Origin of the sequence: Nonomuraea sp. NPDC049684, from assembly GCF_044465345.1 — a bacterium.
GTDB lineage: Bacteria > Actinomycetota > Actinomycetes > Streptosporangiales > Streptosporangiaceae > Nonomuraea.
Genome location: NZ_JBITLO010000002.1, coordinates 1 through 56,736 on the forward strand (window position 1 = coordinate 1; position 56,736 = coordinate 56,736).

54 protein-coding genes (1 of these 54 only partly in view) are annotated in these 56,736 nt (G+C 70.1%); 19 read left to right on the plus strand and 35 right to left on the minus strand.

Features of this window, described 5'->3' with window-relative positions:
* Positions 1–795: 795 nt before the first annotated feature.
* The 9 genes from ACIBST_RS05715 to rpsP all read right to left on the minus strand — a co-directional run bounded on the left by ACIBST_RS05715 (position 796) and on the right by rpsP (position 6,024).
* Positions 796–1,119: a DUF2469 domain-containing protein gene (locus tag ACIBST_RS05715; RefSeq protein ID WP_026215037.1), complete on the minus strand. Its 324-nt coding sequence runs from the start codon at positions 1,117–1,119 to the stop codon at positions 796–798.
* A gap of 39 nt (positions 1,120–1,158) precedes the next feature.
* Positions 1,159–1,827 (minus strand): ribonuclease HII, encoded by a 669-nt coding sequence (locus ACIBST_RS05720; protein ID WP_397169442.1) that lies wholly within the window; start codon positions 1,825–1,827, stop codon positions 1,159–1,161.
* 50 nt (positions 1,828–1,877) lie between these two features.
* Positions 1,878–2,474, minus strand: a complete 597-nt coding sequence (lepB, locus tag ACIBST_RS05725) for a signal peptidase I (RefSeq protein WP_397169443.1) — start codon at positions 2,472–2,474, stop codon at positions 1,878–1,880.
* On the minus strand, positions 2,474–3,331 hold the full coding sequence (gene lepB, locus ACIBST_RS05730) for a signal peptidase I (RefSeq protein ID WP_358283749.1): 858 nt from the start codon (positions 3,329–3,331) through the stop codon (positions 2,474–2,476). The genes lepB (ACIBST_RS05725) and lepB (ACIBST_RS05730) overlap by 1 nt, the downstream gene beginning before the upstream one ends.
* Positions 3,332–3,473: 142 nt before the next feature.
* Positions 3,474–3,836, minus strand: a complete 363-nt coding sequence (gene rplS, locus ACIBST_RS05735) for a 50S ribosomal protein L19 (RefSeq protein WP_357707128.1) — start codon at positions 3,834–3,836, stop codon at positions 3,474–3,476.
* A gap of 137 nt (positions 3,837–3,973) precedes the next feature.
* Positions 3,974–4,753 (minus strand): tRNA (guanosine(37)-N1)-methyltransferase TrmD, encoded by a 780-nt coding sequence (gene trmD, locus ACIBST_RS05740; protein ID WP_397169444.1) that lies wholly within the window; start codon positions 4,751–4,753, stop codon positions 3,974–3,976.
* On the minus strand, positions 4,753–5,253 hold the full coding sequence (rimM, locus tag ACIBST_RS05745) for a ribosome maturation factor RimM (RefSeq protein WP_397169446.1): 501 nt from the start codon (positions 5,251–5,253) through the stop codon (positions 4,753–4,755). The genes trmD and rimM overlap by 1 nt, the downstream gene beginning before the upstream one ends.
* Before the next feature lie 74 nt (positions 5,254–5,327).
* Positions 5,328–5,573 (minus strand): RNA-binding protein, encoded by a 246-nt coding sequence (locus ACIBST_RS05750; RefSeq protein ID WP_020546537.1) that lies wholly within the window; start codon positions 5,571–5,573, stop codon positions 5,328–5,330.
* 1 nt (position 5,574) lies between these two features.
* Positions 5,575–6,024 (minus strand): 30S ribosomal protein S16, encoded by a 450-nt coding sequence (rpsP, locus tag ACIBST_RS05755; protein WP_397169448.1) that lies wholly within the window; start codon positions 6,022–6,024, stop codon positions 5,575–5,577.
* Positions 6,025–6,278: 254 nt separating this feature from the next.
* Here rpsP and ACIBST_RS05760 point away from each other — a divergent pair, with 254 nt between their 5' ends.
* Positions 6,279–7,697, plus strand: coding sequence for a hypothetical protein (locus ACIBST_RS05760; protein WP_397169450.1), 1,419 nt, complete (start codon positions 6,279–6,281; stop codon positions 7,695–7,697).
* 669 nt (positions 7,698–8,366) lie between these two features.
* Here the strand turns inward: ACIBST_RS05760 and ffh are convergent.
* The 5 genes from ffh to ACIBST_RS05785 are packed head-to-tail and all read right to left on the minus strand — an operon-like array spanning position 8,367 to position 14,161.
* On the minus strand, positions 8,367–9,920 hold the full coding sequence (gene ffh / locus ACIBST_RS05765) for a signal recognition particle protein (RefSeq protein WP_397169452.1): 1,554 nt from the start codon (positions 9,918–9,920) through the stop codon (positions 8,367–8,369).
* Positions 9,921–9,977: 57 nt separating this feature from the next.
* Positions 9,978–10,538 carry an ATP/GTP-binding protein gene (locus tag ACIBST_RS05770; RefSeq protein WP_352350493.1) on the minus strand — a complete coding sequence of 187 codons (561 nt, stop codon included), beginning with the start codon at positions 10,536–10,538 and terminating at the stop codon, positions 9,978–9,980.
* 7 nt (positions 10,539–10,545) lie between these two features.
* Positions 10,546–10,938, minus strand: a complete 393-nt coding sequence (locus ACIBST_RS05775; protein ID WP_352350303.1) for a DUF742 domain-containing protein — start codon at positions 10,936–10,938, stop codon at positions 10,546–10,548.
* A gap of 5 nt (positions 10,939–10,943) precedes the next feature.
* Positions 10,944–11,366, minus strand: coding sequence for a roadblock/LC7 domain-containing protein (locus ACIBST_RS05780; protein ID WP_352350301.1), 423 nt, complete (start codon positions 11,364–11,366; stop codon positions 10,944–10,946).
* Positions 11,363–14,161, minus strand: a complete 2,799-nt coding sequence (locus tag ACIBST_RS05785) for a nitrate- and nitrite sensing domain-containing protein (RefSeq protein ID WP_397169454.1) — start codon at positions 14,159–14,161, stop codon at positions 11,363–11,365. The genes ACIBST_RS05780 and ACIBST_RS05785 overlap by 4 nt, the downstream gene beginning before the upstream one ends.
* A gap of 462 nt (positions 14,162–14,623) precedes the next feature.
* On the opposite strand from ACIBST_RS05785, the gene ACIBST_RS05790 reads away from it, so the two are divergent.
* The 4 genes from ACIBST_RS05790 to ACIBST_RS05805 are packed head-to-tail and all read left to right on the plus strand — an operon-like array spanning position 14,624 to position 18,196.
* Positions 14,624–15,610 carry an ABC transporter substrate-binding protein gene (locus ACIBST_RS05790; protein WP_397169455.1) on the plus strand — a complete coding sequence of 329 codons (987 nt, stop codon included), beginning with the start codon at positions 14,624–14,626 and terminating at the stop codon, positions 15,608–15,610.
* Positions 15,610–16,386: an ABC transporter permease gene (locus ACIBST_RS05795; RefSeq protein ID WP_397169456.1), complete on the plus strand. Its 777-nt coding sequence runs from the start codon at positions 15,610–15,612 to the stop codon at positions 16,384–16,386. Before ACIBST_RS05790 ends, ACIBST_RS05795 begins: the two co-directional genes overlap by 1 nt.
* Positions 16,383–17,174: an ABC transporter permease gene (locus tag ACIBST_RS05800; protein WP_397169458.1), complete on the plus strand. Its 792-nt coding sequence runs from the start codon at positions 16,383–16,385 to the stop codon at positions 17,172–17,174. Before ACIBST_RS05795 ends, ACIBST_RS05800 begins: the two co-directional genes overlap by 4 nt.
* Before the next feature lie 17 nt (positions 17,175–17,191).
* On the plus strand, positions 17,192–18,196 hold the full coding sequence (locus ACIBST_RS05805; protein WP_397169460.1) for a methyltransferase: 1,005 nt from the start codon (positions 17,192–17,194) through the stop codon (positions 18,194–18,196).
* Between the two features lie 25 nt (positions 18,197–18,221).
* On the opposite strand, the gene ACIBST_RS05810 is transcribed toward ACIBST_RS05805, so the two are convergent.
* From ACIBST_RS05810 to ACIBST_RS05825, 4 genes are all read right to left on the minus strand, one after another.
* Positions 18,222–18,788 carry an ATP/GTP-binding protein gene (locus tag ACIBST_RS05810; RefSeq protein WP_352329408.1) on the minus strand — a complete coding sequence of 189 codons (567 nt, stop codon included), beginning with the start codon at positions 18,786–18,788 and terminating at the stop codon, positions 18,222–18,224.
* A gap of 7 nt (positions 18,789–18,795) precedes the next feature.
* Complete coding sequence (locus tag ACIBST_RS05815) at positions 18,796–19,143, minus strand: DUF742 domain-containing protein (RefSeq protein ID WP_352350491.1); 348 nt, start codon at positions 19,141–19,143, stop codon at positions 18,796–18,798.
* 71 nt (positions 19,144–19,214) lie between these two features.
* On the minus strand, positions 19,215–19,637 hold the full coding sequence (locus ACIBST_RS05820; protein ID WP_020546542.1) for a roadblock/LC7 domain-containing protein: 423 nt from the start codon (positions 19,635–19,637) through the stop codon (positions 19,215–19,217).
* Positions 19,634–22,453 carry a nitrate- and nitrite sensing domain-containing protein gene (locus ACIBST_RS05825; protein WP_397169462.1) on the minus strand — a complete coding sequence of 940 codons (2,820 nt, stop codon included), beginning with the start codon at positions 22,451–22,453 and terminating at the stop codon, positions 19,634–19,636. The genes ACIBST_RS05820 and ACIBST_RS05825 overlap by 4 nt, the downstream gene beginning before the upstream one ends.
* Before the next feature lie 765 nt (positions 22,454–23,218).
* On the opposite strand from ACIBST_RS05825, the gene ACIBST_RS05830 reads away from it, so the two are divergent.
* Genes ACIBST_RS05830 through ACIBST_RS05840 form a run of 3 tightly spaced genes read left to right on the plus strand, consistent with a single transcriptional unit; the run spans position 23,219 to position 25,736 of the window.
* Entirely contained in the window at positions 23,219–24,094 is an 876-nt protein-coding gene (locus ACIBST_RS05830; protein WP_358283719.1) for an ABC transporter substrate-binding protein, read from the plus strand.
* Positions 24,091–24,909 carry an ABC transporter permease gene (locus ACIBST_RS05835; protein ID WP_397169464.1) on the plus strand — a complete coding sequence of 273 codons (819 nt, stop codon included), beginning with the start codon at positions 24,091–24,093 and terminating at the stop codon, positions 24,907–24,909. The genes ACIBST_RS05830 and ACIBST_RS05835 overlap by 4 nt, the downstream gene beginning before the upstream one ends.
* Positions 24,906–25,736 carry an ABC transporter permease gene (locus ACIBST_RS05840; protein ID WP_397169466.1) on the plus strand — a complete coding sequence of 277 codons (831 nt, stop codon included), beginning with the start codon at positions 24,906–24,908 and terminating at the stop codon, positions 25,734–25,736. The genes ACIBST_RS05835 and ACIBST_RS05840 overlap by 4 nt, the downstream gene beginning before the upstream one ends.
* 13 nt (positions 25,737–25,749) lie before the next feature.
* Here ACIBST_RS05840 and ACIBST_RS05845 read toward each other — a convergent pair whose 3' ends face one another.
* Positions 25,750–26,184, minus strand: coding sequence for a pyridoxamine 5'-phosphate oxidase family protein (locus ACIBST_RS05845; protein WP_397169467.1), 435 nt, complete (start codon positions 26,182–26,184; stop codon positions 25,750–25,752).
* An 82-nt stretch (positions 26,185–26,266) separates the two neighbouring features.
* Here ACIBST_RS05845 and ACIBST_RS05850 point away from each other — a divergent pair, with 82 nt between their 5' ends.
* Both ACIBST_RS05850 and ACIBST_RS05855 read left to right on the plus strand, forming a co-directional pair.
* Positions 26,267–27,559: a flavin-dependent oxidoreductase gene (locus ACIBST_RS05850; RefSeq protein WP_397169468.1), complete on the plus strand. Its 1,293-nt coding sequence runs from the start codon at positions 26,267–26,269 to the stop codon at positions 27,557–27,559.
* 105 nt (positions 27,560–27,664) lie between these two features.
* Positions 27,665–28,438, plus strand: coding sequence for an ABC transporter ATP-binding protein (locus tag ACIBST_RS05855; protein WP_357971191.1), 774 nt, complete (start codon positions 27,665–27,667; stop codon positions 28,436–28,438).
* A gap of 82 nt (positions 28,439–28,520) precedes the next feature.
* On the opposite strand, the gene ACIBST_RS05860 is transcribed toward ACIBST_RS05855, so the two are convergent.
* From ACIBST_RS05860 to ACIBST_RS05885, 6 genes are all read right to left on the minus strand, one after another.
* On the minus strand, positions 28,521–29,099 hold the full coding sequence (locus ACIBST_RS05860) for a GTP-binding protein (protein ID WP_397169470.1): 579 nt from the start codon (positions 29,097–29,099) through the stop codon (positions 28,521–28,523).
* Positions 29,080–29,484, minus strand: a complete 405-nt coding sequence (locus tag ACIBST_RS05865; RefSeq protein ID WP_397169472.1) for a DUF742 domain-containing protein — start codon at positions 29,482–29,484, stop codon at positions 29,080–29,082. Before ACIBST_RS05865 ends, ACIBST_RS05860 begins: the two co-directional genes overlap by 20 nt.
* Positions 29,485–29,503: 19 nt before the next feature.
* The gene (locus tag ACIBST_RS05870) at positions 29,504–29,917 is read right to left on the minus strand and encodes a roadblock/LC7 domain-containing protein (RefSeq protein WP_201760494.1); all 414 of its coding nucleotides are present in this window, start codon (positions 29,915–29,917) and stop codon (positions 29,504–29,506) included.
* Positions 29,918–29,922: 5 nt separating this feature from the next.
* Positions 29,923–33,144 (minus strand): nitrate- and nitrite sensing domain-containing protein, encoded by a 3,222-nt coding sequence (locus ACIBST_RS05875; protein WP_397169473.1) that lies wholly within the window; start codon positions 33,142–33,144, stop codon positions 29,923–29,925.
* A gap of 251 nt (positions 33,145–33,395) precedes the next feature.
* Positions 33,396–34,793, minus strand: coding sequence for an aminobutyraldehyde dehydrogenase (locus ACIBST_RS05880; RefSeq protein WP_397169475.1), 1,398 nt, complete (start codon positions 34,791–34,793; stop codon positions 33,396–33,398).
* Positions 34,794–34,811: 18 nt separating this feature from the next.
* Positions 34,812–36,083: a glycosyltransferase gene (locus tag ACIBST_RS05885; protein ID WP_397169477.1), complete on the minus strand. Its 1,272-nt coding sequence runs from the start codon at positions 36,081–36,083 to the stop codon at positions 34,812–34,814.
* 128 nt (positions 36,084–36,211) lie between these two features.
* On the opposite strand from ACIBST_RS05885, the gene ACIBST_RS05890 reads away from it, so the two are divergent.
* On the plus strand, positions 36,212–36,817 hold the full coding sequence (locus ACIBST_RS05890; RefSeq protein ID WP_352350268.1) for a TetR family transcriptional regulator: 606 nt from the start codon (positions 36,212–36,214) through the stop codon (positions 36,815–36,817).
* Here ACIBST_RS05890 and ACIBST_RS05895 read toward each other — a convergent pair.
* The 4 genes from ACIBST_RS05895 to ACIBST_RS05910 all read right to left on the minus strand — a co-directional run bounded on the left by ACIBST_RS05895 (position 36,811) and on the right by ACIBST_RS05910 (position 40,633).
* Positions 36,811–37,860 carry an ABC transporter ATP-binding protein gene (locus ACIBST_RS05895; RefSeq protein ID WP_397169479.1) on the minus strand — a complete coding sequence of 350 codons (1,050 nt, stop codon included), beginning with the start codon at positions 37,858–37,860 and terminating at the stop codon, positions 36,811–36,813. The genes ACIBST_RS05890 and ACIBST_RS05895 overlap by 7 nt on opposite strands.
* Positions 37,847–38,653, minus strand: coding sequence for an ABC transporter permease (locus ACIBST_RS05900; protein ID WP_397169480.1), 807 nt, complete (start codon positions 38,651–38,653; stop codon positions 37,847–37,849). Before ACIBST_RS05900 ends, ACIBST_RS05895 begins: the two co-directional genes overlap by 14 nt.
* On the minus strand, positions 38,646–39,404 hold the full coding sequence (locus tag ACIBST_RS05905) for an ABC transporter permease (protein WP_397169482.1): 759 nt from the start codon (positions 39,402–39,404) through the stop codon (positions 38,646–38,648). Before ACIBST_RS05905 ends, ACIBST_RS05900 begins: the two co-directional genes overlap by 8 nt.
* Before the next feature lie 107 nt (positions 39,405–39,511).
* The gene (locus ACIBST_RS05910; protein WP_357971184.1) at positions 39,512–40,633 is read right to left on the minus strand and encodes a spermidine/putrescine ABC transporter substrate-binding protein; all 1,122 of its coding nucleotides are present in this window, start codon (positions 40,631–40,633) and stop codon (positions 39,512–39,514) included.
* 546 nt (positions 40,634–41,179) lie between these two features.
* On the opposite strand from ACIBST_RS05910, the gene ACIBST_RS05915 reads away from it, so the two are divergent.
* A complete protein-coding gene (locus ACIBST_RS05915; RefSeq protein ID WP_397169483.1) occupies positions 41,180–42,289 on the plus strand; it encodes a hypothetical protein in 1,110 nt (369 codons plus the stop codon).
* The gene (locus tag ACIBST_RS05920; protein ID WP_397169484.1) at positions 42,286–43,245 is read left to right on the plus strand and encodes an SIS domain-containing protein; all 960 of its coding nucleotides are present in this window, start codon (positions 42,286–42,288) and stop codon (positions 43,243–43,245) included. The genes ACIBST_RS05915 and ACIBST_RS05920 overlap by 4 nt, the downstream gene beginning before the upstream one ends.
* Here ACIBST_RS05920 and ACIBST_RS05925 read toward each other — a convergent pair.
* The 4 genes from ACIBST_RS05925 to ACIBST_RS05940 form a co-directional block, all read right to left on the minus strand.
* Positions 43,239–43,808 (minus strand): GTP-binding protein, encoded by a 570-nt coding sequence (locus tag ACIBST_RS05925; RefSeq protein WP_397169485.1) that lies wholly within the window; start codon positions 43,806–43,808, stop codon positions 43,239–43,241. The genes ACIBST_RS05920 and ACIBST_RS05925 overlap by 7 nt on opposite strands.
* Entirely contained in the window at positions 43,789–44,103 is a 315-nt protein-coding gene (locus ACIBST_RS05930; RefSeq protein WP_229824241.1) for a DUF742 domain-containing protein, read from the minus strand. The genes ACIBST_RS05925 and ACIBST_RS05930 overlap by 20 nt, the downstream gene beginning before the upstream one ends.
* A gap of 66 nt (positions 44,104–44,169) precedes the next feature.
* A complete protein-coding gene (locus ACIBST_RS05935; RefSeq protein ID WP_352321436.1) occupies positions 44,170–44,592 on the minus strand; it encodes a roadblock/LC7 domain-containing protein in 423 nt (140 codons plus the stop codon).
* A complete protein-coding gene (locus tag ACIBST_RS05940) occupies positions 44,592–47,294 on the minus strand; it encodes a nitrate- and nitrite sensing domain-containing protein (protein WP_397169488.1) in 2,703 nt (900 codons plus the stop codon). Before ACIBST_RS05940 ends, ACIBST_RS05935 begins: the two co-directional genes overlap by 1 nt.
* Before the next feature lie 415 nt (positions 47,295–47,709).
* Here ACIBST_RS05940 and ACIBST_RS05945 point away from each other — a divergent pair, with 415 nt between their 5' ends.
* The 5 genes from ACIBST_RS05945 to betA all read left to right on the plus strand — a co-directional run bounded on the left by ACIBST_RS05945 (position 47,710) and on the right by betA (position 54,194).
* Complete coding sequence (locus tag ACIBST_RS05945; protein WP_397169489.1) at positions 47,710–48,690, plus strand: glycine betaine/L-proline ABC transporter ATP-binding protein; 981 nt, start codon at positions 47,710–47,712, stop codon at positions 48,688–48,690.
* The gene (locus ACIBST_RS05950) at positions 48,687–50,600 is read left to right on the plus strand and encodes an ABC transporter permease (RefSeq protein ID WP_397169491.1); all 1,914 of its coding nucleotides are present in this window, start codon (positions 48,687–48,689) and stop codon (positions 50,598–50,600) included. Before ACIBST_RS05945 ends, ACIBST_RS05950 begins: the two co-directional genes overlap by 4 nt.
* Positions 50,597–51,574 (plus strand): ABC transporter substrate-binding protein, encoded by a 978-nt coding sequence (locus ACIBST_RS05955; protein WP_352350246.1) that lies wholly within the window; start codon positions 50,597–50,599, stop codon positions 51,572–51,574. Before ACIBST_RS05950 ends, ACIBST_RS05955 begins: the two co-directional genes overlap by 4 nt.
* Before the next feature lie 62 nt (positions 51,575–51,636).
* Positions 51,637–52,572, plus strand: a complete 936-nt coding sequence (locus ACIBST_RS05960; protein WP_397169493.1) for an ABC transporter substrate-binding protein — start codon at positions 51,637–51,639, stop codon at positions 52,570–52,572.
* Positions 52,548–54,194: a choline dehydrogenase gene (betA, locus tag ACIBST_RS05965; RefSeq protein WP_397169494.1), complete on the plus strand. Its 1,647-nt coding sequence runs from the start codon at positions 52,548–52,550 to the stop codon at positions 54,192–54,194. The genes ACIBST_RS05960 and betA overlap by 25 nt, the downstream gene beginning before the upstream one ends.
* Positions 54,195–54,200: 6 nt before the next feature.
* Here the strand turns inward: betA and ACIBST_RS05970 are convergent, their stop codons facing one another.
* Both ACIBST_RS05970 and ACIBST_RS05975 read right to left on the minus strand, forming a co-directional pair.
* Positions 54,201–54,989 (minus strand): ABC transporter permease, encoded by a 789-nt coding sequence (locus tag ACIBST_RS05970; protein WP_397169496.1) that lies wholly within the window; start codon positions 54,987–54,989, stop codon positions 54,201–54,203.
* Complete coding sequence (locus tag ACIBST_RS05975; protein ID WP_397169498.1) at positions 54,986–55,924, minus strand: ATP-binding cassette domain-containing protein; 939 nt, start codon at positions 55,922–55,924, stop codon at positions 54,986–54,988. Before ACIBST_RS05975 ends, ACIBST_RS05970 begins: the two co-directional genes overlap by 4 nt.
* Before the next feature lie 81 nt (positions 55,925–56,005).
* Between ACIBST_RS05975 and ACIBST_RS05980 the strand changes: the two genes are divergently transcribed.
* Positions 56,006–56,736, plus strand: partial view of a TetR/AcrR family transcriptional regulator gene (locus tag ACIBST_RS05980; RefSeq protein ID WP_397169500.1) — the 5' portion only. 37 nt of this gene lie beyond the right edge of the window; the window shows 731 of its 768 coding nt (coding positions 1–731); the start codon lies at positions 56,006–56,008; the stop codon falls past the right edge of the window.

Consider the following 56,736-nt stretch of genomic DNA (forward strand, 5'->3'; position numbering starts at 1 on the left):
GGCGGTTTCACACAGAGACTCACGCGATGGCCCCCTGTCGTTGAAGGCGACGCGCCGTACAAGGCCGGATCTACACCACCCGACGGGACGCAACCTCCTGAAGGAGGGGGTGGCACATGGCAGAGAGCGCGAGTAGCGCGTGGCAGGAGAAGGGCAGATGCTTGGCGCCGTGGGCCAGCCGAAGCGCATCTTGAGCCGGCTGCCAACACTCATCGCGGACCTGGCGTCGCTACCCAGAGCTGGCTAATGATTCCGCATGCCCGGCGGCCCTCACCCTGTGCTCGACGACGACCCATCGCAAGCCGAATGGCGCCCAGCACGCGCTGACGGCGCCCAGCGTGCGCCGGCAGCACCCAGCGTGTGCCAGCAGAGCCCTGCGTCTACCAGCAGGGCCCAGCGTCTGCCGGCAGAGCCCAATGTGTCCCGGCAAGCCCAGCACATGCCAACAGGGCCCAGCGTGCATCGGCAGGGCCCAGCGTGTGTCCAGTGGGCCCGACTGTGCCGTCACCGCACCAGCAGACAGCAGGCCGGGTCCCCAGCGTGCAGGAGGCGGTATTCAGAACCTGCAGGTAGGCCTCATCCAAGGCATCGGGCCGATGAGGTCAGCGTTGGCCAACCAGCCCCAAGACGTCCTGGGACCGGAAGCTGCTCGAAGCGACGGTGTGGCCGCGTGCGGCGTCACGCGCAACACCGGAACCTTGGAACTCCAGGTGCGAACACAAGCACAACGCCCGGACACGCCGCCACCGGACGCACCACCACCACACCCGCCGCCTCGACGGCGCCCCCTTCGCCCTACCCCGAGAACCCTTCCTTGGGCATCTCCAGGTCGGCCTTGGCCAGCTCTTCCACGTTCACATCCTTGAACGTGACCACCCGTACGTTCTTCACGAACCGCGCCGGCCGGTACATGTCCCAGACCCAGGCGTCCTGCATCTTCACATCGAAGAAGACGTCGCCGTTCTCCGCCGTACGGACGTCGAGATCGACCGAGTTGGTCAGATAGAACCGACGCTCAGTCTCCACGACGTATGTGAACAAACCGACGACATCACGGTATTCGCGGTAAAGCTGCAGCTCCATCTCGGTTTCGTATTTTTCGAGATCCTCTGCGCTCATCGCGGTCCTCCTGTCGTACCGGTCCCCCGGTTCGCCTGCTCAGGCAACCCCGGCCCCCATCTCATTTTCACCCATCCCCCTGGCCACCGTGACGAAGGAGTAACGGTGTTCGGGGCACGGGCCATGTCTCTCCAGTGCCAAACGGTGTCCTGGCGTGACATACCCCTTGTGCTCGGCAAAACCGTACTGAGGGAACCTTCGATCCAGCTCGACCATCAGGCGGTCCCTCGTCACCTTGGCCACGATCGACGCGGCCGCCACGCAGGCGGCCACCTGATCCCCCTTCCACACCGCCAGGGACGGCGCGGGCATGCCGGGCACCGGGAAGCCGTCCGTGAGGATGTACTCCGGATCACATGGCAACTGCGCCACAGCCCGCCGCATTCCGGAGATGTTGCTCCTGTGCAGCCCCCGGGCGTCGATCTCGGCGGCCGGGATCACCACGACGCCCACGTGGGCGGTGGCGACGACGCGGTCGTACAGGCGCTCGCGCACCGGCGGGGACAGCATCTTGGAGTCACCGAGACCGTCGATCTCCCTGCGCAGGACGACGGCCGCGACGACCAGCGGCCCGGCGCAGGCGCCGCGGCCCGCCTCGTCGACGCCCGCGATCGGGGTCAGCCCACGGCGGGCCAGCGCCCGCTCGTAGGCGTAGAGTCCGGAATCGCGCCGGACGACGCTCGGTCGAGGGCGGAACGCAACTGTCATGACACTCGAAGCGTACGCCCCATTCGCCGCAAACCGCGACCGAAAGCCCCTTACTTGACCTTGTCGAAAGTGTCGGGCGTGGAGAACAGGTAGCCGCGCGACAGCGGCCAGTAGCGGACGACCGCCTTGCCGATCACGTCGTCGACGGAGATGAAGCCGCCGCCGGGCTCGTCCATGTGGGCCCGCGAGTCCGCCGAGGCGGTGCGGTGGTCGCCCATCAGCCACAGTTTGCCGGCCGGGACGGTGACGCTGAACTTGTCGCCGCCGCCGAAGTCGCCGGGGTAGAGGTAGGACTCCTCGTCGAGCGGCGTGCCGTTGACGCTGATGCGGTGCTTGGAGTCACAGCACACCACCTTGTCGCCGCCGACGCCGATGACCCGCTTGATGGTGTCCTCGCCGGTGCGCCAGCCCTTGAAGACCACGATGTCGCCGCGCTCGGGATCGCCCGCCAGCTTGTTGACGAAGACCCGGTCGTTGATGAGCAGGGTGTTCTCCATCGACTCCGACGGGATGTAGAACGACCCGATCACGAACGCCTGGAGCAACAACGCGATGCCCACGCCGAGCACCAGCAGCAGGACGGTCTCCCGGAAGCCGCCCTTTTTCTTCTCTTTGGCCACGCCCTCCGCCTTCTTGGTGACGGCCATCAGCGCTTCCTCCCCAACCGGCGCCGACGAACCAGGACCAAGGGTACGGCCAGCCCGAACCCGGCCACCAGCGGTACGGCCCCTCCGAGTGCTTGGAGCGCGGGCTGCGCGAAGGTGTCAGGTATGGACAACACGCCCGCCCGGTTGAACGGCCAGACGATCACGAAGGCCCGGCCGATGACCTGACCTTCGGGGATCGAGCCGCCGCCCTGGTCGCCGGTGTGCGAGCGGGAGTCGAGCGAGACGGAACGGTGGTCGCCCATCACCCACAGCCGCCCGGGCGGCACGGTGATGTCGAAGAACCGGTCGGACGGCACGTTGCCCGGATAGAGGTAGCTCTCCTCGTCGATGGCCGTGCCGTTGACCGTGATGCGGCCCTTGGAGTCGCAGCACTTGACGTGGTCGCCGCCCACGCCGATGACCCGCTTGATGTAGTCCTTCTCGCCGGGGACGACGCCGAAGGCCGTGCCGACCCAGCGGAAGAAGCCCGCGATCGGGTTGGACGGCTCCTCGACCTCGAACTCGCCGTCCCAGGAGTCGACGCCGGAGAAGACGACCACGTCGCCGCGCTCGATGTCACGGGTGTGGTAGACGAGCTTGTTGACCAGGACCCTGTCGTTCTTGAGCAGGGTGTTCTCCATGGACTCCGACGGAATGTAGAAGGCCTGGATCACGAACGTCTTGATGATCAGGGCCAGCACGAGGGCCACAACGACAAGTACGGGGAGTTCTTTCCAGAACGACCCCTTCTTCTCCTTGTCGCCCTTTGCCGGCTTCTGAGTCTCTTCGGCGACCACGTCCACCTCGTCCTCGACAGGGCGGCGCGAGGCGCCGTACTCCTGGTCTTCGCTTGTCATCGCTGACGAGCCTAGATGATGGAACGGCTCGACAAGCCTCGACCGACGTTACACCCACGCACGAGTCGCTCCACATAAAGGAAATGGCCCCGCAAAGCCGAAAGGCCCGTGCGGTGCACGGGCCTTTCGGAAAAGATTGGGGTTACTTCGCGGGCGTCGCCTCGCGCTTCTCGCGGATGCGGGCGGCCTTGCCGCGCAGGTCGCGCATGTAGTAGAGCTTGGCGCGACGCACGTCACCGCGGGTCACGAGCACGATCTTCTCGATGACCGGGCTGTGCACCGGGAAGGTGCGCTCGACGCCGACACCGTAGCTGACCTTGCGGACCGTGAAGGTCTCGCGGGCGCCGCTGCCCTGCCGGCGCAGGACGAAGCCCTTGAAGACCTGGATACGGGAGCGGTTGCCTTCGACCACTCGTACGTGGACCTCGAGCGTGTCACCGGGGCGGAACGCCGGGACGTCGCTGCGAAGGGTCGCCTTCTCGAGCTCCTGGATCTTCGTGTGCATGAGAGCTGTCCTCAAGTCCTCGCGAGCACGCGGAGGTCCACCCGGCCGGAGCTCGCGGCGGACACGCTTGCTGATTTGATGAACCCGGGACCGTTACCCGGGCATGACGGACCAACCGTGTGATGGTCGGCAGCGATTCAGTTTGCCACATCTTCCGGCCGGACGCGAAACGAGAGCTCGTCGAGCAGCTTCTTGTCATGCTTGTCGAGCGTCTCGGGATCGAGCGCCGCGGCCAGTTCCGGCCGGTTCCGCACCGTACGCCGGAGCGCCTCGTCCCGTCGCCATCGGGCGACTTTTCCGTGATGTCCGGACAGCAGCACCGCAGGCACCTCGTGGCCGCGCCAGACCGGCGGCTTGGTGTAGACCGGGCCTTCCACCAGGTTCTGCATCGAACCCGGCGCGAAGGAGTCGTCCACGGCCGACTGTGCGTTGCCCAGCACGCCGGGCAGCAGCCTGCCGACGGCCTCGACCATCACCAGCACCGCGACCTCGCCGCCGGCCAGCACGTAGTCGCCGATGCTGACCTCGTCGACCCGCAGCCGGGCGCCGTACTCGGCCATGACGCGCGAGTCGATGCCCTCGTAACGCCCGCAGGCGAACAGCAGCCACGGCTCGGCGGCCAGCTCCTGGGCCATCTCCTGGGTGAACGGCCGCCCGCTCGGCGTCGGCACGATCACCCGCGGCGCGCCGTCGCCGATCACCGAGTCGATGGCCTCGCCCCAGACCTCGGGCTTCATCACCATGCCGGGACCGCCGCCGTACGGCGTGTCGTCGACCGTCCTGTGCACGTCGTGCGCCCAGTCGCGGAGCTGGTGGACGCGCACGTCGAGGGTGCCGCGCTCGCGCGCCTTGCCGATCAGCGAGACGTCGAGCGGGGCGAAGTACTCGGGGAAGATGGAGATGATGTCGAGGCGCATCACAGCAGGCCCTCTGGCGGGTCGACGACCAGGCGCCCGCCCGTCAGATCGACCTCGGGCACCAGGGCCTTCACGAACGGGATGAGCGCGTCGTCCTGCCCGCGCCGGCGTACGACCAGCAGGTCCTGGCCGTGGTGCAGCACGTCGGTGACCTCGCCGACGGGCTCGCCCGACACGGTCTCCACCGCCAGCCCGACGAGCTGGTGGTCGTGGAACTCGTCCGGGTCGTCCGACGACTCCACGTCGGCGGAGTCGATGACCAGCATGGTGCCCCGGAGCTCCTCGGCCGCGTCACGACCGTGAACCCCCTCGAACGCGATCAGCAGCACGCCCTTGTGCCAGCGGCGATGCTCGACCACGAGCGGCCCGGCGCTCGCCGGGTCGGTCGCGACGGCCACGCCCTCGGCGAAGCGCAGCTCGGGATCGTCGGTGCGCACCTCCACGGTCACCTCGCCGCGTACCCCGTGCGGACGGCCTATCCGGCCGACGACCAGCTGCACGTGAACCCACCTTCTCCTAACGCAAGCGCCCCCATCGGCCCTTTCGGGACCGATGAGGGCGCGAATTCCTGACGCTAACGGACTGCTTCGTCCAGGTCGAGCAGATCGACCCGTACGTACTTCCCGTCGGCCAGGGCGTTCACAACGGTGCGCAGCGCCTTGGCGGTGCGCCCGCCGCGTCCGATGACCTTGCCCAGGTCCTCGGGGTGCACCCGGACCTCCAGGACGCGCCCGCTGCGAATGCGGCGAGCGCGGACCCGGACATCGTCGGGATGTTCGACGATGCCCTTAACGAGGTGCTCGAGAGCCTCCTCGAGCACGTCAGCCCTCGCCCTCGGTCGGGGTCTCGGCGGCGGGGGCGGCCTCAGCCTCTTCCTTCTTCTTGGCACGCTTGGGCGCCGTGGTGGCGGCCGTGCCGGTGTCGCCACCGGACAGCGCCTCCTTGGCCGCGGCCTCGTAGAGGGCGTGGCGGTCGGGCGCGGGCTCGGCGACCTTCATCGGCGCCGGGGCGGCCTCGCCCTTGAACTTCTGCCAGTCACCGGTGAGCTTGAGCAGCTTGAGCACCGGCTCGGTCGGCTGCGCGCCGACACCCAGCCAGTAGGCCGCACGCTCGGCGTTGACCTCGATGCGCGAAGGGTTTTCCTTCGGGTGGTACAGGCCGATCTCCTCGATCGCCCGGCCGTCACGCTTGGTGCGGCTGTCGGCGACGACGATTCGGTACTGAGCGTTGCGGATCATGCCGAGCCGCTTGAGCTTGATCTTGACTGCCACTGGTGTGGTCTCTCCTGCATTCGAGCGTGGGTGAACGGCACCTCATCGAGTGGGGCACGATGAGACGACGCTCCAGGGACAGGCGTGGCCGGCAGGAGATGAGAGGGCACCCACCTGGTCACGATGTTCCAACATGTCATTCTGCCAGACTGCGGACAGTGCCTTCGACCTGTCCCGGCAGGCCGCGGCAAAGGCTCGGCAAGGGCCGCGTGTCACCTCGTCCGAGTTGATCAACTTCCCTGCGGAATGGGTGGGTGACCACCACGACCAATCCGCTGTTCACGCGCGCGCGGCTGCTCACCGCCGGCGCGTCCGTCCTGCTCACCGGCGCCTTGTTCGGGCTTACGGCCACCGCCGCGGCGGGCGAGTTCGCCAATGCCAACGGTATCGGCCTGACCGTCACCGAGATCCCGGAACTGGGCCAGCCGGGCTTCTCCGGCACCTGGGGCACGGCGTCCGTCGGGCCCGAGCCCGGCACCGACACCGGCGACTGGAGCGACCCCGACGGGGTCACCGACTTCGTCAGCCTGGCCAACGAACAGCTCCAGGCCAGCGGCCTCGACGCGCCGGACGTCTGGGAGGCCAGCGCCCAACTGGTCGTCAACACCCTTCAGCTCAACCCGGACGCGTCCGAGCCGCTGCTGGTCACGGGCAACGTGGAGACGCACGCGCGGTGCACGCCGCCGGCTCCGGCGATGGCGTCCGTACAGGCGGCGCCGGGGACCATCACGGTGCTCGGCGTGCCCGTGGAGCAGGGGATCACGGAGGTGCCCGCGACGGGCGCGCAGCTCGGGTACCCAGGCGTGGCCTCCGGCACGCTGACGGTGGTCAGGACCGACAACGCCACGACGAACGACGCGACCTCCGCCGAGGCGGACATGACGATCACCATCTCGGGCCGCCTGCTGGACGAAGACGGCGGCGTCGTCTACGAAGGGCCGCTCACGACGGTCATCATCGGCCGGGTGGAGGTCAACTGCGTCCCCAACCAGCCCACCCCGACACCCACGATCACCCCCACAGTGACCCCAACCCCCACACCGACACCCACCCCTACGCCCACCGTGACGCCCACCCCGACAGTGACCCCCACGGTGACACCGACCCCCACGGTCACACCTACGCCCACAGTCACGCCCACGCCGACCGTGACGCCTACACCCACGGTCACGCCGACGCCGAACCCGACTCCGACTCCGACTCCGACTCCGACTCCGACTCCGACCGTGACACCGACGCCGATCGTGACCCCGACGCCCACGCCCACGATCACGCCCACGCCGACCGTGACACCCACCCCCACGGTCACGCCGACACCCACCGTGACACCGACACCGAACCCGACGCCCACCCCGACTCCGACGCCCACGCCGAGCCCAACGCCCACGCATGACTGCACTCACAAGCCGCACAAGACTCACAAACCGCACGAGAAGAGCTACTGGCCTCCTTGTGAGTGGCCGCACAACCCGCATGAACCGCACCACCACGGCGGCCCCAGCGGTCACCAATGGCCCGGCGACCACGGCGGCGAGTTCGGCCCGGCGCACGAAGACGCCTGGGTGACCCAGAGGTCGCCGCTCACCGGCCTGCCGATGTGGATGCCCGTAACGGCCGCCTCAGGATGGCTCCTCATGGACCCCGCTCTGCAGTGGATGCTCCTCTGCCGTTAGAGCAGGCCGAACGGCCCCACATCCGCGCGCCCGGTGACCGACCACGGTCCCGGGCGCGCACCCGTTCGGGCGACGGAACGCGCCAGAGGACGGCGGCGCAGCACCGACCCGCGACCACCGTCATGGATCCGGTCCGCGCAGGGGGCCGACGCACGAAGGGTCCCCCCGAAGTCCAGGCAAGGGAAGGGTCGGCATGCGAAGCGGACCGGCGCCAAGCCGCTCAGCATCAAGACCGCTGGCACAGAACCGCCGGCGCAAGGACCGCCGGTGCAGAAGCGCGCCTGGTGTCCAGAACTTCCGGTGGAGGGCAGGCCGCGCCATGGCGCGCGTGAGAAACACGGCTACGCGTCGAGCGCCAGACAGACTCGCGGCAAAGGGACGCCCCGGCAGGCACAACAGGCAGGCGAGCAGACCCGCAGGCCCGGCAGACAGATACGCAGAGGCAGCAGGCAGAGCAGGTGGGTGGCAGGAGCGGCAGGCTCAGCAGGCAGGCATGCAGGCGCGGCAAGACCGAGCGGGCAAATGCGCAAGGGCCGCAGGCCCAGCGGGCAGGCATGCGGGCGGGCCAGGCCGGCGGATGGGGAAAGGCGCGAGCCCGCGGATGCGCAGAGGCGGCAGGCCCGGCCAGCGGGCGGGGCGGGCGCAGGTGCGGCCCGCCCCGGGTGGTGGTTACTGGCCGGGCAGCTTCAGCTTCGACGGGTCGAAGCCCGGCGGCAGTTCGAGCCCCGGCGGCAGCTTGCCGCCCAGGTTCCCCAGCACTCCCCCGGCCTTGGGCGAAGCGCCCTCGCCGTCGGGCGACGGGGACGCCGACTTCTCCAGGCCCGCCTTGCGCGGGTCGCCGCTGACGCGCCGCCCCTTCTTGGCCTTCTTCTGGGCCTTGGACGCCTTCCCGCGCCCCCCGGGCATGCCCGGCAGCCCCATGCCCCCGGCCACCCGCTTCATCATCTTCTGCGCCTCGAAGAAGCGCGTGACGAGGTTGCTCACAGCGCTGACCGTGACGCCGGAGCCGGCGGCGATGCGGGCGCGGCGGGAGCCGTTGATGATCTTCGGGTCCTGCCGCTCGCCGGGCGTCATCGAGCGGATGATGGCGGCGATGCGGTCGAGGTCGCGGTCGTCGATGGAGTTGAGCTGGTCGCGCATCTGCCCCATGCCGGGCATCATGCCGAGCAGGTTCTTGATGGGGCCCATCTTCTGGACCATCATCATCTGCTCGAGGAAGTCGTCGAGCGTGAAGTTCTCGCCCGAGGTGAGCTTGCCCGCCATCTTGGCGGCCTGCTCCTCGTCGAACGTCTTCTGCGCCTGCTCGATCAGGGTGAGGATGTCACCCATGTCGAGGATGCGGGAGGCCATCCGGTCGGGGTGGAAGGCGTCGAAGTCTTCCAGCTTCTCGCCGGTGGAGGCGAACATGATCGGGCGGCCGGTGATGTGCCGCACCGACAGCGCGGCGCCGCCGCGGGCGTCGCCGTCGAGCTTGGTCAGCACGACGCCGTCGAAGCCGACGCCGTCCATGAACGCCTGGGCCGTGGTGACGGCGTCCTGGCCGATCATGGCGTCGACCACGAACAGGACCTCGTCGGGGCGGACCGCGTCGCGGATGTCGGCGGCCTGCTTCATCATCTCCTGGTCGATGCCCAGGCGACCGGCGGTGTCGATGATGACGATGTCGTGGTTGAGCCGCCTGGCCTCGTCGATCGAGCGGCGGGCGACGTCGACCGGGTCGCCGACGCCGCTGCCCGGCTCGGGCGCGAAGACGGCGACCTTGGCGCGCTCGCCCACGACCTGGAGCTGCTGCACGGCGTTGGGCCGCTGGAGGTCGGCGGCGACCAGCATGGGCGCGTGGCCCTGCTCGCGCAGCCACCGGGCCAGCTTGCCAGCCAGGGTCGTCTTGCCGGCGCCCTGGAGACCCGCGAGCATGACGACGGTCGGCGCGGTCTTGGCGAAGCGGAGCCTGCGGGTCTCGCCGCCGAGGATCTCGATCAGCTCGTCATTGACGATCTTGACGACCTGCTGCGCCGGGTTGAGCGCCTGGGAGACCTCGGCGCCGCGGGCGCGCTCCTTGACCTGGGCGACGAACGCCTTGACCACCGGGAGCGCGACATCGGCCTCGAGCAGGGCGATGCGGATCTCGCGGGCGGTGGCGTCGATGTCGGCGTCGGACAGCCGACCCTTGGATCGGAGGGAGGAGAAGACCGATGTCAGCCGGTCGGAAAGCGTCTCGAACACGTGGTTGGCCAGTCCTCGAAGCGAATGTACGTCTAAGACTTCAGCCTATCCGCTCTCCTAGCCGCTCCAGCCTGGCACGGCCATCCGGACGGTCAACGCGTGCTCGACGAGGTTGATCAGAGCGCTTTTGACCGAGTCCTTCTGGCGGGCGTCGAGGCGCACCAGCGGGATGTGGGGGGCCAGCGTGAGGGCGTCGCGGACCTCGGCGTCGCTGTGGGCGTAGGTGCCGTCCCAGCCGTTGATCCCCACGATGAACGGGAGCTGCGCCTCCTCGAAATAGTCGATCGCGGGGAAGCTGTCGGCCAGGCGGCGGGTGTCGACCAGCACGACGGCGCCGATGGCGCCGCGCACGAGGTCGTCCCACATGAACCAGAACCGGTGCTGTCCGGGCGTGCCGAACAGGTAGAGGATCAGGTCGCGGTCGAGCGAGACGCGGCCGAAGTCCATCGCGACGGTCGTGGTCGACTTCAGCGGCGTCATGCCCAGGTCGTCGATGCCCGCGGAGGCGTCCGTCATGACGGCCTCCGTCGTGAGCGGCATGATCTCCGAGACCGCGCCGACGAACGTCGTCTTGCCCACGCCGAAGCCGCCGGCCACCACGATCTTCGTCGAGGTCAGACCGGGGCTAGAGCCTGCGAAGTCCACTGAGCACCCTTTCCAGCAGGTTGACGTCCGGCCTACCCGCATCCAGCTGCGGCTGATGCACCCGTACCAGGCCCTCGGCCGCCATGTCAGCGATCAGAACACGCACCACACCGAGCGGGATCCGCAGCAGCGCCGACACCTCGGCGACCGACCGCACCTGACGGCAGAGCTGGCTGATCGCCTTGTACTCGGGGGTGATGTGGGAGAACTCCCGGTGTTCGGCCGTAGCCGACGAGACCAGGGCCTCCATGGCCAGCTTGACCTTGGGCGCGGTACGCCCGCCCGTCACCGCGTACGGGCGCACCGGCGAGGCCGGGTCCGAGCTGACCGGCGGCTGGGGCTCCCAACCGCCGCTGTTCCAGGAATCCGTCACCTACATCACCTGGTCTGGCTGGCGCGCAGCTCCGCGCGCACCGCCGGGGTCAGCACCTGACCGGCGCGATCCACCATCAAGGTCATCTGGTACGCCACCAGCCCCATGTCACAGTCCGGAGCCGCCAGGACCGCCAGGCACGAGCCGTCGCTGATCGACATGATCAGCATCAGCCCGCGCTGCATCTCCACGATCGTCTGGTTGACCGCACCACCCTCGAACACCCTGGCGGCGCCCTGCGTGAGGCTCACCAGCCCCGACGCGATGGCGGCCAGCTGGTCAGCCCGGTCAGCCGGAAAACCCGACGAAGCCGCGAGCGGCAAGCCGTCGGATGACACGACCACCGCGTGCGCGACCCCCGGGACGGTACTGACGAAGTCGGTGATCAACCAGTCGACTCCGCGCGCCGAGTGGCTCAGGTCATTCACGCGCCCTCCTCCCTACTGTCGTTCCTCGGGCCGGATTGGTATGTCCTGCCCTCGCTGATGTCGTCACGCGCTGCCCGGAAGCCCTGCTGGAAGCTCGACAACCTGCTGCGCACCCGGTCCGGCGAGACCGACGGCATGGGAGCCACGCCCTTGGGCGCGGACGCCGTGTCCGCCGATCCGGGCACCAGGTTGGCCTTGGGCACCCGCTTGGGCAGCCCGGCCGCCGTCGAGCCGTCGCGTACGGGCTCCACCACGGACGCCGCCGCGTTCCAGCCGGCGTCGGCCTTGGCCGAACCCCAGGTGGCGCTGGGCTCGCCCTGGTCGAACCAGGCCGACTCCACCGCGGCGAAGATCGGCAGGTATTCGTCCCCGCCGGAGGCGGGCTTGACGACGGGGATCGGGCCGGTCGCCGCCGACTCGGTCTCGGGGTAGTCGTACTTGGACGCGGGCGACGTCTCCTGCGGCGGAGCCGACCAGGGGCGGGGCTCCTCGGGGGGCAGGCCGCGCTGCGGCGGCGCGTGCTCCCCGGTGACCGGCCCGCGCGAGGACACCCAGACGTCGGAGGAGGAGTCCGGCAGCCAGTCGGAGCCGGTGTTCGTCGACTCCGTCGAAGGCCACTGCGGCATCGCGGACGGCATGGAGGGCAGCGAGTTCGGCATCGACGGCCACGACCCGCCGGCCGGCTCGGACGGGTACGACGGGTAGGACGGGTGCCCGGGGGCGAGCCCGAAGCCCGAGGCGCCGGGCCACTGCTGGGCCCCGGCGGCGGGCTGGGAGGCGGCGAAGGCGTCCTCGCGGGCGGTCGTGGCGGCGGTGTTGCCGCCCGCGCCGGCGACCGCGGCGGGCTGCGCGCCGAGCAGCGTCTCGGGGATGAGGACCATGGCGGTCAGCCCGCCGGAGCCGTGCGGGCGCAGCTGCACCCTGATGCCGTGCCGGTGGGCCAGCCTGGCGACCACGAACAGGCCCATGCGGCGGGAGACCGACACATCCACGGTGGGGGCGTCGGTCAGGCGCTCGTTGGCCTGGACCAGCTCGTCGCCGGTCATGCCGATGCCGGAGTCGCTGATGGAGAGCATGATGCCGCCGCCGTCGATCCTGCTGCCTGAGACGGGGACGCGGGTCTCGCGCGGGGAGAACGACAGCGCGTTCTCGATGAGCTCGGCCAGCAGGTGGATGACGTCGTTGACGGCCTGGCCGGCGATGGAGACGCCCTCGGGGACCTCCAGGACGACGCGCTCGTAGTTCTCGACCTCCGACAGGGAGGCGCGGGCCACGTCGACCAGCTTGACCGGCTGGCTCCAGCGCCGCGGCGGGTCCTGACCGGCCAGGACCAGCAGGTTCTCGCTGTTGCGCCGCATGCGCGTGGCCAGGTGGTCCAGCTTGAACAGGTTGCCGAGCCGCTGCTCGTCCTGCTCGCCCTGCTCCAGACCGTCGATCAGGGTGATCTGCCGCTCCACCAGCGTCTGGCTGCGCCGCGACAGGTTCACGAACATCGCGTTGACGTTCGAGCGGAGCCTGGACTCCTCGCCGGCCAGCCGGACGGCTTCGCGGTGGACCTCGTCGAAGGCGCGGGCGACTTCACCGATCTCGTCCCTGGAGTTGACCTCGATCGGCGGGACCTGGAGCTGTTCGGGGCTGACGTCGGTGTTGCGCAGCTGCCTGACCAGGTCGGGCAGCGTCTGGCCGGCGATCTTCAGGGCGTCCGAGCGCAGGCGGCGCAGCGGGCGTACCAGCGAGCCGGCCATCAGGGCGGTGATCGCGAGGACCAGGACGAGCAGGCCCACCACGACGCCGATGTTGATCGCGGCGAGCTGCCGGTCGCTGCTGGCGATGTCGGCGCTTCGGGTGGCGATCTGCTCCGACAGCGACTTCTGCACGGTGTGCAGGCGCTCGACGGTCTCGGTGATGGACTGGAACCACTGGTCGGTGTCGTCCCTGGTCGAGGTGTCGAGCCGGCGCAGTGAATCGTTGGCGTTGTGCAGCAGCACCGCACGGCTGGCGTAGAACTCGGCGCGGCCGATCTTCAGGCTGGCGACGGTGTTGTCGTAGAACTGCCGCTGCGCGGGCGTGGCGACGGCGCGGAAGGAGTCGCGCTCGCTGTTGCGGCGGGAGCGGGCGTCGAGGAAGGCGTTGTACTCCGGCTCCTCGAACGAGCCTCTGATCAGGGCGCTGGTCAGCAGGCCGCGCTGCTTGGAGGCCTCCTCCTCGGCGCGGGCGACGGCGCGCAGGGCCGCGCTGGTGGCGATGATCTCCTCGTCCGTGGAGCCCTGGCCGAGCTCGTCGTAGAGCTGCAGCAGCTCGGCGATGGCCTCGGAGTACTTCTCGCTGGTGGGCAGCGGCCCGAGCTTGGTCTCGGCGACGGCCTTGCGCATGGAGGGGATCTGGCCGAGCCGGATCCGGATGTGGTCGAGCGACTTCCTGCCGAGGTCGGACAGGGATGCCTCGGACTTCTTGCCCGCGTCAAGGGTGCTGGCGATGCGCTTGTCGACGATCTCGTGCTGGCTCTTCAACCGCTGCTCGTCGGAGGCTCCGCGGTTGGTGGCGACGTGGCGGACGGCCAGGTCGCGTTCGAGCCCGAGGTCGCGGGAGAGCTCGCCGAGCTGCGCGACCAGGGTTCCCACGCTGCTGATGTCCTGGTACTGCTGCGCGCTGTTGATCGACGTCGTGACCCGCAGGGCGCCGAGGACGACGGCCACGAGCGTGGGAATGGCGATGAGGGCGATGAGGCGGGTACGCACGCGCCAGTTGCGCAGGGCGAACGGGCTGCCCGCCTTGGGCGGGTGGGCCTGCTGCACCTCGCCGTCCGCGGCCTTTTCCGGGGCGTCCGGAGCCCTGCCACGACCGGGTCCGGTCGTTGTTGTCCTCACTGGTGGCAACCTCTCGCCATGGCCTGCTTCAGGGGGAATCAGCGGCTTCGTCACGCGGACGAGTGATCGCAGGCAAGTTCGAGGCCCAATTTGAGCACAAACCTCATACTTAGGCCAACGTTTCGGTGGTTTTCAACCGTTCCACATCGCACTCCCTTCACGTCGCATGCCACTGCACACGGAGCGCAACCACCGTCCCAATACGGACATATCACCACTAAACATACTTAATCTCTAGATTTACATCTATAACGCTGATTTGTCATATTTTCGCGATAAACCTACATATACGCGGCATAGCGCTGTAGATCCGAAGACGGCTCCGGTACGCTTCACGCCCGGCATCCCGTGCCGATCTCCGGAACTTCCCCCTGGTAGGAGAACCCCCCCATGACACGCACTATGCGCGGTCACGCCATTGTCGTCGGCGTGGCTCTGGCGCTCACCCTTGCAGGCTGCGGCGGAGGCAGCGGCGAGACCGCGAAGAGCTCGGCCAACAGCAAGGGCCTGGAGAAGACCACCATCAAGGTCGGCGCCCTCCCCGTGCCCGACGTTGTGTCGGTCTATCTCGCCAACGAAAAGGGCTTCTTCAAGGAAGAGGGACTGACCGTCGAGCCGGTCACCATCACCGGTGGCGCGGCGGCGTTGCCGCAGATCGAGAGCGGCGCGCTCGACATCTCGCAGACCAACTACGTCTCGACCTTCCTCGCGGTGAGCAAGGGCAAGAAGATCAAGCTGGTCGCGGACATGTACCAGGCCGCGCCCAACACGTTCAACATCATGGTGCCCAAGGACTCCCCCATCAAGACGGTGGCGGACCTGAAGGACAAGACGATCTACGTCAACAACCTCAAGAACATCGCCACCCTGGCCGTGGAGACGCAGCTCAAGGTCGCCGGTCTGGCCGACACCGACGTCAAGTTCGTGGAGAAGCCGTTCCCCGAGCAGGGCAACGCGATCAACACCGGGCAGGCGGACGCGGGCTGGATGACCGAGCCCTTCATCACCGCCAACCAGAGCACCTTCGGCTTCCGCAAGCTCGCCGACACCATGACCGGCCAGACGGAGGACTTCCCCATCGCCGGCTGGATGGCCACCGAGGACTGGGTGCAGAAGTACCCGAAGACGCTGGCCGCCTTCCAGCGGGCCATCGCCAAGGCGCAGCAGCTCGCCTCCAGTGACCGCAAGGTCATCGAGGAGACGCTGCCGAAGTACACCAAGATCGACGCCAAGACGGCCTCGGTGATCACGCTCGGCACGTACCCGAGCGAGCTGAACGAGAACCGGCTGCAGAAGGTCGCCGACCTGATGCTGGAGTACAAGTACCTCACCAGCCCGGTCGACGTGAAGTCGGTCATCGCCGCCCCTGCAAGCTGATGAACACCGCGCGTCTGCTCCGCGGCGCCGCCGGCGCCGCGGGGTTCCTCATCGCCGGTGAGCTGGTCATCCGCTTCGCGCTGAGCGACGGCGTGATCTTCCCGGCGCCCTCCGTCATCCTGTACGAAGCCGTGCGCCTGCTCGCCGACCCGGTGTTCACGCAGGGCCTGGTCACCACCCTCACCAACTGGGCGCTCGGCCTGCTCGCCGCGATCGTCGTGGCCGTGCCGCTGGGCGTGCTGCTGGGGGCGGTGCCGCCGGTGGAGCGGGCGATCCGGCCGCTGCTGGAGTTCATGCGCCCGATCCCCTCGGTGGCGATCATCCCGCTGGCGATCCTGCTGATCCCGGTGGACGGCCTGATGAAGGTCTCGGTCATCGTGTACGCGTCCATGTGGCCGATCCTGATCAACACCCTGTACGGCATGCAGGACGTGGACCCGCTGGCCAAGGAGTCGCTGCGCAGCTTCGGCTTCGGCCGCCTGGCCGTGCTGGCCCGGGTCAGCCTGCCGAGCGCCGCCCCCTTCGTCGCGACCGGCATCAGGATCGCGGCCGGCATCGCGCTCGTGCTCGCTGTGAGCGCCGAGCTGCTGGCCGGCGGCACGGCCGGGATCGGCGTCTACACGATCCAGGCGGGCAGCGGCAACCGGATGGACCTGATCATGGCGGCGACGTTCTGGGCCGGGGCGTTCGGGGTGTTCGCGAACCTCGTCCTGCTGGCCGGCGAGCGGCGGCTGTTCCGCTGGCACCGCGTCCGGATGGGAGCGTCGGAGTCGTGAGGCGGCTGTCCAGGCTGTGGGTGGTGCCGGTCGTGCTGGTCGTCTGGGAGCTGCTCGGGCGGCTCATCGACGACACCGACTTCCCGCCGCCGCTGACCATCGTCACCAGCATGTACCAGATGTGGTTCTCCGGGCCCGTCTCCCACCTGTTCCTCACCGAAGAGGCGATCGGCAACATCCTGCCCAGCCTCGGCCGCATGTTCAGCGGCTGGATCCTGGCCTCGCTGCTCGGGGTGCTGCTCGGCGTGGCGCTCGGCCGTTCCAGGGCGGCCACCGACTACGTGGACGCGCTGTTCGAGTTCGGCCGGGCGATCCCGCCGCCGCTGCTGCTGCCGCTGTTCGTCGCGCTGTTCGCGCGCACCGAGCACGCGCAGCTCAGCATGCAGCTCGCCACGATCGTGTTCGGCGTGATCTGGCCGGTGCTGCTCAACACGATCGAGGGCGTCCGGGCCGTGGATCGCACCTACACCGAGACCGCCACCGTGTTCGGCCTGTCCAAGGCGCAGCGCCTGCGCGTGGTCGTGCTCCCCGCCGCCTCGCCGAAGATCTTCGCCGGGCTGCGGCTGAGCCTGTCGCTGGCGCTGATCCTCATGGTGATCTCCGAGCTGTTCGGCAGCACGGACGGCATCGGCTACCAGCTCCTGCAGGCCCAGCGCAGCTTCGACGGGCCCGGCGTGTGGGCCGCGATCGCCCTGCTCGGCATCCTCGGCTACCTGGTGAACTCGCTGTTCGTGCTGGCCGAGCGCCGCCTGCTGGTGTGGCACCGGCAGGCCAACCGCAACGTCTGACTTTCTGGAAGGACCCCATGCCCCACTCGGATGACCTCCTTTGGGGGGCCGTGGCCGACATCTCGCGCTTCGCCGCTCTGCTGACCATGGCGGAGCTCGGCCTGGCCGACCATCTCGCCCACGGTCCGCTCACCACCGCAGACCTGGCCGCCCGCTGCGAGGCCGACGCCCCCAGGCTGCGCCGCGTGCTGCGCGAGCTGGCCGGGATGGGCGTGGTCCGCGGCGCCGGGCCGGACACCTTCGACCTGACCGAGCGCGGCACGGCGCTGCGGTCGGACGTGCCTGACTCGGTGCGCTCGTCGATCCGGATGCTCGGCGAGGAGGGCTTCTGGCACGCCATGGGCAACCTGCCCGCGACCGTCCGCGACGGCGGCTCGGCCTTCGCCGCCCGCTACGGCCACCTGTACGACTACCTGGCGGCCAACCCGGGAGCGGGCAAGCTGTTCGACGACTACATGACCGCCCGCGCGATCCCCTTCACCGAGGGCCTGGCCAAGCGGTACGACTTCCCGGCCACCGCGACCATGGTGGACGTCGCCGGCGGCAAGGGCCACATCCTGGCCACCGTCCTGCACGCCAACCCGGACATGCGCGGCATCCTGTTCGACCTGGAGCACGTGGCCGGCCGGGCCAGGGAGCTGCTGGCCGCCGAGGGGCTGGGTGAGCGGAGCGAGGTCGTCACCGGCGACTTCTTCACCGAGGTCCCGGCGGGCGGCGACGTCTACCTGCTGGCCAGCGTCCTGCACAACTGGGACGACGAGGACGCGGTCACGATCCTGCGCAACGTCCGCCGGGCGATGAACCCCGGCGGCCGCGTCCTGGTGCTGGAGGTGGTGCTGCCCGACGACGAGGCGCCGCACCTGGGCAAGGACATCGACATGCGGATGCTGGCGATCTTCGACGGCGGCGCCGAGCGCAGCCGCGAGGAGTACACGGCACTGCTCGACCGGGCGGACCTGCGCCTGGCCGAGGTCGTCGAGCTGGGCTCGGGAGCCAGCCTCATCGAGGCCCGGCCCCGCTGAGCGCGCAGGGCGGCGGCGGGCCGGATCAGCCGCCGCCGCTCCAGCCCGGCACCGCCATCCTGATCGACAGGGCGTGCTCGACCAGGTGGATCAGGGCGCTCTTGACCGAGTCCTTGGAGCGGGCGTCCAGCCGGACGAGCGGGATGTGGGGGGCCAGCGTGAGGGCGTCGCGGACCTCGGCGTCGCTGTGCGGGTACTGGCCGTCCCAGCCGTTGACGCCCACCACGAACGGCAGCTGCGCCTCCTCGAAGTAGTCGATCGCGGGGAAGCTGTCGGCCAGGCGGCGGGTGTCCACCAGCACGACCGCGCCGATCGCGCCGCGCACCAGGTCGTCCCACATGAACCAGAACCGGTGCTGGCCCGGCGTGCCGAACAGATAGAGGATCAGGTCACGGTCGAGCGAGACGCGGCCGAAGTCCATCGCGACGGTCGTGGTCGACTTCAGGGGCGTCATGCCCAGGTCGTCGATCCCCGCGGAGGCGTCGGTCATCACCGCCTCCGTGGTCAACGGCATGATCTCCGAGACCGCGCCGACGAACGTCGTCTTGCCCACCCCGAAACCGCCGGCCACCACGATCTTCGTTGAAGTCAAGCCGGGGCTAGAGCCTGCGAAGTCCACTGAGCACCCTTTCGAGCAGATTAACGTCCGGCCTGCCGGCGTCCAGCTGTGGCTGATGCACGCGGACCAGGCCCTCGGCCGCCATGTCGGCGATCAGAACACGCACCACGCCCAGCGGGATCCGCAGCAGCGCCGACACCTCGGCCACGGACCGGACCTGCCTGCACAGCTGGCTGATCGCCTGGTACTCCGGCGTGATGTGGGAGAACTCCCGGTGCTCGGCGGTCGCCGACGACACCAGGGCCTCCATCGCCAGCTTGACCCTGGGCGCCGTCCGCCCACCCGTCACCGCGTACGGGCGGACGGGTGAGGCGGGGTCGGGGTGCAGCTGCGACTGGGGCTGTGGCTTGGGCGGAGGCGCCCAGCCGCCGCTGTTCCATCTCTGGTCCGTCACCTACATCACCTGGTCTGGCTGGCGCGCAACTCGGCCCGCACCGCCGGGGTCAGCACCTGACCGGCGCGATCCACCATCAGAGTCATCTGGTACGCCACCAGCCCCATGTCACAGTCCGGAGCCGCCAGCACCGCCAGGCACGAGCCGTCGCTGATCGACATGATCAGCATCAGCCCGCGCTGCATCTCCACGATCGTCTGGTTGACCGCACCACCCTCGAACACCCTGGCCGCACCCTGCGTCAGGCTCACCAGCCCCGACGCGATGGCGGCCAGCTGGTCAGCCCGGTCAGCCGGGAAACCCGACGAGGCCGCAAGCGGCAACCCGTCGGACGAGACGACCACCGCATGTGCCACACCGGGGACCGTGCTGACGAAGTCGGTGATCAACCAGTCGACTCCGCGCGCCGCGTGGCTCAGGTCGTTCATGCGCCCTCCTCTCTGTCACTGTTGTGGGCTTCACCGTTGAAGGAGCCGCGAGGGCCCGGCTGGAACGCCTTGCCCCCGGTGATGTCGTCGCGGGCCGCCCGGAAGCCCTGCTGGAAGCTGGACAGCCGGTTCCGCACCCGGTCCGGCGAGACCGAGGGCATCGGGGAGACGCCCTTGGGCGAGGCGGAGGTGTCGGCCGAGCCCGGCACCAGGTTCGCCTTGGGCACCCGTTTGGGCAGGCCGGCCGCGGTCGTGCCGTCGCGGGCCGGCTCGGCCACCGCCTCGGCCGCGCTCCAGCCGGCGTCGGCCTTGGTCGAGCCCCAGCCGCCCTCGTCGCGTCCGAACCAGGCCGACTCGACGGCGGCGAAGATCGGCAGGTAGTCGTCCCCGGCGGAGGCGGGCGGCACGGGCGGGATCGGGCCGGTGGCCGCCGACTCGGTCTCGGGGAAGTCGGGCCGCGCACGCGGGAAGCCGTCCTGCTTCCAGGGGGGCGGCGGCTCGGCCGGGGGCCTCTTGGGCAGCCCGCGATCGCCGTTGTTGCGCGGCGGCGACCAGATGTCGTGGCTGTCGAAGCCGCCGCCGTGCGGGTCGGAGGGCCAGCCGTCGGACGGCCACTGCGGCCAGTTGCCCCCCGCCTCCGGGTTCGAGGGGTACGACGGGTGCGCGGGCCCCATCTGGTAGGTGGGCCGCGGCCAGTCCTGTCCGGCGGCCGGGGGCGCCTGCGGCCAGTCGGCCGCCGGCGTGAGCGGCGTCTGCGGCCAGTCGGCTCCCGGGGCGGGCGGCGCGGGCGGCCAGTCGGACCCGGCGGCCGAGGCGGCCGCGGGCCAGTCGGCCTCGGGCGGAGCCGAGATCGGCGGCCAGTCGGTGGCCGGGGGCGCCGCGTGCGGCCCCACGTACGGCTCGCTCCCGGCCGTGCTCTCGGCCGCCGCCGGCTGCATGCCCGCGAACCCGGGCGGCTGTGTGCCGAGCATGTTCTCCGGGACGAGCACCATGGCGGTCAGCCCGCCCGAGCTGTGCGGACGGAGCTGCACCCTGATGCCGTGCCGGTGGGCGAGCCTGGCGACCACGAACAGGCCCATCCGCCGCGAGACCGACACGTCGACGCTGGGCGAGTCGGTGAGGCGGTCGTTGGCCTGGGCCAGTTCCTCGGGGGTCATGCCGATGCCGGAGTCGGTGATCGACAACATCACGCCGCCGCCGTCGATCCTGCTGCCCGACACCGCCACCCGGGTCTCGCGCGGCGAGAACGACAGCGCGTTCTCCACCAGCTCGGCCAGCAGGTGGATGACGTCGTTGACGGCCTGGCCGGCCACCGACACGCCGTCGGGCACCTGGAGCACGACGCGCTCGTAGCTCTCGACCTCCGACAGGGAGGCGCGGGCGACGTCGACCAGCTTGACCGGCTGGCTCCAGCGCCGCGGCGGATCCTGGCCGGCCAGGACCAGCAGGTTCTCGCTGTTGCGCCGCATGCGCGTGGCCAGGTGGTCCAGCTTGAACAGGTTGCCGAGCCGCTGCTCGTCCTGCTCGCCCTGCTCCAGACCGTCGATCAGGGTGATCTGCCGCTCCACCAGCGTCTGGCTGCGCCGCGACAGGTTCACGAACATCGCGTTGACGTTCGAGCGCAGCCGCGCCTCCTCGCCGGCCAGCCGGACGGCTTCGCGGTGGACCTCGTCGAAGGCGCGCGCCACCTCGCCGATCTCGTCGTGGGTGTCCACCCCGATCGGCGGGACGGGCCCGACCTTGCCGTCACCCGCCTCCCGGAGCGCCCGCACGGTCTCCGGCAGGCGTTTGCCGGCGATGTCCAGGGCCTCGCCGCGCAGCCTGCGCAGCGGCCTGATGAGCGAGCGGGCGATGAAGGTGATGATGATCAGCACCACGATCAGCAGGATCATGATGAGCACGCCGGAGATCAGCGCCGAGCGGTTGGCCGCCTCCTCCAGGGCGCGGGCTCGCAGGATGACCGAGGAGGCCAGCGACTTCTCCACGCTGCGCAGGGCGTCGATCTTGCCGGTGCTGACGTCGAACCAGGTGCCGACGTCCTTGTCCGGCCGTACGCCGATGCTCAGGGGCTTGGCCTCGACGGACTGGGCCATGGCCCGCAGGCGGAACAGGTCGGTCTGGTCGACGTCCCTGCCCACCACGGTGTCGCGGTAGAGCTCAAGCTGGTCGATGCTGGCGAGGGTGGCGAAGAGGGTCTCCTCGCTCTCCTCGCGCGCCTTGGCGTCGGAGAGCGCGTCGAGCTCGCCGCTGTCGAAGCTCTTCTTGTCCAGGGCACTGGCCAGGATGCCGCGCTGCTTGGACGCCTGCTCCTTCGCGCGCGCGATGGCGGCCATGGAGCTGGCGCTGTGGGAGATGTCGTCGTCCACCGCGACCTGCCCCACCTGGTCGTGGAACTGCAGGAGGGTGGCGATGATCTGGGAGTACTTCTGGATCATCGGCAGCGGCTGGATCTTGCCCTTGACGGCGGTGTCGCGCAGGGTCTGGATCTCCTCCAGACGGCGCAGCACCGGGCGTACGGAGTCGGCGTGGGTGTCGGTGAGGGCGCCGGCCCGCACCTTGGCCTCGTCGATGAGGTTGTCGACCCCGCTGTAGGTGGTGCGGAGCTGGGCCGCGCGGCTCTCCGGACGACCTTGGGCGATGTAGAGAGCGGTCTCGTCCCGTTCGAAGGCCAGTTCGTGCGTGACGGCGCCGAGCTGCTCGCTGAGCTCGGCCACCTCTCTGAGTGTCTGGTAAGTGTTGGCGTCCCTGAGGGAGGTGATCACGTTCAGCCCGCCCAGGCCCACCGCGACAGCCGTGGGCACGACGATCAACGCCACGAGGCGCGATCGTACGTGCCAATTGCCCAATCCGAACCTGTTAGAAGCAGGTTTGGGCAGCCGTCGCTTCTGGTGCCCGTGCGGCTCGCGGTCAGCGGAAGCTTCAGCGCTCTGCGTTCTCACTTGCCTCGCAACCTCTCGCCCCGGAGGGGAATTCTCGAAGACCATGCAGGTAAATGCACGTGGGGCAATATGTACAATCGAGATGAGGGCCATTTGAGCACAGGTGCCGGTCTGGACCAACCACCTATAGTGCCCCTCTGAGGCTTATATCCCGGATTGTCCAAAAATTGTGACAAAATTGGTAGACCGCCGTTTACCTGCAAAAACGGGCAGCCGAAACGTGTTCCGCAAGCCCCCTTCCGCCCGCGGAACGATCCAGGTCAGCTAGTCCCACCAGTAACAGACGCCCCGGTCGCCACCCTCTTTCCCAAAACGGACAAAGACATCTCACGCCTCTATTTACGATAGAGCGGCAAACGGACATTGCAACCACAAGAGTCATTTTCTTGATAATGACTGCCAATGTGGTGCTACGGTCGATTCCTGCTTGTTCGTCAGGCACTCAGCCCCGGGGGCAGTTCAGCCACCCGGTCCCCCCGGCTCCACGTCTTGAAGGGAGTCCCTGACATGAGGCTTGGCCGCTCCGCCAAGGCCGCCATCATCGGGTTCGCTGTGACTTTAGGCGCCGTAGCGTGCAGCACCGGCGGCTCAACCACCGCCAGCGCACCACCCTCCGCCTCCGCGAACGGCGGCGGCGGCGCCTTGGAGAAGACGAAGCTCAAGATCGCCACCCTGCCCGCCATCGACAGTGCCGCCATCTACGTCGCCATCGACCAGAAGCTCTTCGAGCAGGAGGGTCTCGACGTCACCCCGCAGGTCGTCCAGGCCGCCCCCGAGGCGATCCCCATGCTGGTCAACGGCGAGATCGACGCCATGTTCGGCAACTACGTGTCGATGTTCCAGGCGCACGACAAGGGGGCGATCAAGATCCACGTGCTCGCCGAGGGCTCGCGGGCCGCCCCCGACTCGCTCAGCATCATGGCGCTGCCCAACTCCCCCATCAAGACGCCGAAGGACCTCGCGGGCAAGACGATCAACGTCAACGTCCTGCACAACTTCCAGGAGCTCGCGCTCACCCAGGTGCTCAAGGCCAACAACATCGACCCCGGCACGATCAAGTACGTCCCCGTGACGTTCCAGAACATCATGGCCTCGTGGAAGAGCGGCCAGATCGACGCCGCCTACCTGGGCGAGCCGCAGGTCACCGCGGCGACCTCGTCGATGGGCGCGCGCAAGATCCTCGACCCGGCCTCCGGGCCGGCGGCGGAGTTCCCGATCTCGGGATACATCAGCACCCAGGACTGGTACGACAAGAACCCGAGGACGGCGGCGGCCTTCCAGCGGGCCATCCACAACGCGGCCAAGCTGATGGAGAACAACCGTGAGGTGGTGGCCAAGGTGCTGCCGAACTTCACGCAGATCGACGCGTCCACGGCGGCGACGGTCACCTTCCCCTACTTCTCCAGCTCCGACAACCCGGTACGGCTGCAGCGGGTGGCCGACTGGATGTGGGAGGCCAAGTGGCTGGGCAAGGAGATCGACGTCAAGACGCTGATGTCGCCGACGACGTCGGGGTGAGCAGCACCGCTACGGGCGTCGTCCGCCGTCCGGCCGGCGCCGCCACGCGGTGGTCGCGCCGGGCGGCGGGGGCGGCCGGCTTCGCCGTCCTCGTCGAGCTGCTGAGCCGGTCGGGGCTGGTGGACGCCGAGGTGCTGCCGCCGGCCAGCCGGATCGTCGGGCGCGGCCTGGCGCTGCTCGCCGACCCCGCCTTCCTGGCCCACGCCCGCACCAGCCTGCTGGCCTGGGCCTTCGGGCTCGGCCTCGCGGTGCTGGTGGCGGTGCCGCTCGGCCTGCTGCTCGGCAGCGTGCCGGTGATCGACGCCGCCACCCGCTCGGTGGTGGAGTTCCTGCGGCCGATCCCCTCGGTGGCGCTGATCCCGCTGGTCGCCCTCGTGATCGGCACCGGCCTGCAGCTCCGCGTCACGCTCGTGCTCTACGCCGCCATGTGGCCCGTCCTCTACAACACCATGTACGGCCTGCGCGGCGTCGACCCCGTCGCCAAGGAGACCCTGCGCTCCTACGGCTTCGGCCCGCTGTCGGTGCTGCTGCGCGTCAGCCTGCCGTCGGCGGCGCCGTTCATCACCACGGGCGTGCGGCTGGCGGCGTCCGTGGCGCTCATCCTGACCGTCAGCACCGAGATCGTGGCCGGGCGCGGGGAGGGCATCGGCGTGTTCATCTTCTTCGCCGGGATCGCGGTCCCGGCCAGGATGACCGACATCCTGGCCGGGGTGTTCTGGGTGGGGCTGTTCGGCGTGCTGGTCAACGCGCTGCTGGTGGCGGTCGAGCGGCGTGCCTTCCGCTGGCACCACGCCCGGCTGACGGAGGGGTCGTGACCAGGGCCGGGCGCGGCCCGTCGGCGCGCGACCGCACGCGCGGCACGGCGTTCCGGGTGGCCGTGCTGGCCGTGCTGGTCCTGGCCTGGGAGGCGGGCACGCGGCTGGCGGGCAGCTCGTTCTTCCCGCCGCCGACGACGATCGTGGCCCGGATGCACCAGATGTGGTTCTCCGGCCCGCCGGGCAGCCTGTTCCTGACCGGCGCGGCGGTGGACGACGTCCTGCCGAGCCTGGGCCGGATGGCCGCCGGGTTCGCGGGCGGGGCGGTGGCCGGGGTGGTGCTCGGGCTGGCGTTCGGGCTGTCGGCGCGGGTCTACGACTATCTCGACGGCGTGCTGCAGTTCCTGCGCGCGATCCCGCCGCCCGCGCTGGTCACCGTGTTCCTGGTGGTGTTCGGCTTCGGGCTGCGCATGCAACTGGCGTTCATCATGTTCAGCGTCGTGTGGCCGGTGCTGCTCAACACCGCCGACGGCGCGCGGGCGGTCGATCCGCTGCACCTGGACACCGGGCGGGTGTTCCGGCTGTCGGCGACCGAACGCCTGCTGCGGGTCGTCCTGCCGTCGGCGCTGCCGAAGATGTTCGCCGGGCTGCGGCTGTCGCTGTCGTTGTCGCTGATCGTCATGGTCTTCGCCGAGCTGCTGCCGGGGGCCTCCAACGGCATCGGGTTCCAGCTCACCACCGCGTACTCGACGTTCGACCTGCCCGCGATGTGGGCCGGGATCGTGCTGCTCGGCGTGCTGGGCTACCTGCTCAACGAGCTGTTCCTGGTGGCCGAGCGGCGGGTGCTGGCCTGGCACCTCGGCGCGCAGCGGCTCACGGAGCAGTGAACGTGCGGGCGGCTCACGGAGCGGTGAACGTGCCGGCGGCGACCGGGCGGGTGCGCGGTGGCTCGTAGGCGCCCGAGTCGATGCCCCACGACGCGACGGCCAGCGGCATGATCTCCACCCATACGGGCTCGTACCCGGGTTTCAGCCGCTCGCCGCCCTTGGCGTGGACCCGCCCGACGCCCTGGACGAGGACGCCGCGCGGCCCGTCCTCGGTGAAATCGTCCACGACGAGCGACACCTCGGGGTTGTCCCTGACGTCACGCCGGTACCGCCGGGGACGCACGCCGCCGGGCAGCAGGCGGGAGCCGACCGCGATCATGCCGCGGTCCGGCTGGAGATGGATGCGCACGGGCACGACGTGCGGCGTCCCCCCGGCTCCGGCCGTGGCGAGCCGCGCCAGGTCGTGCTCAAGCAGGTAGGCGAACTCCCCGTCACTGAATCCGCGCATCACACACCTCACACCCAGATAGGAACGAGGTTAATGGGATAAGTCTGGTCTTCGGCCTGCAAAGGGCGAGAAACTTACCGTCATGTTCCCCGTCAGGGACACGTGGGACCGGATCGAGACCACTGGGGGCGACGTGAGGACGATGGTCGTGGGCGCCGGCATCGGCGGGCTCACCACCGCGCTCAGCCTGGCGGCGGCCGGGCTGGAGTGCGTGGTCGTGGAGGCGGCCGCCGCGCTGAGGCCGCTCGGCGTCGGGATCAACCTGCAACCGCACGCCGTACGGGAGCTGACCGAGCTGGGGCTGGCCGGCGAGCTGGCCGCGCTGGGCGTGGAGACGACCTTCATGACCTTCGCCGACCGGCACGGCAACGTGATCCTGGCGCTGCCGCGCGGGCGCTCGGCCGGCTACCGCTGGCCGCAGTACAGCATCCACCGGGGCGAGCTGCAGATGGCGCTGCTGGCCGCGGTCGAGGAACGGGCCGGCCCGGTGCGGACGGGCGTCCGCCTGGAGAGCTTCGAGCAGGACGGCGAGGAGGTCCTCGTCCGCCTCCGGCAGGGCGGCGAGCTGGTGGAGGAACGCGTGGACGTGCTCGTCGGCGCGGACGGCGTGCAGTCCACGGTACGGGCCCTGCTGCACCCGTCGCACGACCCGCTGCTGTGGGCGGGCATCCGGATGTGGCGCGGGGTGGCCGAGGCCGACCCCATCCTGGACGGCGCCACCGTGCTGGTCGGCGGCTCCAACCTGGCCGGGAAGTTCGTCACCTACCACATCTCGGCCAAGAACCCCCGGCTGGTCAACTGGGTGGCCGAGGTCAAGGTGGCCGGGCCAGGCGTCGCCGCGGAGGCCGACTGGTCGCACGCGGGACGGCTGGAGGAGGTGGCCGCGCACTTCGCGGACTGGCGGTACCGGCCGGCCGACGTGCAGGGGCTGCTCGCGGCCTCCCCGCGCATCCTGGAGTACCCGATGGTGGACCGGGACCCGCTGCCCGTCTGGGGAGAGGGCCGGGTGACGCTGCTGGGCGACGCCGCGCACCCGATGTACCCGATCGGCTCGAACGGCGGCTCGCAGGCGGTGCTCGACGCGCGGGTGCTGGCCCGGTGCCTGGCGACGTCCGGCGACCCGGTCACGGCGCTCAAGGCGTACGAGGAGGAACGGCGTCCGCCCACGTCGGCGCTGGTGGTGGCGCATCGGGCGCTGCCCATCGAGGATACGATCGCACTGGTGACCGAGCGCGCGCCCGACGGGTTCGCCGACATCGCCGACGTGCTGACGGAGGCCGAGCTGGCCGCCATGGCCGGGGCGCAGCGGCGCATCTCCGACGCCGACGTCCGGGCGCTGAACGAGCGGGAGTCGTGGAGCGTACGCATCCCATGACAGCCGCGAAGACTCAAGGGTAAGATCCGACACCGTAGAGCCATCCCGACATTTCCGGCTTCCCGAGTCGGTCCTCCGCTCGCGGCCTCGCCCCCTAGGACATCCATGCTCGAGATAGAGAACCTCTCCCACGTGTACGGCGGCGGTGGCCCCAACGCGCACCACGCCATCGAAGGGCTGAACCTGAGCGTCGCCGCGGGCGAGCTGCTGTGCATCGTCGGGCCGTCGGGAGCCGGGAAGTCGACCCTGCTGCGCTCCATCGCCGGGCTGATCAGGCCGACCGGCGGCGAGGTCAGGGTCGAGGGCGAGCTGGTCCGGCAGACCCCCGACAACCTGGCGGTGGTCTTCCAGGACTACAGCCGGTCGCTGTTCCCGTGGATGTCGGTGGCCGACAACGTGGCCCTGCCGCTGCGCCGCCGGGGCATGGACAAGCAGCAGCGCCGCGAGGCCGCCCAGGAGGCGCTGGAGTCGGTCGGGCTCCAGGGCGCCGAGAAGAAGTACCCGTTCCAGCTCTCCGGCGGCATGCAGCAGCGGGTGGCGATCGCGCGGGCGCTGGCCTACCGGCCCTCGCTCATGCTCATGGACGAGCCGTTCGGCTCGGTCGACGCCCAGACCCGCGAAGACCTGGAAGACCTCGTGCTGAAGGTGCGCGGCCACCACCAGATGACGATCGTGCTCATCACCCACGACATCGACGAGAGCGTCTACGTCGGCGACCGCGTCGTGGTGCTGTCGAAGGCGCCCGCGCACGTGGTCGGCGACCTCAAGGTCGACCTGCCCGAGCCGCGCGACCAGATCACCACCCGCGAGCACCCCGACTTCGTGCACCTCCGCGCCGAGGTCGGCCGGCTGGTGCGCGGCCACGCCGCCACCGTCTGAGGCGCGGGCCGGCGCGCGCGGACCCAGATCCGCGCGGGCGGGCGCGCGCTGATCCAGCTGCGCGCGCCCGGGGCGCGTCCGGCTACACCGGCGTGTGCGAGTGGCGGGTCAGCGCGTGCTCCACCAGCGTGATCAGGGTGGATTTCACCGTGTCGCGCTGGCGGGCGTCGAGGCGGACGATCGGGATGTGACCGCCGACCGACAGGGCCTCGCGGATCTCGTCCTCCGCGTGGGCGAACTGGCCGTCCCAGCCGTTGATGCCGATGACGAAGGGCAGCTTGGCCTCTTCGAAGTAGTCGATGGCGGGGAAGCTGTCCGCCAGACGGCGCGTGTCCACCAGCACGACGGCGCCGATCGCGCCGCGCACGAGGTCGTCCCACATGAACCAGAACCGGTGCTGTCCGGGGGTGCCGAACAGGTAGAGGATCAGGTCGCGATCCAGCGACACACGTCCGAAGTCCATCGCCACCGTGGTGGTCGTCTTGTTCGGCGTGAGCGAGACGTCGTCGACGTGGGCCGAGGCGTCCGTCATGACCGCTTCCGTGGTGAGCGGCAGGATCTCCGAGACCGCTCCCACGAACGTCGTCTTCCCCACGCCGAAGCCCCCGGCCACGACGATTTTCGTCGAGGTCAGACCGGGGCTAGAGCCTGCGAAGTCCACTGAGCACCCTTTCGAGCAAGTTGAGGTCCGGCTTTCCCGCTTCCAGCGCAGGCTGGTGCACGCGGATCAGGCCCTCCGACGCCATGTCGGCGATCAGCACCCGGACCACACCAAGGGGCTGGCGTAAAAGGGCGGAGATCTCGGCAACCGACCGGACGTTCCGGGTCAGCTGAATGATCGCCTGATACTCCGGACTCAGTAGGGAAATGTCTTGGTATTCCGACGTCACGGAGGACACCAAAGCCTCCATGGCGAACTTCATCCGCGGCGCGGTGCGCCCCCCGGTCACGGCATAGGGCCGTACCAGGGAACTCGGCTTCTGCGGACGAGGGGCCGCCGGATGCGGCGGAGTGCTATCACCAGCCCAACCCTGACCTGACACCATGATCTCCTGTCACCGCCCGCTAGCGGGGGCGGGCCGCTTGCAGCTCAGCGCGTACGGCCGGGGTGAGCACCTGACCGGCGCGCTCGACCAGCAGCGTCATCTGGTACGCCACGAGGCCCATGTCACAGTCGGGAGCCGCGAGGACGGCCAGACAGGACCCGTCGCTGATGGACATGATCATCAACAGGCCGCGCTGCATCTCGATGACGGTCTGGGTGACCATGCCGCCCTCGAAGACCCGCGCGGCGCCCTGCGTCAGACTGATCACGCCCGAGGCGACCGCGGCGAGCTGGTCGGCCCGGTCCTTGGGGAAACCCTCCGAGAAGGCCAGCGGCAGGCCGTCGGACGACACCACGACGGTGTGCGCGACGCCCGGCACGTTGTTCACGAAGTCGGTGATCAGCCAGCTGATGCCACGCGCTCCCTGGCTCATCTCTCTCATTTGTCCTCCTCATTCTCTTCGCCGCGGGTGAACGCGCGGCCTTGCCGCACTCCCTGCTGGAAGCTGGAGAGCCTGCTGCGCAACCGCTCGGGCGAGATCTGCGGCGGCGGTGACGTGGGCTGCGGCTCGGCGAGACTGGCCGTACCGGGCACGAGGTTGGCCTTGGGCACCCGGCGCGGCAGGCCCGAGGACGTCGTGCCGGCCTGGGCGGGCTGCGCGGCGGCCTGGGCCGCCTGGAAACCGGAGTCGGCGGGCGAGGACCACGACGCGCCGGCGCCCGACTGGCCGGGCCTGCGCTGCGGCAGCCCGGACCGGCCCACCGCCGGGGCGGCGGGCGGCGCGGCGGCAGGAGGGTCGGCGGGCACGGGCGGGTGCACGGCGGTGATCTCGTGCTCCTGCTCGTGCTCCTGCTGGCGCAGCTGCTCCGGGTCGGGCCTGCGGAACCAGTCCGAGCCGACGGACGAGAAGATCGGCAGGAACTCCTCGCTCTGCTCCTCCAGGGGCGAGGTCCGCACCACGGGGAGCGGGCCGGTCAGGTCCTGGGAGGAGTAGTCGCCCTGGCCGAACGGGCCGTAGGCGCCCGGACGGCTCTGCTCGTACTGGTCGGCGGGCTTGGGCTCCTCCGCGCCGAACCCCGGCAGGTCGCCGAAGGCCGCGCGGTAGGGCTCCTCGCCGAACGCCGAGGGGCGCGGCGGGTCGACCGACTCGAACAGGGACCGCCGCGGCGGCTCCTCGTTGAAGGCCGACTGGCCGAGCGAGGTGTCGCCGAAGGACGGCGAGCCGAAGGAGGACCAGCGGGGCTCCTCCGTCCCGCTCTGCGGCGGCTCGGTGGCGAAGGACGGCCAGCGGGGCTCGTCGTCCTGCAGCGGCGGCGGCTGCTCGGCGAAGGAGGGCCAGCGCTGCTCGCCCCACGGGGACTGCGGCTGCGGCTCGGGCTGGGCCGCCGGCGGGGCCGCGGGCGGCTCGTCGGCGAAGAACGGCTTGGGCTCGTCGGCGAAGAAGGGTTTGGGCTCGTCGGGGAAGGACGGCTTGGGCTCCTCGGCGAAGGACGGCCAGCGCGGCTCGTCCCGGCCCGGCTCCTCGCCGAAGGATCCCCAGCGGGTCTCCTCCTGGGCCGGCTCGTCGGCGAAGGACGGCCAGTTGCCGGTGCCCGGGGCGGGCAGCGAGCCCGGCCACTGCGTGTCCAGCACCCGGTCGGCCGCGTCCGGCGCGGAGACGGGGGCGCCGTTCTGGCTCGCCTCGGCCGGCGCGGCGGCGACGCCGAACTGGCTCGGGTCGAACGTGGTGAACGCCTCGTACTGGCTGCCGGGCTGCTGCGGCATGCCGGCGCCGCCGCTGATGAGCATGTCGGGCATCATCACCAGCGCGCTCAGGCCGCCGGTCTCCCGCATGCTGAGCTGGACGCGGATGCCGTGGCGCAGCGCCAGGCGGCCGACCACGAACAGGCCCATGCGGCGGGAGACGCCGACGTCCACGACGGGCGGGTTGGCCAGGCGCCAGTTGGCCTCGGCGAGCTCCTCGGGGCTCATGCCGATGCCCAGGTCGTTGATGGAGATCATGACGCCGCCGTCGGCGGCCACGCTGGAGACCTCGACCTTGCTCTCGCGCGGCGAGAAGGAGATCGCGTTCTCGATCAGCTCGGCGAGCAGGTGGACGGCGTCGGTGACGGCCGGGCCGACGATCAGCGTGCCGGACGGGATCTTGATCTGGACCCGCTCGTAGTTCTCGACCTCCGACAGCGAGGCGCGGGCGATGTCGACCAGCGGCACCGGCTCGCTCCACTTGCGCGCGGCCTCCTGGCCGGCGAGGACCAGGAGGTTCTCGCTGTTGCGGCGCATGCGGGTGGCCAGGTGGTCGAGGCGGAACAGGTTCGCGAGCCGCTGCTCGTCCTCCTCGCCCTGCTCCAGGCCCTCGATGAGCTGGAGCTGCCGTTCGACCAGCGTCTGGCTGCGGCGGGAGAGGTTGACGAACATGGCGTTGACGTTGGCGCGCAGCTTGGCCTCGTCGCCGGCCAGCCGGAGCGCCTCGCGGTGGACCTCGTCGAAGGCCCGCGCCACTTCACCGATCTCGTCGCGGGTGTTGACGCCGACCGAGGGCACATCGGGCATCTGCGCGCCGTCGCCGGACTCGCGCAGGATGCGGACGGTCTCGGGCAGCCGGGTGGTGGCCACCTGGAGCGCCTCGGCGCGCAGCCGGCGCAGCGGGCGGACCAGCGAACCGGCCACCCGGGTGGTGATGATCAGGACGAGCAGCAGCAGGACGAGGATGGTCGCGCCGCTGATGATGGCGTTGCGCTGCTCGGTGTCGCTCAGCTCGCGGGCCCTGGTCACGATCTTGGTGGCCAGGGAGTCCTCGACCTTGCGCATGGTGTTGCCGGCCAGGGTGGTGCTGTCGTACCAGCGGCTCAGGTCTCGGGCGGAGGTGACGTCGAGGTCACGGATCCGGTTGTACTCGCGGACCTGGGCCAGGGCGCGCTGCCGCATGGCGTCGGCGCGGTCGATGTCCGGCCCGCGCATGCTCTTCTGGTACGCCCGCAGGTCCGCCGGGTCGGCCTCCCGCTCGAAGGCGGTCAGCTCGGCCTGCTGGCGGCTCCACGAGCCGAGGAACTCCGACAGGTCGTCGTAGTCCAGCTCACGCTCAATGAGCGCGATCATGAGAATGGCCTGCTGCCTGGAGACTTCTTCCTTGACCCGCTGGAGCGAGCCGAGGGCGGCCACGTCACCCTGGAGGTCGTCGTCGTTCACGCCGTCGCCCAGGTCGCCCTGGATCGCGGAGAAGACGCCGATCATGGTGGTGTACGTGGTGATCGCGGCTCGCGGGGGCACGCCCTCGGCCACCATCGACGTGCGGAGGCTGTCCAGGCCGGTGAGCCACCGGCGCATGTTCTCCACGCCGTCGCGGATACGGGCCGAGTGCGCGGCGTCGATGGCGTTGGCCGAGGCCAGCACCTTCTTCTTGGCCGCGTCGACGGCCGCGCGCTGGGTCTTGAGCTGGACGAAACGCCCCGCCTTCGACTGGTCGGTGACGTACCACGCGGTGAGCGTGCGCTCCTTGGCCAGCTCGTGGTTGAGCCCGCCGATGCGCTGCACCAGCTCGGCGACCTGGGTCAGCCGGCGGTACTCGGAGCTCGTCCCGATGGCGTTGGCGAGCTGCACGCCCGCGAGGAGCACGCCCACGATGGTGGGGATGAGGATCAGCGCGATCAACCTCGAGCGCACACGCCAGTTCCCCAGCCGGAACCTTCCGCCTGTGTACTCCCCTGACCTCGTGTGCCTGGGGTTTTCCGTCCTCACTGACTCTCGCTACCTCTCGCCGGTACGTGCTCGAAAGAAATCAGACACGCGTGTGGCGCATGGGATTCTGTCCGGCTGGGTAATTGGAACACAGTCCGTACCAGACGGCCAACCGCACATTTCCCACTAAATGCACCCAAAGCGACACTTTGGGCGTCATATCGCCGTACACGTTTTCAGGCGGGCCGGAACGAATCCCGCTCCACGGGCGCCGCGTGCTTGACCATGAGGTGACGCGTCACCGAATACTCCTGCACCGCCTCCTGGCTCATGTCCTTGCCGAACCCGCTGCCCTTCACGCCGCCGTGCGGCGCCTCGCTGGCGATCGGCAGATGATCGTTCACCCAGGTCACGCCCACGTCGAGCCGGTGCGACACGCGCATCGCCCGCGCGACGTCGCGCGACCACACCGACGAGGCCAGCCCGTAGGGGGTGTCGTTGGCCAGCCGGACGGCCTCGTCCTCGCCGTCGAACGGCAGCGCCACAAGGACCGGTCCGAAAAGTTCACCTTGGACGATCTCGCTGTCCTGTGCGACATCGGTCACAAGCGTCGGCGGGTAGAAGAACCCGGGGCCCTCGACGGGCGCGCCGCCGTGCACGATCCGTCCGCCCGAGCGCGCGACGAAGCCGTGCACGCGCTCGCGGTGGGCGGCCGAGATCAGCGGGCCGATGTCGGTCGCCGGGTCCCAGGGGTCGCCCACGGTGATCTCGGCGAGCGTCGCCCGGATGGCCTCCACGGCGTCGTCGTAGATCTCGCGGGCGACGTAGACGCGGGTGGCCGCGGTGCAGTCCTGGCCGGTGTTGTACGTGGCGCCCATGGCCACGCCGCGGGCCATCTCGGCCAGGTCGGCGTCCTGGAAGACCAGGGCGGGCGCCTTGCCGCCGAGTTCGAGGTGCACCCGCTTGAGCGTGGCCGCCGCGCCGGTCATGACCGCCCGGCCGGTGCCGGTCGAGCCGGTGACGCTGACCATGTCCACGCCCGGGTCGGTCACCAGCGCCTGGCCGACCTCGGCGTCGCCGGTGACCGCCTGGACGAGCCCTTCGGGCGCGCCCGCCTTGGCAAACAGCTCGGCCAGGCGCAGCGTCGTCCGCGGCGTCTGCGGCGCCGGCTTGATGACCACGGCGTTCCCGGCGGCCACGGCCGGGCCGACCTTCCACACCGCCATGACGAACGGGAAGTTCCACGGCGCGATCGACCCCACCACCCCGACCGGACGGCGCAGCAGCACCGAGGTGTAACCGGCGCTGAACACCCCGGCCCCCGACCCTTCGAGCGAGCGGGCGGCGCCGGCGAAGAAGCGCAGGTTGTCGACGGCGAAGGGCAGCTCGCCGTCCCTGAAGACGGCCGCCGGCTTGCCGGTCTCCTCCACCTCCAGCCGGGTCAGCTCCTCGGCGTCGGCCTCCACCAGGTCGGCCAGGCGCAGCAGCAGCCGCTGGCGCTCGGCGGGGGTGGTCTGCGCCCACTCCTCGAACGCGCCCCGGGCGGTCCGGACGGCCGCCGCCACGTCGGCCACCGGGGTGTCCGCGATCTCGGCGCACGGGAGGCCGGTGGCGGGGTTGATCAGTTCACGCATGGAAAGTCCTCGAAATCCCTACTGGCCGAGCTGTTCGATCAGGTCGGCGGCCTTGCGCAGTCCGTCGCGGCGGCGGATCTCCTCGCCCGCCGCGGCGAGCCTCGCGCGCATCTCGGTGTCGCCGAGCAGGCGCTCCACGGCGCCGGTCAGCTCCTCGTCGGTGAAGGTGTAGGTCGAAAGCCTGACACCGTAGCCCAGCTCGTCCACCCGCTGGGCGTTGTCGTACTGGTCCCAGAACAGCGGCAGCACGATCATCGGCTTGCCGAAGTGCGCCGCCTCGGTGGTGGTGTTGTTGCCGCCGTGCGTGATGACCAGGTCGCACAGGGGGATGATCTTCGTCTGCGGCAGGAACTCGGCGCCGTACATGTTGTCGGCGAGCTTGATCTCCTCGTGCAGCGGGCCCTTGGAGACGATGTACTGGTGCCGCGTGCCGGCCAGGATGTCGATCACGCGCTGCATCAGCTCCACGTCGGAGGAGCCGAGCGAGCCGAGCGAGAAGTAGATCAGCGAGCCGTCGTTGCGCTGGAAGGGCAGCGTGAAGTCCTCGTCGGTCTCGCGCACCGAGGAGTCGAGCCGGTGCCAGCTCGGGCCGAGCGGGCGGGCGTCGGTGTAGTCGAGGATCTCCGGGAAGACGTAGAGGTTCAGGTCGCCCTCGTGGATGAAGTCCAGGTCGGGCAGCGGGGCGGCGCCCTGCTCGACGCACCACTCGTTGAAGGCGGTCCAGATCTCGCGGTGGGTGCGCTCGTACTCGGCGCGGAAGGCGTCCCAGCCGGAGCGGTCGTCGGCGGGCAGGCCGGAGAAGACCGGCGCGACGTTCTCGCCGCGCACCTCCAGCGGGTTGCAGGAGACGATGCGGACGAACTTCTTGCCCGCCGTGAGCAGCGCCGGGAACGTGATCACGTTGTCCTCGACGATCACGTCCGGGTTCACGCGCTCGATGATGGCCTTGAGCTGCGGCTCGCAGTACTTGGCGCCGTCGATGAGGGAGTCCCAGATGGGCTTGGTGACGGTGTCGAGCTGCTCCAGCGTGCTCTTGCGGTACTCCGGCGCGGTCTCGCGGATGAAGTCCTTCCAGAACTGGCCGGCGTCCTGCTCCTCGGCGTTCTCGGGCGGCGGCGCCAGGTCGACGAGGTCCTCCTCGAAGCCGAGCGCTTCGAGCTTGCCCTTCCAGGACGACTCCGCGGCGAAGACGACGCGGTGCCCGCGACGGCGGAGAATGTCGCCGATGCCGATGCAGTTGTTCGTGGGGCCGTACGCGCTCTCTGGCATGAACAGGATGGTGAGGGACATCGTGAACTCCGGGGGAACTCGTCAAATTGAAGAGGAATTCAAATACTCATCTAGCGTGAAGGGCAAGTTAAGTGCACTATGGTCACGGCCGATCTGAATGGTGACCAAACGCACGGGGGGTGGTGGTCGTGGCCCAGCGCAAAAGCCGTAGTGACCGGCGCATCGACTTGATCGAGGCCGCGCGCCGAGCCATCATCCGCCACGGCATCGACGGTGTACAGCTCTCGCACGTCGCCGAGGAGGCCGGTCTGACCTCCGGAGCCGTGCTCTACCACTACCCCGACCTGGGCGAACTGCTGGTCGAGGCGCAGCACGCGGGCATGGAGCGGTTCTACGAGCTGCGCATGCGCCGCCTGGCCGACTTCACCGACCCGGTCGAGAAGCTGGTCGTCACGATCCGGTCGGGGTTGCCGACCGGGCCGCTCGACCCCGACGTCCGCCTGCTCAACGAGCTGGGCGGCGCCGCGGGCCGCAACCGGGTCTACGGCGTGCTGCTCACCTCGCTGTACGACCGCCAGGTCTCGATGTACCAGGCGATCCTGGACACCGGGGCCGCGCTCGGGGTCTTCCGGCTGACGGCCGACTCCGTGACCGTCGCGCGCAACCTGGTGGCCCTGGAGGACGCCTACGGCTACCGCATCACCGCCAGGCATCCGCTGATCGGCCCCGACGAGGCGGCCGAGCTGATCCTGTCGTACGCGCGGGCGGCGACGGGCAACGACCTGGCTCATTGATCGACCGCCATGATGACGGCGTCCTGGGCCTCCCAGCGCACCTTCACCTTGGCGCCGGGCTGCACCGTGCTCGCCCCCTGCACCGCGGCGAGCACGGGCTTGGCCCGTCCCGGCACGTCCACGGAGATGTGCGAGACGCCGCCGTAGAAGCTCACGTCCAGGACGCTGCCCTTCAGGCCCCGCGCCGCGTTCTCGTCGGCCAGCTCGATCTTCTCGGGCCGCACCGCGAGCAGCGCCTTGCTGTCGGCTGCCAGGTCTTCGAGCGGGGTGCCGGCCAGCATGCCGAACTCCTCGCTCTTGATCCCGTCCAGGCCGGTGCAGACGCCCTCGAACAGGTTGTTCGCCCCGACGAAGTCGGCCACGAACGGCGAGCGCGGGCGCTCGTACAGGGCCACGGGGGCGTCCACCTGGCGCACGGTGCCGCTGTCGAAGACCGCGATGCGGTCGGCCAGCGACATGGCCTCCTCCTGGTCGTGCGTGACGACCACGAAGGTGATGCCCACCTCGCTCTGCAGCCGCTTGAGCTCCAGCTGCATGTCCGCGCGGACCTTCTTGTCCAGGGCCGACAGCGGCTCGTCGAGCAGCAGCAGCCGCGGCCGCTTGACGATGGAACGGGCCAGCGCGACCCGCTGCCGCTGGCCGCCGGACAGCTGGGCGGGCTTGCGCGAGGCGTGCGCCGACAGGCCCACGGTCTCCAGCACCTCGCCGACCCGCTGCTTGATCTCCTGCCGGGGCAGCTTCTCCCGCTCCAGGCCGTAGGCCACGTTCTTGGCCACGGTCATGTGCGGGAACAGCGCGTACGACTGGAACATGAGGCTGATCGGCCGCCGGTTGGGCTGCTTGGACAGCAGGTCCTCGCCGTCGAGCGTGACCGCGCCGGCGTCCGGCGTCTCGAACCCGGCGATGATGCGCAGCAGCGTGGTCTTGCCGCAGCCGGAGGGCCCGAGCAGGGCGAAGAACTCGCCCTGCTCGATCTCCAGCGAGACGCCGTCGAGCGCGGTGACGTCACCGAACCTGCGGGTGACCCCGTCAATCCTGAGCACGTGATTTCCCGATCTTGGTCATCCGCTGCCCGGCGATCACCGCCGTGAAGCTCACGAGGAGCAGGATCGCGGCCAGCGCGTTGATCTTCGGGGTCACCCCGAAACGAACCATTGAGTAGATGACGATCGGCAGCGTCGGCTCGGCGTTGCCGATCGTGAAGAAGGCGATCACGAACTCGTCCAGCGACAGCGTGAACGCCAGCAGGGCCCCGGCGACGATCCCCGGCACCAGCTGCGGCAGCGTGACCTTCATGAACGTGACCACCGGCCCGGCACCCAGGTCGCGCGAGGCCTCCTCCAGCGAGGTGTCGGCGTTGGTGAGCCGGGTGCGCACCACCGCCGCGACGAACGCCATCGAGAACACGGCGTGCGCGATGGTCACCGTGGGCAGGCCGAGCGCGAACTGGGCGTCCCACTGGGCCAGGAAGGTGTTGATCATGGCGTACAGGACCAGCAGCCCGATCCCGAGCACCAGGTCGGGCAGCACGGCCGGCATGAGCGAGATCGCGTCGAGGATCTTCGACCTGGTGTACCGGGCCAGGCCGACGGCCAGCAGCGTGCCGAGCACGGTGGCGATCGCCGTCGAGCCCGCGGCCACGATCAGCGTGTTGACCAGGCCCTCTCTGATCTTCTCGTCGGCGGCCAGCTCGCCGTACCACTTCAGGCTGAAGCCCTCGTAGGTGTAGGCCGACTTGCCGGAGTTGAACGACATGACGACCAGGACGATGATCGGCACGTACAGGAAGGCGTAGGTCGCCCAGAAGGGCACGTACAGCAGCTTGGGTCTACGCACGGCGGGCCGCCCACGCCTGCACGAGCAGCAGCAGGATCAGCACCGCGATCAGCGCCAGCACCAGCGCCGAGCCGAACGGCCAGTCGCGCGCGACCAGGAACTGGTTGCGGATCAGGTTCCCCACCATGATGGACTTGTTGCCGCCGAGCATCTCGGGGATGACGAAGTTGCCGAAGCTCGGCACGAACACGAACATCGCCCCGGTCAGCGCGCCGGGCAGGGTCAGCGGCAGCGTCACCTTCCGGAACGTGGTGAACGCCGAGGCCCCGAGGTTCGCCGACGCCTCGCGCAACTGCGGGTCGAGCTTCTCGATCGATGAGTACAACGGCAGCACCATGAGCGGCAGGTACGAGTAGAGCAGCCCGGTGACGATCGCGCCCTGGGTGTACAGCAGCTCCATCTCCTTGCCCAGCAGTGAGCTGAGCAGCCCCTGACTGCTGAGCATGATGATCCACGCGTAGACGCGGATGATGAAGTTCGTCCAGAAGGGCAGCACGATCGCCACCAGGGCGATCGTCTTCCACTTCGACGGGAGCTGGGCGATCAGGTACGCCGTCGGGTAGCCGAGCAGCAACGCGATCAGGGTGGCGATCGTCGCCATCTTCAGCGAGTCGCCCACGACGTTCAGGTAGAGCGAGTCGAACAGGCGCTGGAAGTTCTCCAGCGTGAACTCGTAGACGATGCCCCCGAAGCGCCCCCGCTGGAAGACGGTGTAGCTGAGCACCAGCGCCAGCGGCACGAGGAGGAGCACGACCAGGTACGTCAGACCTGGCGAAAGGAAAACGAACGCGCCCAGCCGGCGACCCCGCTTACGGGACACCGGCCGGGCCTTGACCTCGGATCTCACTGCACCAACGACTATCCGGCCGTGACTTCCTGCGACAGGCGGCTGAACTTGGTCGACGCCTGTCCCAGGTCGATGATCGACTCACCGTTGAGCAGCTCTGCCGGCTTGATGTCCAGCAGCGAGCCCTTGGGGATGGTCACCTTGTCCATGGCGGCCTTGTTGGGGACCTTGTAGTTGATGTTCTCGGCCGCCCAGCGGTGGATCTCCGGGTCGAGGATCATGTTGATGAAGGCGTGGGCCGCCTCCTTGTTCTTGGAGGACTTCATGATCACCATGGTGTCCACCCAGAGGTCGCTGCCCTCCTTCGGCACCACGAACTTGATGTTCTGCTTCTCGTCCGTGGTCGGGCACCAGCCGTCCCACGCCTCGACCATGATGGCCTCGCCGGACTTCAGCCGGTCGCCGAAGGTGGTGTCGTCGTAGCGCAGCAGGTGCGGCTTCTGCGAGACCAGGAGCTCCTTGGCCTTGGCGATCTCCTCGTCCTTCTCGGTGTTGACCGAGTAGCCGAGCGCCTTGAGCGCGGGCAGGACCAGCCAGCGCTCGGTGGTCATCATGGTGACCTTCTTCTCGGCCCAGGAGGCGGGCTTGAGGATGTCGTTCCAGCTCGTCGGCGGCGTCTTCACCAGGTCGCTGCGGTAGCAGATGCCGGTCGTGCCCCAGGTGTAGGGCACCGAGTACTTGTTGCCCTTGTCGTAGGAGAGCTGGGTGGCCTCGGGGTAGAGATTGGCCAGGTTGGGGATCAGCTCGGCGTGGATGGGCTCCAGCAGGCCCTGGGCGTTGAGCGCCTGGGCGTACTGGCCGGACACGAACGCCACGTCGATGCCGCTGTCGCCGGAGGCGGTCAGCTTGGCCATCGCCAGCTCGTTCGTGTCGTGGTTGGTGATCCCCATCTCCTTGACCTTGAGCTGCTGCTTGACCTTCTCGGGCAGCTCCTCCGGGGTGTAGCCCGGCCAGACGGTCACCTGGAGCGACTGCTTGGTCAGGTCGGCGTTGGGCTGGAGCTGTTCGGCCTTGGCCGCGGTCGTGCCGTCTGAGCTGCTCGACGACCCGCCGCCGCACGCCGCGACGGCTAGCGCGAGGCCGGCCACCGCCACGGCGGCCGGAAGACGACGGGTGAACCGGTTACGGGACACGGCCGCTACTCCTTCTGGTGCTGAGGATTGAGGGGTCGCGCGACCTTACTGGACACGGCAGACCAGAGCAGGAGTGTTGCAGCAGAAATCAACATGAGCAAGACTTTTCCCGACATTGCTACCAGGAAGTTTGATCAGAGTGTTGAATCGAGATTCAATAACGGAGTCGCCTCATCCCGGTCCGTGAGGGACCTCTCACCTCGCGTACGGACCGCCTTTGGGCCGCGCTCTTCGCGCCATCTCTCCCAGCCGTAATCTATCGGCTCGGGAGCGCGCGATCCCTGGCGGGTGCTCAGGAAACGGGCGAAGGATCGGGATCCATCCGAAGCGGGATGCCGGTCGCCGGCACGTGGCGCCCGCCCCGTCAGTGAAGGCTTCGCCCGGGAGACAGGAGTGAGCACCGGGAGCGGGGCCGTACCCTCCTGACCGGCGGCGGGCGCTTTTCCCCTAATGCGCGGACGGGCTCAGAAGAGGGCGAAGTTGCAGCGGATATCAACTTGAGCGAGACTTCCTTCCACACGTCGATCGGGAACCATGGTCAATCTGTTGAACTGGGATTCAATTGCGCCCCGGCTCGCCGCCCTCGCGGTGGAGCCCGTCTCCGACCGGGATCACGGCCTGTCCACGAGCCTGCTGCGGGCGCTGGCGCACGACCCGCCGCCCCCGTTCGCCGTCCGCCGGTTCCATGACCTTCCCGTCCTCGCGGCGACGGCCGCCGAGCGCGGCTTCGGGCCGCACGTCGACCAGACCAACCACTCGGTCGTGGTGGACGAGCGGATGGTCGTCAAGTGGCTGGCCCCGCCGGTCCCGCTCCCCCACCCGACGCCCGAGATCTTCGCCCACCTCGTCGAGGTCGGCTTCACCGGCACCGCGCCCCCGTACCTGGCCCTGACCCGCGCCTCGGACGCCGGCGAGGAGCTGCTCGCGCTGGTGACGGGCTACCTGCCCGACGCGCGCGACGGCTGGGAGTGGTGCGTGGACGAGGCCGAGTCCGGCGGCACGCAGTTCGCCGGCGAGCTCGGCCGGCTGGCCGCCGACCTGCACGTCGCGCTGTCCACCCTGCCCGGCGGCTCGTCCGCGCGGCAGGCCGACCCGGCGGCGCGGGCCGCGGACGCGCTGGCCGAGGCGCTGGCCCTCACCGGCGGCGCCGACGGCGAGTGGCTGGCCGCGCGGGCCGGCGCCCTGGCCGCCGAGCTGGAGCCGCTGCGCGCCGGCTTCGCGGGCCCGGTGATCAGGATCCACGGCGACCTGCACGTGGGCCAGATCCTGCGGTGGCGCGACGGCTACGCCGTGATCGACTTCGACGGCAACCCGACCGTGGCCGACACCGGCGTGCGCCAGCCGGCCGCCAGGGACGTCGCCCAGCTCACCACGAGCCTGGAGCACGTGGCCCAGGTCGCCGTCAGGCGCCGGGGCACCCCGCCCGCCCACGCCGCGGCCTGGGCGGCGCGGTCCCGGGCCGGCCTGCTGGACGCCTACCGCGACCGCCTGTCCGGCCTCGGCCGGTCCGATCTGCTGGACGAGACCCTGATCCGCCCGTTCGAGGTCGAGCAGGAGTGCCGCGAGCTGATCTACGCCGCCCGCCACCTGCCCCGCTGGCGCTACGCCCCCATGGGCGTGCTGCGCACCTGGTACCCCGAGGAGAACCTGCCGTGAATCCCGAGCTCTACCTGGCCGACCTGGAGGCCAAGCCCGCCGCCCTGGCCGCCCTCGCCGACGGGCTGCGCGCGGCCGACCCCTTCGCCGGGCTGCCCGAGGGCGTGCGCCGGGTGCTGTTCCTCGGCATGGGCAGCTCCCGGTACGCCGCCGGGGTGGCGGCGCTGCGCCTGCGCGCGGCCGGCGTGGACGCCTACGCCGACTACGCCTCGGCCGCGGCGACCTACCCGGCCGGGCCGCACACGCTGGTCGTACCGATCTCGGCCACCGGCGGCAGCCGCGAGACCCTCGACGCCCTCGCCCGCTACGCCGGGGGCCCGTCGTACGTGGCCGCGATCACCAACGTGCCCGGCTCACCCGTCACCGAGGCGGCCGACCTGGTCGTCCCCATGGAGGCGGGCGAGGAGCGCGGCGGCGTGGCCTGCCGGACGTTCCAGCACACCCTGGCCCTGCTGCTGGCGCTCGAAGCCCGGCTCACCGGGGCCGGCGGCGACCTGCCCGCGCTGCTCACCCGGGCCGCCGAGGCCACCCGCGACCTCCTGGACCGCCGCGACGATTGGCTCCCGCTGACCATGGAGCTCCTCGACGGGCCCCACGGCGTCTACACGATCGCCCCCGCCGAGCGGCTGTCGTCGGCCGAGCAGTCGGCGCTGATGTTCCGCGAGGGCCCGCGCCGCGCGGCCGACGCCTGCGAGGCGGGCGACTGGTCGCACGTCGACGTCTACCTCACCAAGACCCTCGACTACCGGGCGCTGCTGTTCCCCGGCTCCCGCTACGACGAGCAGGCCATGGACTGGGTGCGCGAGCGCGGCTCCACGGTGATCTCCGTGGGCGGCGAGGTGAAGGACGCGGCGGCGGCGATCCGCTACGCGCACGACGACGACCCCGGCGTGGCGCTGCTCACCGAGACGCTGGTGGCCGAGCTGGTGGCCGCCTACTGGTGGAACCCTCAGTAGGGGCGGGCGCCGATCACGTGTTCGAGCAGCGTGATCAGGGTGTTCTTGACCGACTGGCGGGCACGGGCGTCCGTGCGCACGATGGGCACCTGCGGTGAGAGCGTGAGCGCCTCGCGCACCTCGCTCTCCACGTGCGGGAACCGCCCGTCCCAGCCGTTCAGGCCGACGACGAAGGGCAGCCCGGCCTCCTCGAAGTAGTCGACGGCCGGGAAGCTGTCGGCCAGGCGGCGGGTGTCCACCAGCACGACCGCGCCGATCGCGCCGCGCACCAGGTCGTCCCACATGAACCAGAACCGGTGCTGGCCCGGCGTGCCGAACAGGTAGAGGATCAGGTCGCGTTCGAGCGAGACGCGGCCGAAGTCCATGGCGACCGTGGTGGTGGACTTGCCCGGCGTGTGCGCGAGGTCGTCGATGCCGGAGGAGGCGTCCGTCAGCACGGCCTCGGTCGTCAGCGGCACGATCTCCGACACCGCGCCGACGAAGGTGGTCTTCCCCACGCCGAACCCGCCCGCCACGACGATCTTCGTCGAGGTGAGCGCTGGGCTAGAGCCGGCGAAGTCCACTCAGGACCCTCTCCAGCAGCCTGCGGTCCGGCAGCCCGGCCTCAAGCTGCGGCTGGTAGACCTTGACCAGCCCGTCGGCCTCCATGTCGGCGACCAGCACCCGCGCCACGCCGAGCGGCACGGCCAGCAGCGCGGAGATCTCGGCCACCGAGCGCACCTGGCGGCACAGCTCGCTGATCGCGCGGTACTCACGGGTGTAGGTCATGCCGAGCCGGGCCGAGGTCGCCGACGAGACCAGCGCCTCCATGGCCAGGCCGGTGCGCGGCGCCGTCCTGCCGCCGGTGACGGCGTACATGCGCACCAGCGAGCTGCGCTGGGGCTCCGGCTCCCCGTCATGCCACGATGCCAACGTCCACTCCCATCACCAGGGGCGCGCGGATGACAACTCCGCCCGTACGGCAGGGGTCAGCACCTGCCCCGTGCGTTCGACCAGAATCGTCATCTGGTACGCCACCAGGCCCATGTCGCAGTCCGGCGCGGCCAGCACCGCCAGGCACGACCCGTCGCTGATCGACATCACCAGCAGCAGCCCGCGTTCCATCTCCACCAGGGTCTGCGTGACGCCGCCGCCCTCGAAGACCCGCGCCGACCCCTGCGTCAGGCTGACCAGCCCGGCCGCGATGGCGGCGAGCTGGTCGGCGCGGTCCTTGGGGAAGCCGCGGGAGAAGGCCATCGGCAGGCCGTCGGCGGAGACGACCACGGCGTGGGCCACGCCGGGCACCTCCTCGACGAACGCGCTCACCAGCCAGTTGATGTCCCTGGCCCCCTGGCTCAGTTCCTTCATCAGTCCTCCTCTAGCTCGGCTCGGCCCTTGCGCACGCCCTGCTGGTAACTGGCCAGCCGGCTGCGCAGCCGGTCGGGGGACGGCGGCGGAACCGGCGCGGGCGGCGGCTGGGGAACCGCGGCGCCCGGCACCAGATTCGCCCGCGGCGTGCGCTTGGGCAGGCCGGAGTTCGTGGTGCCGCCCTGGGCGGGCTCGGCGGTCGTGTTCGCCGCCTGCCAGCCCTGGTCGGCGGGCGAGGACCAGGCCGGGTCCCGCCGGTCGGCGGTCGGCGCGGCCTTGCTGAACCAGCTGCTCTCCTCGACCGAGGCGAAGATCGGCAGGAACTCGCTCCCGGCCGCCGGCTCGGCCCCGGCCGGCTGGGGCCCGGTGGCGAACGACGGGTACGACCCGCCGGACGGCTCCGGCTGCTCGACCGACTGCGAGGCGGACGAGGTGAACCACGACGACTCGGACGCGGCCGACATGGGGTCGAACGACGGGTGCCCGTAGGCGGGCATCGGGGCCGTGGGCGGCGCGTACGGCTCGGCGCTGTGGAAGGGCTCGGCACTCTGGACAGGCTCGGCGCTGTGGAAGGGGTCGGCGCTGTGGAAGGGGTCGGCGCTCTGGAAGGGGTCGGCGCTTCGGAAGGGGTCGGGGCTCTGGAAGCGCTCGGGGCGCACCTGGTCCGGGCGGCCCATGGCGGACATGGCCGGGGCGTGCGCGGCCGCGGCCATCGAGCCGTTCAGGGGCCCGGCCACCGCGCCTGGCACGGCGGCGAGCAGCATCTCCGGGATCAGCACCATCGCGGTCAGCCCGCCGATGTCCTGGCGGCGGAGCTGCACCTTGATGCTGTGCCGCAGCGCGAGCCGCCCGACCACGAACAGCCCCATCCGCCGCGACACGGACACGTCCACGACCGGCGGGTGGGCCAGCCGCCAGTTGGCCTCGGCCAGTTCCTCGGGGGTCATGCCGATGCCGTTGTCGGTCACCGAGACCATCAGCCCGCCGCCGTCGATGCGGCTGCTGGAGATGATCACCTTGGTGTCCTTGGAGGAGAACGAGACCGAGTTCTCCACCAGCTCGGCCAGCAGGTGCACCACGTCGGTGACGGCCTGCCCGGCGATGGCGACGTCCGACTGCGCCTGGACGCTGACCCGGTCGTAGCTCTCGACCTCGCCGAGCGCCGCGCGCACGATGTCCATGAGCTCGACCGGCTCGCTCCACTTGCGCGCGGCCTCCTGACCGGCCAGGACCAGCAGGTTCTCGCTGTTGCGGCGCATGCGGGTGGCCAGGTGGTCGAGCTTGAACAGGTCGCCGAGCCGCTCGTCGTCGCGCTCGCCGCGCTCCAGGCGCTCGATCAGGGTGAGCTGCCGTTCGACCAGGGTCTGGCTGCGCCGCGACAGGTTGACGAACATGGCGTTGACGTTGGAGCGCAGCCGCGCCTCGTCGCCCGCCAGCCGGACGGCCTCGCGGTGCACCTCGTCGAAGGCGCGGGCGACCTCGCCGACCTCGTCCTTGGAGAAGATGCCGATGGGCGGCACCTCGGCGTCGACCGCGCCGTCGCGCGACTCGCGCAGGTGCTGGACGAAGTCCGGCAGGCGGCGCCCGGCGATCTCCAGCGCCTCGCCGCGCAGCCTGCGCAGCGGCCGGACCAGCGACCTGGCCACGCCGGTGGTGATCAGCAGGACGGCGACCAGCAGCGCGAGCACCGCGCCCGCGATGACCAGCGCCCGCCGCTGCTCCTCGGCGCTGAGCGTGGCGCTGCGCGCGACGATCCCGGCGGCCTGGCGCTGCTCGACCTTGCGCATGGAGTCCACGACGACGTTGGAGGCGTCGAACCACTCCTTGGCGTCGTCGCGTTTGGCCAGGTCCAGCCCGCGCAGCGGCAGCGAGGCGGAGGCCCTGATGAGCACCAGCTCGCGCAGGAACAGCATGCGGTCGGCGCTGCGGCCGTTGACGGTCTCGTCGAAGAAGCGGCGCTCGTCGGCGGTGGCCTCGGCGGCGAAGCCCTTGCGCTCGGCGGTCTCGGCGGACAGCTCGCCGAGGAAGCGCTTGAGCTGGTCCTGGCCGAAGGCGCCCTCGACGAGGACGGTGGTGAGCAGCGCCTGCTGGTAGGAGACGCTCTCCTTCGCCCTGGCCAGGCCGTCCAGCATGCGGGTCTGGCGGAACAGCTCGTCGTCGGAGCTGCCCTTGATCAGTTCGGTGTGGATGGAGAGAAGGTCGCCGATCACCGTCGTGTAGAGGTCGACGGCCGGGCCGGGCAGCAGGTCGGCGTCCATGGCCTGCTCGCGCAGCGAGGTCAGGTCGTCCAGGCGGCTGAGCATGTTCTCGATCTGGTCGGCGGTACGGCCCTCGACGTCGGCCAGGATCTGCTGGGCGGTGCCGCGTACGTCCCTGATGGCGACGTCCACCTGGTCCATCTGGGACCGGACGCCGCCGAGCCCGTTCACGGGCCGGTTCCTGGCGATGTACCAGGCGGTCTTGGCCCGCTCGCCGGCGACCTGGTGGGTCAGGTCGCCCACCTGCTCCGACAGCACGGCTAATCGGTTCGTCCGGTCGTAGTCGGCGGCGGCGCCCGTCGAGGACAGCACCTGGACGCCGCCCAGCAGCACGGCGGCGGCGGTCGGCACCAGGATGAGGGCGACCAGGCGCGCACGTACGCGCCAATTGCGCAGGCGCCAGTTGCCTTCGACGGCCTGCCGCTCGCCCAGCTGTGTTGTCACCGAACGCACCTCGCCCGAATCGGCGTATTTGTCAGGGCTGTGGCCCTTGGGAGAAATCAGCAAGTGCGGGTAATTGGAACACATCCTAAGCGGAGGTGGCCAGCCGCACATATCGGTGCGTAATTCAACTTCTGTGCCCAGTGGGACGAAAGCTGGAGCCCCATCTTGCCTTCCGTCCAACCAGAAATAACCCTCTATACCTTCATATGTCCACATATGGGCGTTTAGCGCGTTCCAAGCGCATAACACGGGAGGAGCAGCCAGGTCTCTCCCAGGTCACAGCGTTGAGATTTGCGTTATTCACCGCATATGTTGAGCCCCGGCAATCGAGGAGGCGAGGGTGCGGGATTCTCCCGACAGCGCGGCTATCAGCGTCGAAGGGCTTTGGAAGATCTTCGGATCCAGGGCGCAAAAGGTGCTGGACAGCGAGGACAGACACCTCGACCCCGCCGCTCTGCGAGAGAAGACCGGCTGCACCGCCGCCGTTCGCGACGTGAGCTTCGAGGTGCGCCCCGGCGAGGTCTTCGTCGTCATGGGCCTGTCGGGAAGCGGCAAGTCCACCCTCGTCCGCTGCCTGACCAGGCTCGTCGAGCCCACCGCCGGCCGCATCAGCATCGGCGGCGAGGACGTCGGCCACGCCTCCCCCGCCAAGCTGCGCGAGCTGCGCCGCCACCGGGTCAGCATGGTCTTCCAGCACTTCGGCCTGCTGCCGCACCGCAAGGTCATCGACAACGTCGCCTACGGCCTGGAGATCCAGGGCACCCCCAGGGCCGCCAGGCACGCGCGGGCCGCCGAGATCCTCACCCTCGTCGGCCTCGACGGGTACGCCGGCTCCTACCCCGACCAGCTCTCCGGCGGCATGCAGCAACGCGTCGGCCTGGCCCGCGCGCTGGCCGTCGATCCCCAGGTCATGCTGTTCGACGAGCCGTTCAGCGCGCTCGACCCGCTGATCCGGCGCGACATGCAGACCGAGGTGATCCGGCTGCACCGCGAGGTCGGCAAGACGATGGTGTTCATCACCCACGATTTGTCCGAGGCGCTCAAGCTGGGCGAGCGCATCGCCATCATGCGGGCCGGCTCGATCGTGCAGCTCGGCACGGCCGAGGAGCTGGTGGGCGCGCCGGCCGACGACTACGTGGCCGACTTCGTCCGCGACGTGCCGCGCAGCCACGTGCTGACGCTGCGCTGGATCTGCCGCGCCCCCGAGCCCGGCGAGCCGCTGGACGGCCCCCAGCTCCCCGCCGCCACCCTGGTCAAGGACGCCATCGCCGCGGCCTCGGCCTCCTCCCGCCCGATCCGGGTGATGGACGGCGGCGAGCTGACCGGCGTCGTGGACCGCGTGGATCTGCTGTCCTTCCTGGCCGGCGCGGACGCCGCGGTGAGGGCAGGCGCGTGAGCACCACCGCGGTCAGCGCCCCCACCAGGCTCAAGATCCCCAGATGGGCCGGTCCCGCCGGGGTGGCGGTCCTGTTCGCCGTGGCGTACCTGGTCTTCCGCGGCACCGGCACGCTGCCGCACGACAAGGAGGCGCCGCAGTTCCTGGCGGTCACCGACCTGCGCGAATGGATCGACGACCACCGCAACGAGAGCCCGCTCTTCCTGTACTTCCTCAACTACGTCCGGCTGTTCGTCGACGGCGTCTACACCTTCTTCCAGACCGCGCTCACCGCCCTGAACTGGCCCGGTTTCATCGGCGTCCTGGCCGCGCTGGCCTGGCTGGCCGGCGGCTGGCGCATCGCGCTGCTGGCGGCGGCGGGCGTGGGCGCGTTCGGGGTGCTCGGGCTGTGGCAGTCGAGCGTGGACACGCTGGCGCTGGTGGCGGCCTCGGTGCTGCTGTCGCTGGCGGTCGGCGTGCCGCTCGGCGTCTGGGCCGGGCTGTCGGCGCGGGTGCGCCGGGTGCTGACGCCGGTGCTGGACGTCATGCAGATCATGCCGACGTTCGCCTACCTGGCGCCGCTCGTGCTGTTCTTCCACATCGGCGCGCCGGCCGGGGCGATCGCGACGATGATCTACTCGATCCCGCCGGCGATCCGGATCACGGCGCTGGCCGTCGAGGGGGTCTCGGCCACGGCGGTCGAGGCGTCGGCGTCGCTCGGCGCGACCCGCCGTCAGACGCTGTTCAAGGTGCAGCTGCCGCTGGCCCGCCCGACGATGGCGCTGGCGGTGAACCAGACCATCATGATGGCGCTGTCGATGGTCGTGATCGCGAACCTGATCTCGGCCCCCGGCCTGGGCGGCGACATCATCCGCGGCCTGTCGCGGGCCCAGGTCGGCATGATGCTCCCGGCGGGCCTGGCCATCGTGGTCATGGCCGTCGTGCTCGACCGCATGCTCATGTCGGTGGCCCGCCGCCAGGCGCACGCGGCGCTCGGCCGGCCGGACCTGGTGGTAGCGGCCGGGCTGGCGGTCGCGGGCGTGGCGGCCGGGCTCGCGCTGCCCGCGGGCTGGCCCGACGGCCTGACGGTCTCCTTCGCCGGCGCGGTGAACGACGCCGTCCGCTGGGCGGAGACGACCTGGTACCCGGTCACGACGTTCGTCAAGGACCTGACCTCGGCCTTCCTGCTCAACCCGCTGGAGGGCCTGCTCACCTCCGCCCCGTGGTGGCTGGTCGCCCTCGCGGTGCTGGCCCTGGCCTGGCGGGTGAGCGGGATACGCCCGGCGCTGACCGCGCTCGGCTGCCTGCTGGCCATCGCGCTGCTCGGCGTGTGGGAGCACGCCATGCAGACGATGACCACGGTCGCGGTGGCGGTGCTCGTCACCCTCGTCGTCGGCCTGCTGCTGGGGGTGGCCGCGGCCCGCTCGCCGCGCTGGTCGGCCGTCCAGCGCCCGCTGCTGGACGCCGCCCAGACCATGCCCGCGTTCGTCTACCTGCTGCCGGCGCTGGCCCTGTTCGAGACGACCCGGTTCACCGCGATCTTCGCCTCGGTGATCTACGCGGTGCCGCCCGTCGTGCGCCTGGTCGAGGACGGCATCAGAGGCGTGCCCGGCACGGTCGTCGAGGCGGCCGCGTCGGCCGGCTCGACCCCGGGCCAGCTCCTGTGGAAGGTCCAGCTCCCGATGGCGCGGCGGGCCATCCTGCTGGCCGCCAACCAGGGCATCGTGATGACGCTGGCCATGGTCGTCGTCGGCGGCCTGGTCGGGGCGGGCGCGCTCGGCTACGACGTGGTCGTCGGCTTCTCCCAGCGCACGGATTTCGGCATGGGCTTCGTGGCGGGCATCGCGACCGTCCTGCTCGGAGTCATGCTCGACCGCATCACGCAGGGCGCCGACAGGCGCCCTTCCCCCCGAAAGAGGAAGCGCACATGAAGATTCGCCTGCTCGCAGGCCTGCTCGTTGTCGGCCTCACCGCCGTGGGTTGCGGCGGTGGCGCCAAGGTGGAGACCTCCCCCAGCTCCGCCGCCCCGTCGGCCGGCGCCGCCTCCGGCGCGGCGACGACCGGCACCGTCAAGATCGCGATCAACCCGTGGGTCGGTTACGAGGCCAGCGCGAACGTCGTCGCCTACCTGCTGAAGAACGAGCTCAAGTACGACGTGCAGCTCCCCGAGATCAAGGAGCAGGTCGCCTGGGAGGGCTTCGAGACCGGCGACGTGGACGTCATCATCGAGAACTGGGGCCATCCGGACCTGAAGAAGAAGTTCATCGACGAGAAGAAGGTCGCGCTCTCAGCGGGCTCCACCGGCAACAAGGGCGTCATCGGCTGGTACGTGCCCAAGTGGATGGCCGACAAGTACCCCGACATCACCGACTACAAGAACCTGAACAAGTACGCCGACCTGTTCAAGACGTCGGAGTCCGGCGGCAAGGGCCAGCTCCTCGACGGCGACCCGAGCTACGTCACCAACGACGAGGCCCTGGTCAAGAACCTCAAGCTGAACTACAAGGTGGTGACCGGCGGCAGCGAGGCGGCCCTGCTCAAGGCGGCCGAGCAGGCGCAGGCGCAGAAGAAGGCGCTGCTGTTCTACTTCTGGACGCCCCACTGGCTGTTCGACAAGGTCGAGCTGACCCGGGTGAACCTGCCCCCGTACACCGAGGGCTGCGACGCCGACGCCAAGAAGGTCGCCTGCGACTACGCCGAGCTGGACCTCGACAAGATCGTCAGCAAGAAGTTCGCCGACACCGGCGGCAAGGCGTACGAGCTGGTCAAGAACTTCAGCTGGACGAACGAGGACCAGAACGCGGTCGCCAACGACATGACCAACAACGGCCTGACCGGCGAGCAGGCCGCCAAGAAGTGGGTCGAGGCCAACACCGCCAAGTGGCAGGCCTGGCTCCCCAAGTGACCCCTCTTGACCGCCTCCCCTCCGGCCGGGCGCCGGCGGAGACGCGGTCGCGGAGATCTCTCATGCGAACCAAGAAGCTGGCCGGGCCGCTGCTCGCGGCCCTGCTCCTGACGTCCTGCTCCGGCGGCGCCCCCGAGACCGGGGTCGCGGCCAGGGGCACGGTCAACATCGACGTGCACGCCTGGGCCGGGTACGAGGCCCAGGCCGCCGTCCTGGCCTACCTGCTCGAACACGAGCTGGGCTACAAGGTCAGCACGCGCCGGATGGAGGAGAAGAAATCCTGGGGCGATTTCGAATCCGGCAAGGTGGACGTGATCGTCGAGAACTGGGGGCACAACGACCTGAAGAAGATCTACATCGAGCAGAAGAAGGTGGCATTGTCGGCCGGGCTCACCGGCAACAAAGGCGTGATCGGTTGGTACGTCCCCGAGTGGATGGCCAAGAAATATCCCGACATAACCGACTACCGGAACCTGAACAAGTACGCGCCCCTATTCCGGACCTCCAAAACCGGAAATTTGGGTCAGGTGCTCGACGGGGACCCGACATTCGTCACCAACGACGAGGTTCTCATCAAGAACCTCGGCCTCGATTACAAGGTCGTCTACTCCGGCAGCGAGGACGCGCTGATCAAGGCCGCGCAGACGGCGGCGCGCGCCCGCACGCCCCTGCTCATGTATTTCTACGAACCGCAATGGCTGTTCACCAAGGTCAAACTGGTCAAGGTCAACCTGCCCCCGTACGCGATCGGGTGCGACGACGTGCCCGCCAAGGTCGCCTGCGACTACCCGCCGTACCTGCTGGACAAGATCGTCAGCAGGCGGTTCGCCGAGCGCGGCGGGAAGGCGTACGAGCTGGTGCGCAACTTCACCTGGACCAACGACAACCAGAACGCCGTGGCCGCCGAGATGATCAACGGCAGGAAGACCGCCGAGCAGGCCGCCCGGCAGTGGGTGGAGGAGAACAAGATCGTGTGGAAGGACTGGATCCCGCGTTGAGCTTCGACTTCGTCATCGTGGGCGGCGGCTCGGCCGGCTGCGCCCTGGCCAACCGGCTGAGCGCCGATCCGTCGGTGTCCGTGCTGGTGCTGGAGGCGGGCCGGCCGGACTACCTCTGGGACGTCTTCATCCACATGCCGGCCGCGCTGATGTTCCCCATCGGCAGCCGGTTCTACGACTGGAAGTACGAGTCCGAGCCCGAGCCGCACATGAACGGCCGGCGCATCTACCACGCGCGCGGCAAGGTCCTGGGCGGCTCCAGCAGCATCAACGGGATGATCTTCCAGCGCGGCAACCCGCTCGACTACGAGCGCTGGGCCGCCGATCCTGGCATGGAGACCTGGGACTACGCCCACTGCCTGCCCTACTTCAGGCGCATGGAGAACTGCCTGGCCGACCCCGGCTCGCCCTTCCGGGGCGGCGACGGCCCGCTGAAGCTGGAGCGCGGCCCGGCCCGCGGCCCGCTGTTCGAGGCGTTCTTCGAGGCCGTCCAGCAGGCCGGCCATCCCCTCACCGACGACGTGAACGGCTACCGCCAGGAGGGCTTCGCCGCCTTCGACCGCAACGTCCACCGGGGCCGGCGGCTCAGCGCGGCCCGCGCCTACCTGCATCCGGTGCGCCGCCGTCCCAACCTCACGGTCAGGACGCGGGCCCACGTGGAGAAGGTGCTGTTCGAGGGGACGCGGGCGGTGGGCGTCCAGTGCGGCGGCGAGCGCATCGAGGCGCGCGAGGTCGTCCTGTGCGGCGGCGCGATCAACACCCCGCAGCTCCTCCAGCTCTCCGGGGTCGGGCCGAAGGCGCTGCTGGAGTCCGTGGGCGTCCAGGTGGTGCACGACCTGCCGGGCGTCGGCGAGAACCTCCAGGACCACCTGGAGGTCTACGTCCAGCACGCCTGCACGCAGCCGGTCTCGCAGCAGCCGTCGCTGGCGATGTGGCGGCGGCCGTTCATCGGCGCCGACTGGCTGTTCCTGCGGCGCGGCCCCGGCGCCACGAACCACTTCGAGGCGGGCGGGTTCATCCGCTCCAACGACGACGTCGCGTACCCGAACCTGATGTTCCACTTCCTGCCGATCGCCGTGCGCTACGACGGCTCGGCGCCGGCCGGCGGCCACGGCTACCAGGTGCACATCGGCCCGATGTACTCCGACGCCCGCGGCTCGGTGCGGATCCGGTCGGCCGACCCCCGCGCCAAGCCCGCGCTGCGCTTCAACTACCTCTCCACCGAGCAGGACCGCCGCGAGTGGGTGGAGGCGATCAGGCACGCCCGCGCCATCCTGTCCCAGCCCGCCTGGGCCGGCCTGGACGGCGGCGAGATCTCCCCCGGCCCGGACGTCCGGACCGACGAGGAGATCCTGGCCTGGGTGGCCAAGGACGGCGAGACCGCCCTCCACCCGTCGTGCACCTGCAAGATGGGCGTGGACGACCTGGCCGTGGTCGACCCCGGCACCATGCGCGTGCACGGCCTGGACGGCCTGCGCGTCGTGGACGCCTCCGCCATGCCGTACGTCACCAACGGCAACATCTACGCCCCGGTCATGATGCTCGCCGAGAAGTCCGCCGACCTGATCCTCGGCAACACCCCCCTCGCCCCCGACACCACGGCCTTCCACCGCCACGCCTGAGCCGGTCTACCGGTCCAGCCGCTGGTACAGGCGGACGGACAGGACGAAGAAGACGACGGTGATCGCCGCCGGCCACAGCACCGCCATCGTCACGGCGTGCTGGGCCACCCACGAGTCGCCGCCCCAGCCCGGGTTGCCGAACAGCTGCCTGGCGGCGGCGACCGTGGAGGAGAGCGGGTTCCACTCCGAGATCGCGCCCAGCCAGCCGGGCATGGTGCCGGGCGCGACGAAGGCGTTGGACAGGAAGCCGATCGGGAACTCCAGCGTCTGGATCGCGACCACCGCGCCCGGGTCGCGGGTGAGCAGGCCGAGGTACATGCCCGCCCACAGCAGGGCGAAGCGCAGGAGCAGCAGCAGGCCGATCGCGCCCAGCGCGCCCCCGGCCGAGGCGGGCCGCCAGCCCACCGCCAGGCCGCACAGCAGCAGCCCGCCCAGGATCAGGACCGAGTTGAGCAGGTCGGCCACGGCTCGCCCGACCAGCACGGCCGAGGGCGCCATGGGCATCGACCGGAACCGGTCGGTGACGCCCTTGGAGACGTCCGAGGAGACGGCGATCATGGTGGAGCTCAGGCCGAAGAGCATCGTCATGCCGTACATGCCGGGCATGAGGAAGGCGAAGTAGTCGGCTCCGGCGGGCACCTCGACCGCGCCGCCGAACAGGTAGCCGAAGGCCAGGGTGATCACCACGGGGAAGAGCACCCCGAAGACCACCGTCATGGGCTGGTTGGCCCAGTGGATCAGGTCGCGGCGGGCGACGGTCCAGCCGTCGGCCAGCGCCCATCTGAGTGCGGTCATCGATCGCCTCCCGCGGTCGTCAGGTTCAGGAAGACCTCGTCGAGGGTCGGCCGGCGCAGCGCGACGTCGGCGGCCTCGATGCCGGCCGCCGCCAGCGCGGGCAGGACCCGGGTGAGCGCGCTGACCCGGTCGGCCACCGGGGCGCTGACGTGCCGGGTGTCCCGGTCGATCTCGGCGGGGCCCGCGGACGCCGCCGAGAGGATCGCTGCCGCCTCGTCGAGCCGCGCCGGGTCGTTGATCACCACGTCGAGCCGGTCGCCGCCGAGCTTGGACTTCAGCTCCTCCGGCGTGCCCTCGGCCACCAGCCGGCCGGAGTCGATCACCGCGACCCGGTCGGCGAGGTGGTCGGCCTCCTCCAGGTACTGGGTGGTCAGCAGCACGGTCGTGCCGCCCGCGACCAGCTCGCGCACCGCGTCCCAGATCCCGGCGCGGCTGCGCGGGTCGAGACCGGTGGTGGGCTCGTCGAGGAAGAGGACGGGCGGCGCCAGGATCATGCTGGCGGCCAGGTCGAGCCTTCGGCGCAGGCCGCCGGACAGCTCCTTGGCCGGGCCGTCGTGCCCGGTCAGGCCGAAGCGTTCCAGCAGCTCGGCGGCCCTGGCGCGGGCGGCCGGCGCGCTCAGGTGGTAGAGGCGGCCGAACAGCTCCAGGTTCTGCCGGCCGGTCAGGATCTCGTCCACGGCCGTCTGCTGGCCGACCAGGCCGATGGCGGCGCGGACCCGGCGCGGCTCGGCCGTCACGTCGAACCCGGCCACCTCCGCCCGGCCGGCCGAGGGGCGAAGGAGCGTGGTGAGAATGCGGACGGCGGTGGTCTTCCCGGCGCCGTTGGGCCCGAGCAGGCCGTAGACGGTGCCTTCCGGCACGTCGAGATCGATGCCGTCGAGCGCCGTCTTCGAGCCGTAGGTCTTGCGCAGGCCCTGGGCGAGCACTGCGGACATGGCCACCTCCCCTATTGAAGCGTACGCCGTACCGTACGGCATACGATCGACGCACGCAACCGTACGGTGTACCGTACGAGGGTGACTGTCGAATACCCGGGCAAGGGCGACCCGGCCCGCAGCCTCGCGCTGCTGTGGCGGACGAGCGAACGGGCCAGCCGCAAGGGCAAGCCCGAGCTGAGCGTCGAGCGCATCGTCCGCGCCGCCATCGACGTGGCCGACGCCGAGGGCCTGGCGGCGCTGTCCATGCGCCGGGTGGCCGAGAAGCTGGGCGTGGGCACGATGTCGCTCTACACGTACGTGCCGGGCAAGCCCGAGCTGCTCGACGTCATGCTCGACACCGTCTACGGCGAGACCGCCCGCCCCGAGGACGTGCCGGGCGGCTGGCGGGCCCGGCTGGAGCTGATCGCCCGCGAGAACTTCGCCCTCTACCTGCGCCACCCGTGGCTGCTCCAGGTGGCGGCGAGCCGCCCGGTCCTCGGCCCCAACGTCACCGCCAAGTACGACTACGAGCTGCGCGCGATCGACGGCATCGGCCTGACCGACCTGGAGATGGACTCGGTGATCACGCTGGTCACCGGCTTCGTGCACGGCACCGCGCGGGGAGCGGTGGAGGCCGCCCAGGCCGAGAGCCAGACCGGCATGACCGACATGCAGTGGTGGGCCGCGCACGCGCCCTTCCTCAGCCGGATCTCCGATCCCGCCATGTTCCCCACGGCCTCGCGCGTCGGCCAGGCGGCCGGGGAGGCGCTGCAGGCCGCCTACAGCCCCGAGCACGCCTTCGAGTTCGGCCTCCAGCGCGTGCTCGACGG

Bases quoted from the DNA above. Each gene is read 5' to 3' on its own strand.
- ACIBST_RS05930 (WP_229824241.1), bottom strand. From the start codon at position 44,103: ATGTACGCCGTCACCGGCGGCAGGACGGCGCCGCGCACCGGCCTGGCC.
- ACIBST_RS05975 (WP_397169498.1), bottom strand. From the start codon at position 55,924: ATGTCCGCAGTGCTCGCCCAGGGCCTGCGCAAGACCTACGGCTCGAAG.
- ACIBST_RS05880 (WP_397169475.1), bottom strand. From the start codon at position 34,793: ATGCGTGAACTGATCAACCCCGCCACCGGCCTCCCGTGCGCCGAGATC.
- lepB (WP_358283749.1), bottom strand. From the start codon at position 3,331: ATGACAAGCGAAGACCAGGAGTACGGCGCCTCGCGCCGCCCTGTCGAG.
- ACIBST_RS05715 (WP_026215037.1), bottom strand. From the start codon at position 1,119: ATGAGCGCAGAGGATCTCGAAAAATACGAAACCGAGATGGAGCTGCAG.
- ACIBST_RS05885 (WP_397169477.1), bottom strand. From the start codon at position 36,083: ATGTCCCTCACCATCCTGTTCATGCCAGAGAGCGCGTACGGCCCCACG.
- ACIBST_RS05870 (WP_201760494.1), bottom strand. From the start codon at position 29,917: ATGAGCCAGGGAGCGCGTGGCATCAGCTGGCTGATCACCGACTTCGTG.
- ACIBST_RS05865 (WP_397169472.1), bottom strand. From the start codon at position 29,484: ATGGTGTCAGGTCAGGGTTGGGCTGGTGATAGCACTCCGCCGCATCCG.
- ACIBST_RS05820 (WP_020546542.1), bottom strand. From the start codon at position 19,637: ATGAACGACCTGAGCCACGCGGCGCGCGGAGTCGACTGGTTGATCACC.
- ACIBST_RS05855 (WP_357971191.1), top strand. From the start codon at position 27,665: ATGCTCGAGATAGAGAACCTCTCCCACGTGTACGGCGGCGGTGGCCCC.
- trmD (WP_397169444.1), bottom strand. From the start codon at position 4,753: ATGCGCCTCGACATCATCTCCATCTTCCCCGAGTACTTCGCCCCGCTC.
- ACIBST_RS05935 (WP_352321436.1), bottom strand. From the start codon at position 44,592: ATGAAGGAACTGAGCCAGGGGGCCAGGGACATCAACTGGCTGGTGAGC.
- ACIBST_RS05955 (WP_352350246.1), top strand. From the start codon at position 50,597: ATGAAGATTCGCCTGCTCGCAGGCCTGCTCGTTGTCGGCCTCACCGCC.
- ACIBST_RS05805 (WP_397169460.1), top strand. From the start codon at position 17,192: ATGCCCCACTCGGATGACCTCCTTTGGGGGGCCGTGGCCGACATCTCG.
- ACIBST_RS05850 (WP_397169468.1), top strand. From the start codon at position 26,267: ATGTTCCCCGTCAGGGACACGTGGGACCGGATCGAGACCACTGGGGGC.
- ACIBST_RS05845 (WP_397169467.1), bottom strand. From the start codon at position 26,184: ATGCGCGGATTCAGTGACGGGGAGTTCGCCTACCTGCTTGAGCACGAC.
- ACIBST_RS05790 (WP_397169455.1), top strand. From the start codon at position 14,624: ATGACACGCACTATGCGCGGTCACGCCATTGTCGTCGGCGTGGCTCTG.
- rplS (WP_357707128.1), bottom strand. From the start codon at position 3,836: ATGCACACGAAGATCCAGGAGCTCGAGAAGGCGACCCTTCGCAGCGAC.
- ACIBST_RS05960 (WP_397169493.1), top strand. From the start codon at position 51,637: ATGCGAACCAAGAAGCTGGCCGGGCCGCTGCTCGCGGCCCTGCTCCTG.
- ACIBST_RS05795 (WP_397169456.1), top strand. From the start codon at position 15,610: ATGAACACCGCGCGTCTGCTCCGCGGCGCCGCCGGCGCCGCGGGGTTC.
- ACIBST_RS05970 (WP_397169496.1), bottom strand. From the start codon at position 54,989: ATGACCGCACTCAGATGGGCGCTGGCCGACGGCTGGACCGTCGCCCGC.
- ACIBST_RS05720 (WP_397169442.1), bottom strand. From the start codon at position 1,827: ATGACAGTTGCGTTCCGCCCTCGACCGAGCGTCGTCCGGCGCGATTCC.
- lepB (WP_397169443.1), bottom strand. From the start codon at position 2,474: ATGGCCGTCACCAAGAAGGCGGAGGGCGTGGCCAAAGAGAAGAAAAAG.